This is a genomic window from Paenibacillus sp. GD4, from assembly GCF_030846225.1.
Taxonomy (GTDB): Bacteria; Bacillota; Bacilli; order Paenibacillales; family NBRC-103111; genus Paenibacillus_G; species Paenibacillus_G silviterrae.
Genome location: NZ_JAVCYK010000002.1, coordinates 1,268,773 through 1,326,443 on the forward strand (window position 1 = coordinate 1,268,773; position 57,671 = coordinate 1,326,443).

The 57,671-nt window shown below is 45.6% G+C and carries 52 protein-coding genes and 3 pseudogenes (2 of these 55 only partly in view); 6 read left to right on the forward strand and 49 right to left on the reverse strand.

Features of this window, described 5'->3' with window-relative positions; all coding sequences use genetic code 11:
• Window positions 1-644 carry the 3' portion of an SH3 domain-containing protein gene (locus tag RAC89_RS28500; RefSeq protein ID WP_306617075.1) on the forward strand. It extends 349 nt beyond the left edge of the window, so 644 of the gene's 993 nt are visible here — the last part of the coding sequence; its start codon lies beyond the left edge, outside the window; it ends in the stop codon at window positions 642-644.
• Between the two features lie 79 nt (window positions 645-723).
• Here RAC89_RS28500 and ppsA read toward each other — a convergent pair whose 3' ends face one another.
• From ppsA to RAC89_RS28680, 37 genes and pseudogenes are all read right to left on the reverse strand, one after another.
• Complete coding sequence (gene ppsA, locus RAC89_RS28505) at window positions 724-3,318, reverse strand: phosphoenolpyruvate synthase (RefSeq protein ID WP_306617076.1); 2,595 nt, start codon at window positions 3,316-3,318, stop codon at window positions 724-726.
• 227 nt (window positions 3,319-3,545) lie between these two features.
• Window positions 3,546-4,202 (reverse strand): hypothetical protein, encoded by a 657-nt coding sequence (locus RAC89_RS28510; RefSeq protein ID WP_306617077.1) that lies wholly within the window; start codon window positions 4,200-4,202, stop codon window positions 3,546-3,548.
• 26 nt (window positions 4,203-4,228) lie between these two features.
• On the reverse strand, window positions 4,229-4,858 hold the full coding sequence (locus RAC89_RS28515) for a GyrI-like domain-containing protein (RefSeq protein ID WP_306617078.1): 630 nt from the start codon (window positions 4,856-4,858) through the stop codon (window positions 4,229-4,231).
• Between the two features lie 126 nt (window positions 4,859-4,984).
• A pseudogene (locus tag RAC89_RS28520) lies at window positions 4,985-5,479 on the reverse strand (phosphoribulokinase).
• Window positions 5,480-5,495: 16 nt separating this feature from the next.
• Entirely contained in the window at window positions 5,496-6,179 is a 684-nt protein-coding gene (locus tag RAC89_RS28525) for an HAD family hydrolase (RefSeq protein ID WP_306617079.1), read from the reverse strand.
• Window positions 6,180-6,463: 284 nt separating this feature from the next.
• Window positions 6,464-6,922, reverse strand: a complete 459-nt coding sequence (locus RAC89_RS28530; protein ID WP_306617080.1) for an arsenate reductase/protein-tyrosine-phosphatase family protein — start codon at window positions 6,920-6,922, stop codon at window positions 6,464-6,466.
• A 363-nt stretch (window positions 6,923-7,285) separates the two neighbouring features.
• Window positions 7,286-8,479, reverse strand: coding sequence for a winged helix-turn-helix domain-containing protein (locus RAC89_RS28535; RefSeq protein WP_306617081.1), 1,194 nt, complete (start codon window positions 8,477-8,479; stop codon window positions 7,286-7,288).
• Window positions 8,476-8,631 carry a hypothetical protein gene (locus tag RAC89_RS28540; RefSeq protein ID WP_306617082.1) on the reverse strand — a complete coding sequence of 52 codons (156 nt, stop codon included), beginning with the start codon at window positions 8,629-8,631 and terminating at the stop codon, window positions 8,476-8,478. Before RAC89_RS28540 ends, RAC89_RS28535 begins: the two co-directional genes overlap by 4 nt.
• A 372-nt stretch (window positions 8,632-9,003) precedes the next feature.
• A complete protein-coding gene (locus RAC89_RS28545; protein ID WP_306617083.1) occupies window positions 9,004-9,435 on the reverse strand; it encodes a GNAT family N-acetyltransferase in 432 nt (143 codons plus the stop codon).
• 231 nt (window positions 9,436-9,666) lie between these two features.
• The gene (locus tag RAC89_RS28550) at window positions 9,667-10,164 is read right to left on the reverse strand and encodes an NUDIX hydrolase (RefSeq protein ID WP_306617837.1); all 498 of its coding nucleotides are present in this window, start codon (window positions 10,162-10,164) and stop codon (window positions 9,667-9,669) included.
• Window positions 10,165-10,383: 219 nt separating this feature from the next.
• Complete coding sequence (locus tag RAC89_RS28555) at window positions 10,384-10,815, reverse strand: GyrI-like domain-containing protein (protein WP_306617084.1); 432 nt, start codon at window positions 10,813-10,815, stop codon at window positions 10,384-10,386.
• A gap of 190 nt (window positions 10,816-11,005) precedes the next feature.
• Window positions 11,006-11,467 (reverse strand): DUF5662 family protein, encoded by a 462-nt coding sequence (locus tag RAC89_RS28560; RefSeq protein WP_306617085.1) that lies wholly within the window; start codon window positions 11,465-11,467, stop codon window positions 11,006-11,008.
• A gap of 296 nt (window positions 11,468-11,763) precedes the next feature.
• Complete coding sequence (locus RAC89_RS28565) at window positions 11,764-12,117, reverse strand: hypothetical protein (protein WP_306617086.1); 354 nt, start codon at window positions 12,115-12,117, stop codon at window positions 11,764-11,766.
• A gap of 315 nt (window positions 12,118-12,432) precedes the next feature.
• A complete protein-coding gene (locus RAC89_RS28570) occupies window positions 12,433-13,209 on the reverse strand; it encodes a GNAT family N-acetyltransferase (protein WP_306617087.1) in 777 nt (258 codons plus the stop codon).
• Window positions 13,210-13,648: 439 nt separating this feature from the next.
• Window positions 13,649-15,103, reverse strand: coding sequence for a UDP-N-acetylmuramoyl-L-alanyl-D-glutamate--2,6-diaminopimelate ligase (locus tag RAC89_RS28575; protein WP_306617088.1), 1,455 nt, complete (start codon window positions 15,101-15,103; stop codon window positions 13,649-13,651).
• Between the two features lie 262 nt (window positions 15,104-15,365).
• Window positions 15,366-15,806: a GNAT family N-acetyltransferase gene (locus RAC89_RS28580; RefSeq protein ID WP_306617089.1), complete on the reverse strand. Its 441-nt coding sequence runs from the start codon at window positions 15,804-15,806 to the stop codon at window positions 15,366-15,368.
• Window positions 15,807-16,343: 537 nt separating this feature from the next.
• Complete coding sequence (locus tag RAC89_RS28585) at window positions 16,344-17,312, reverse strand: serine hydrolase domain-containing protein (RefSeq protein WP_306617090.1); 969 nt, start codon at window positions 17,310-17,312, stop codon at window positions 16,344-16,346.
• 23 nt (window positions 17,313-17,335) lie between these two features.
• A complete protein-coding gene (gene alr, locus RAC89_RS28590; RefSeq protein WP_306617091.1) occupies window positions 17,336-18,460 on the reverse strand; it encodes an alanine racemase in 1,125 nt (374 codons plus the stop codon).
• Between the two features lie 13 nt (window positions 18,461-18,473).
• Window positions 18,474-19,598 (reverse strand): alanine dehydrogenase, encoded by a 1,125-nt coding sequence (gene ald, locus RAC89_RS28595; RefSeq protein ID WP_306617092.1) that lies wholly within the window; start codon window positions 19,596-19,598, stop codon window positions 18,474-18,476.
• Between the two features lie 97 nt (window positions 19,599-19,695).
• The gene (locus RAC89_RS28600; protein ID WP_306617093.1) at window positions 19,696-20,934 is read right to left on the reverse strand and encodes a PucR family transcriptional regulator; all 1,239 of its coding nucleotides are present in this window, start codon (window positions 20,932-20,934) and stop codon (window positions 19,696-19,698) included.
• Window positions 20,935-21,255: 321 nt separating this feature from the next.
• Window positions 21,256-22,713 carry a multicopper oxidase family protein gene (locus RAC89_RS28605; RefSeq protein ID WP_306617094.1) on the reverse strand — a complete coding sequence of 486 codons (1,458 nt, stop codon included), beginning with the start codon at window positions 22,711-22,713 and terminating at the stop codon, window positions 21,256-21,258.
• An 80-nt stretch (window positions 22,714-22,793) separates the two neighbouring features.
• Entirely contained in the window at window positions 22,794-24,224 is a 1,431-nt protein-coding gene (locus RAC89_RS28610) for a DHA2 family efflux MFS transporter permease subunit (RefSeq protein ID WP_306617095.1), read from the reverse strand.
• Window positions 24,225-24,286: 62 nt separating this feature from the next.
• Window positions 24,287-25,243, reverse strand: coding sequence for an SDR family NAD(P)-dependent oxidoreductase (locus RAC89_RS28615; protein ID WP_306617838.1), 957 nt, complete (start codon window positions 25,241-25,243; stop codon window positions 24,287-24,289).
• A gap of 117 nt (window positions 25,244-25,360) precedes the next feature.
• Complete coding sequence (locus RAC89_RS28620; RefSeq protein ID WP_306617096.1) at window positions 25,361-25,891, reverse strand: TetR/AcrR family transcriptional regulator; 531 nt, start codon at window positions 25,889-25,891, stop codon at window positions 25,361-25,363.
• 414 nt (window positions 25,892-26,305) lie between these two features.
• The gene (locus RAC89_RS28625) at window positions 26,306-27,136 is read right to left on the reverse strand and encodes an NmrA family NAD(P)-binding protein (protein WP_306617097.1); all 831 of its coding nucleotides are present in this window, start codon (window positions 27,134-27,136) and stop codon (window positions 26,306-26,308) included.
• The gene (locus RAC89_RS28630) at window positions 27,133-27,516 is read right to left on the reverse strand and encodes a MerR family transcriptional regulator (protein WP_306617098.1); all 384 of its coding nucleotides are present in this window, start codon (window positions 27,514-27,516) and stop codon (window positions 27,133-27,135) included. The genes RAC89_RS28625 and RAC89_RS28630 overlap by 4 nt, the downstream gene beginning before the upstream one ends.
• A gap of 226 nt (window positions 27,517-27,742) precedes the next feature.
• Window positions 27,743-27,979: a hypothetical protein gene (locus RAC89_RS28635; protein WP_306617099.1), complete on the reverse strand. Its 237-nt coding sequence runs from the start codon at window positions 27,977-27,979 to the stop codon at window positions 27,743-27,745.
• Between the two features lie 248 nt (window positions 27,980-28,227).
• Window positions 28,228-28,509: a hypothetical protein gene (locus RAC89_RS28640; protein ID WP_306617100.1), complete on the reverse strand. Its 282-nt coding sequence runs from the start codon at window positions 28,507-28,509 to the stop codon at window positions 28,228-28,230.
• A gap of 365 nt (window positions 28,510-28,874) precedes the next feature.
• Window positions 28,875-30,821 carry an endonuclease MutS2 gene (locus tag RAC89_RS28645; RefSeq protein ID WP_306617101.1) on the reverse strand — a complete coding sequence of 649 codons (1,947 nt, stop codon included), beginning with the start codon at window positions 30,819-30,821 and terminating at the stop codon, window positions 28,875-28,877.
• 1,083 nt (window positions 30,822-31,904) lie between these two features.
• Entirely contained in the window at window positions 31,905-32,354 is a 450-nt protein-coding gene (locus tag RAC89_RS28650; protein WP_306617102.1) for a GNAT family N-acetyltransferase, read from the reverse strand.
• 658 nt (window positions 32,355-33,012) lie between these two features.
• On the reverse strand, window positions 33,013-33,630 hold the full coding sequence (locus RAC89_RS28655; protein WP_306617103.1) for a hypothetical protein: 618 nt from the start codon (window positions 33,628-33,630) through the stop codon (window positions 33,013-33,015).
• A gap of 203 nt (window positions 33,631-33,833) precedes the next feature.
• On the reverse strand, window positions 33,834-34,259 hold the full coding sequence (locus RAC89_RS28660) for a hypothetical protein (RefSeq protein WP_306617921.1): 426 nt from the start codon (window positions 34,257-34,259) through the stop codon (window positions 33,834-33,836).
• Entirely contained in the window at window positions 34,180-34,350 is a 171-nt protein-coding gene (locus RAC89_RS31805) for a tyrosine-type recombinase/integrase (RefSeq protein ID WP_373430076.1), read from the reverse strand. The genes RAC89_RS28660 and RAC89_RS31805 overlap by 80 nt, the downstream gene beginning before the upstream one ends.
• A complete protein-coding gene (locus RAC89_RS28665; RefSeq protein WP_373430077.1) occupies window positions 34,343-35,023 on the reverse strand; it encodes a tyrosine-type recombinase/integrase in 681 nt (226 codons plus the stop codon). The genes RAC89_RS31805 and RAC89_RS28665 overlap by 8 nt, the downstream gene beginning before the upstream one ends.
• A 347-nt stretch (window positions 35,024-35,370) precedes the next feature.
• Window positions 35,371-36,273: an IS3 family transposase gene (locus tag RAC89_RS28670; protein WP_306616152.1), complete on the reverse strand. Its 903-nt coding sequence runs from the start codon at window positions 36,271-36,273 to the stop codon at window positions 35,371-35,373.
• Window positions 36,255-36,545 (reverse strand): transposase, encoded by a 291-nt coding sequence (locus RAC89_RS28675; RefSeq protein ID WP_218094447.1) that lies wholly within the window; start codon window positions 36,543-36,545, stop codon window positions 36,255-36,257. Before RAC89_RS28675 ends, RAC89_RS28670 begins: the two co-directional genes overlap by 19 nt.
• Window positions 36,546-36,573: 28 nt before the next feature.
• Entirely contained in the window at window positions 36,574-36,891 is a 318-nt protein-coding gene (locus tag RAC89_RS28680) for an NUDIX domain-containing protein (protein ID WP_306617104.1), read from the reverse strand.
• Window positions 36,892-37,221: 330 nt separating this feature from the next.
• Here RAC89_RS28680 and RAC89_RS28685 point away from each other — a divergent pair, with 330 nt between their 5' ends.
• A complete protein-coding gene (locus RAC89_RS28685; RefSeq protein WP_306617105.1) occupies window positions 37,222-37,851 on the forward strand; it encodes a cysteine hydrolase family protein in 630 nt (209 codons plus the stop codon).
• 192 nt (window positions 37,852-38,043) lie between these two features.
• Here RAC89_RS28685 and RAC89_RS31810 read toward each other — a convergent pair.
• Window positions 38,044-38,247 (reverse strand): annotated as a pseudogene (locus RAC89_RS31810) (GNAT family N-acetyltransferase); the annotation flags it as partial.
• 1,164 nt (window positions 38,248-39,411) lie between these two features.
• Here RAC89_RS31810 and RAC89_RS28695 point away from each other — a divergent pair.
• Complete coding sequence (locus RAC89_RS28695) at window positions 39,412-39,828, forward strand: VOC family protein (protein ID WP_306617106.1); 417 nt, start codon at window positions 39,412-39,414, stop codon at window positions 39,826-39,828.
• A gap of 79 nt (window positions 39,829-39,907) precedes the next feature.
• On the opposite strand, the gene RAC89_RS28700 is transcribed toward RAC89_RS28695, so the two are convergent.
• From RAC89_RS28700 to RAC89_RS28735, 8 genes are all read right to left on the reverse strand, one after another.
• Window positions 39,908-40,057: an SRPBCC family protein gene (locus RAC89_RS28700; RefSeq protein WP_306617923.1), complete on the reverse strand. Its 150-nt coding sequence runs from the start codon at window positions 40,055-40,057 to the stop codon at window positions 39,908-39,910.
• Between the two features lie 113 nt (window positions 40,058-40,170).
• Window positions 40,171-41,727 carry a GNAT family N-acetyltransferase gene (locus RAC89_RS28705; protein WP_306617107.1) on the reverse strand — a complete coding sequence of 519 codons (1,557 nt, stop codon included), beginning with the start codon at window positions 41,725-41,727 and terminating at the stop codon, window positions 40,171-40,173.
• A gap of 183 nt (window positions 41,728-41,910) precedes the next feature.
• The gene (locus RAC89_RS28710; RefSeq protein WP_306617108.1) at window positions 41,911-42,360 is read right to left on the reverse strand and encodes a GNAT family N-acetyltransferase; all 450 of its coding nucleotides are present in this window, start codon (window positions 42,358-42,360) and stop codon (window positions 41,911-41,913) included.
• Window positions 42,361-43,124: 764 nt separating this feature from the next.
• Window positions 43,125-43,625, reverse strand: coding sequence for a hypothetical protein (locus RAC89_RS28715; protein WP_306617109.1), 501 nt, complete (start codon window positions 43,623-43,625; stop codon window positions 43,125-43,127).
• Window positions 43,626-43,778: 153 nt separating this feature from the next.
• The gene (locus RAC89_RS28720) at window positions 43,779-44,363 is read right to left on the reverse strand and encodes a hypothetical protein (protein WP_306617110.1); all 585 of its coding nucleotides are present in this window, start codon (window positions 44,361-44,363) and stop codon (window positions 43,779-43,781) included.
• Between the two features lie 998 nt (window positions 44,364-45,361).
• Window positions 45,362-51,085: an S-layer homology domain-containing protein gene (locus RAC89_RS28725; RefSeq protein ID WP_306617111.1), complete on the reverse strand. Its 5,724-nt coding sequence runs from the start codon at window positions 51,083-51,085 to the stop codon at window positions 45,362-45,364.
• Between the two features lie 343 nt (window positions 51,086-51,428).
• The gene (locus RAC89_RS28730) at window positions 51,429-51,941 is read right to left on the reverse strand and encodes a GNAT family N-acetyltransferase (RefSeq protein ID WP_306617112.1); all 513 of its coding nucleotides are present in this window, start codon (window positions 51,939-51,941) and stop codon (window positions 51,429-51,431) included.
• A 77-nt stretch (window positions 51,942-52,018) separates the two neighbouring features.
• On the reverse strand, window positions 52,019-52,582 hold the full coding sequence (locus tag RAC89_RS28735; protein WP_306617113.1) for an SF0329 family protein: 564 nt from the start codon (window positions 52,580-52,582) through the stop codon (window positions 52,019-52,021).
• Window positions 52,583-52,808: 226 nt separating this feature from the next.
• Between RAC89_RS28735 and RAC89_RS28740 the strand changes: the two genes are divergently transcribed.
• Complete coding sequence (locus RAC89_RS28740; RefSeq protein WP_218094447.1) at window positions 52,809-53,099, forward strand: transposase; 291 nt, start codon at window positions 52,809-52,811, stop codon at window positions 53,097-53,099.
• Window positions 53,081-53,983, forward strand: coding sequence for an IS3 family transposase (locus RAC89_RS28745; protein WP_306616152.1), 903 nt, complete (start codon window positions 53,081-53,083; stop codon window positions 53,981-53,983). The genes RAC89_RS28740 and RAC89_RS28745 overlap by 19 nt, the downstream gene beginning before the upstream one ends.
• 27 nt (window positions 53,984-54,010) lie before the next feature.
• Here the strand turns inward: RAC89_RS28745 and RAC89_RS28750 are convergent, their stop codons facing one another.
• Window positions 54,011-54,577, reverse strand: a complete 567-nt coding sequence (locus RAC89_RS28750; RefSeq protein WP_306617114.1) for a MerR family DNA-binding transcriptional regulator — start codon at window positions 54,575-54,577, stop codon at window positions 54,011-54,013.
• Window positions 54,578-54,818: 241 nt separating this feature from the next.
• Window positions 54,819-55,346 (reverse strand): histidine phosphatase family protein, encoded by a 528-nt coding sequence (locus tag RAC89_RS28755; protein WP_306617115.1) that lies wholly within the window; start codon window positions 55,344-55,346, stop codon window positions 54,819-54,821.
• Window positions 55,347-55,660: 314 nt separating this feature from the next.
• On the opposite strand from RAC89_RS28755, the pseudogene RAC89_RS28760 reads away from it, so the two are divergent.
• A pseudogene (locus tag RAC89_RS28760) lies at window positions 55,661-56,884 on the forward strand (IS110 family RNA-guided transposase).
• 212 nt (window positions 56,885-57,096) lie between these two features.
• On the opposite strand, the gene RAC89_RS28765 reads toward RAC89_RS28760, so the two are convergent.
• Window positions 57,097-57,671: the 3' portion of a histidine phosphatase family protein gene (locus tag RAC89_RS28765; protein ID WP_306617116.1), read on the reverse strand. The gene runs 40 nt beyond the window's last position; only the last 575 of its 615 coding nucleotides appear in the window; its start codon lies beyond the right edge, outside the window; it ends in the stop codon at window positions 57,097-57,099.

The window sequence follows — 57,671 nt, forward strand, 5'->3', positions numbered from 1 at the left end:
GGGTCATCAAGCCTATCGATTCCTATATTCTTCTATTGGGGCCGGCACAGCTGTACAGCCAACCTGTTTCGTCTTCCAAAACGGACGCCGTTCTTACCCCTCAGGTGGTTCATGCGAATGCGATATTTGATTCCTCCTACTCTTATTTGACCAACAGCTACCGGATTGAAACCTCTTGGATCGGCGATCAATGGCTCGTCTCCAATCCTTATATGCTGGTCAATGTAGAGGTTCTGAATCAGGAGATGATGCTGCCGACGGAAACGCTTTATATGGAGGAATACGATACGGCTCACCGCCTTCAGCGGCCATCGGATGCGAGATTCATTCCCCCGCAGAAAGTGTTCGCTTTAGAAAGGACGGAGAATGGTGCCTACCACGTTCGCGGCGAGAATGGTGATACCTTCTGGATCCAGCCGGCCTACGCCCAGCCTTTAGGTTCGAAGAAGATTAATGAGACCCTCGAGCTCACGAAACCGACCGAATTGCATTTGTTCCCCAAGACGTCGTACCCTATTTTCGGTCAACTCAGCCCGCAGAAGGTAGAAGCTTTCGAGCAGTGGAATGATTCTGAAGGACACCGGTGGTATCGTATTCACAGCTGGAACGGGGATCTATGGATCCAGCCGGATGCCGGCTTGTAAGCAGCCGGGGGGTTCATGAGGTGCAGGTCCTGTTCGCAGGCTCTGCACCTCTCGCCATGGCCCCATCCCCGCCACCGTACTACAATATTTCGATATATCCTTCTGTCCCATGCACGCGAATTCGTTGCCCGTCTTTTATCAATTTGGTGGCATTTTCCACCCCGACAATTGCCGGCAATCCATATTCACGGGCGATCACTGCTCCATGGGTCATCAGTCCGCCAACCTCGGTGACTAGACCTTTTATGGATACAAATAATGGTGTCCAGCCGGGGTCAGTAAAGGAGGTGACCAATATATCTCCATCTTCCAGATCGGCATTTTCCATGCTTAAAATGACCCGCGCTCTTCCTTCAACCACTCCGGAAGAAACAGGTAGACCTACAATCGCATTAGCCGGCAAATTTTCTCGTTTGTACTCACCTGCAATGATTTCACCATCAGACGTGATAACGCGTGGTGGAGTGAGTTTTTCATATAATTTGTACTCGTCTTTTCGTTTGCTGATGATCTGGTAATCCAGTTTTTTTGTACGTACGACTTCGTGAAGTTCATCAAAAGTGAGAAAGTAGATATCTTCTTTTTCATGAATAACGCCCGCTTGTACGAGCTGTTCAGCTTCTTTCAGCAAAGCCAGCTTATAAACGAAATAGCGGCTGATATACCCATATTTCGGATATTCACGATAACCGATGAAATTCCGGATCAGGTCGATCATTCGTTTGGTTTCTTTTGCTTTTTGTTCACCGTCCGGCAATTGCTTCAATCGATCCAACAACTCTTGTTCTTTTTCCAAAGCTTCCCGGCGCCCTTGCTCAAATTTTCGTTTGCCGGCATTAGGCTCAAAGCTCTTAATGTTGCCCAGAATCATGGGGACAAGTGTAATTGGTTTTTCACTCCAACGAGTTTTCGTAATATCGATTTCTCCGGCACACCGCATTCCGTATTTGCCGAGATAAGCATATATAGCGTCACGGGCTTCCCTTCCCCCATCAAACTTAACCAGTTCATCCAAGAAGTTGTCATCTTTTACATGCTGTAAATAAGCAACTACTTCCGGATAAGGCCGAATCACATCCGCGACATCCATTAGCGCGAGTCCCATTTCCGAAGTAATATTGTTTGGGACGGATTGAGAAAGCGTGTCTGCTGCGTTTTTTTCGCCTAACCACTCGTTCATTTTTTCATTAATCCATTTTGAAGCATCCATAGCAGCCATAAACACACGCGAGCTTTGGGGGTCAAATAAAATCTTCTTTAATTGCTGGATATCTTCCAGAATAAAATCAAACAAATCCGATCCTGATTTCCCTTGGATGCTTTGCTTTAACTCTTCTATGGATGTTTGACTCCTCTTAATTAATTCAGAGACGATTGCCGGATCGTTTTCGAATGGTGACAGTGTATGCTGATTGCTTCTGCTGGGAATCGGTGCCGTTTGATCATTTGGTATCAATTTTATAAAGTCTCGCTCTATTATGGTCGTGAGTGCGTCTTTTATGAGCGGATCGGATTGCCCGAGGGTTAATAAAGATTCCCGGCCGACAGGCGAAGCCAGCATACGTGTGATATCAACAAACAACCTTCCACCGGCTTTACGCATGGGAGCAGGAGTAATTAACAGGTAAAAAGACAATCCCAGTGGTTTTATGGGATCCGTCATCATTTGTTGATGACCAACAGAGATATAGACGTGATTTTCTTGATCGCCGGCTTCAGGGATGGGGTATAAAGTTGTGATGGGACGACTCTGGACAATATAAAATGTATCTTGGGCCAAGCACCATTCGATATCTTGCGGGCAACCAAAATGAGCTTCGATTCGTTTTCCGATGCTTGCCAGTTGTAAAATTTGTTCATCACTCAGTGTTTGAGTCTTTTGCTGACCAGGATCGATCTGCAGTGTCTCTGTTCCGCCTTCTCTACGTCCATAGATAGCCAATTTTTTGCTTGCTATCCTCTTATCGACGATTTCCCCTCCCTGTACTTTATAACCATCGGCAGACACCAAGCCAGAGACCAGTGCTTCACCAAGTCCAAAACTGGCGTCGATTGATAATAGCTTTCGGTTGGAAGTAATCGGATCAGCGGTAAATAAAATCCCTGAAGCCTGTGGAAAAACCATCCTTTGGATGATAACGGATAAATAAACTTGACGGTGATCAAATCCATTTTGCATACGGTAGATTACCGCTCGATCCGTAAAGAGGGAAGCCCAACACTTGCTGATATGCTGCAAGATCGCTTCTTTGCCGATAATGTTTAAATAGGTGTCTTGTTGACCGGCGAACGAGGCATGGGGTAAATCTTCAGCTGTTGCACTAGAACGCACCGCATAAGCATGTTCCTCGCCGAACTGGGAGAGATAATGACTAACTGCTTTCACAACATCGGAAGGAATTTCTACATCCATAAGAATTTGTCGAAGCTTCCTGCTGATTTCAGCAATTTGATCTCGATCTTCAGCTTTTAGCGTGGTTAGTTGATCCAACAAAGCATGATACGTTTCGTTTTGTTCGATGGCCTTTTGAAATCCCACTGTTGTAACACAAAAACCTTCAGGTACTTGTATTCCATCGATTTTTGATAATTCCCCTAAATGTAACCCCTTTCCGCCAACGAGCAAAAGCTGCGTTTTTTCCATTTCCTGAAAATCGAGAACCAAAGAATTCATTCTACATCTCTCCTAACCATTAAAATGAGAAAAAACATTTGACAAGGGGTCGCCGGAATGGTACAATAAGATTGTAAGATGCAATATTTATGACTATTGCAAAATTGTGATTCGTAATCCGATTATATCATCGTGTCTGTATATGTGCAATATTAAAGAACCTGGTACGACTGTCCAGGTTCTTTTTTGAATTGTAGAGTAAGAGCTCGTGCCCCGAACACCATCCCTTAAGGAGCAAATTTTTGCGGTTTTTCATACTCCGGCATTTCGGAATAAGACATGATGGCTTCGTACATATCATCTGTTAAAAACACAGCTGTCAAATCATTGCCTCCATAAAGTGCATAGATTTGCTCCCTGGAGCCCTGTTGTTTCAAATAGCGATTAATCATCTTAAAGCTGCGTTCCGTCGAAAGCTCCCAATCCAAGCCATCGCGTTGCTCTTTTTCCGTAAAGATAAGGTGTTCCTCTCCGTTTACAATCAGAACGTAATCACCATTGCTTTTCAGCGTATCCTGGACCTCCTTAAATTTAACGCCTTGTCGCTCTAAATAAGGAGCAATCTCTTCAATAAAGTCTACCAGAAACCCTTCTGCCAGCATCTCGGCATCCGCAAAAAACACCCGTCCCGTCTCTTCCCAGCCATAAATATTTTGTTCCCCTGCAGCATTTTCTTTGAAATCATCCAGGTTCTTATCTTTCATTTGATCGTAATATCCAAGGGCATCCAGCTTATCAACCAAGGAGCCTACATTATAGGTTTCTTGCTTATAAATATAGCTATCGATAATGTCTGTTTGTTCATAAGTTGACTCATTGGCGTTCCCTCCGGAAGCTGCAATATGCGCAATGGCTGCTATGATAATAATGAAGGTTTTAAACATAATATCTCTCCTGATTCATGTATATTTTAACTATCGTTCCTGGTTACAGGAAATCTTAACACCGTCTTCATCTTTGAAGATTCAGTCTTACGGGGATCCGATAAATAAATTTCTCGATGAATCTTGCTTGCCCGGATAAATCCATGTTCTGCACAAAAAGCCTCCATTTGCGCAAAGCTTTCCGGCTCATTATCAAAGCTTCCAATATGCATCATTTGGCAGCTCAATCCATCCTCCACATGCTCAAACCGAACTTTCTCAAGTAACGGGTTTTGTTTTTTCCTTTTCGTCTGTTCCAAAAATCGTTCGAACCATTCTTCCGTCAAAAAATCAGGCTGGCGTATCATGATCGTATACTTAAAATTGTTTTTGTCCGTCGCGGGTTTTGACCGATCAAGCAAGTCCCATTCACCCTCAAGTGGAAAAACCGTATACTCATAATATCCGGCGGGTCCATGTTCGCTTTTGTAGGACATCCGCACCGCATAACTCATACTGTACAATGCTTCTGTTGCTTTGGCGAATTCCTCGCCATTAGGATCCCCAGAGCCGCTGACCATAAAGAATGGCATCCTCGGCACTTCTACAATTTCAGGCGCCGCTTTTGGCACATATAGCTGCTTATAATCTTTTTTATAATCTACCTTTTTGCTCAAAGCCAATATCTCCTTTTTTGAATGGATACTGTTAATTGAAGCCATTATAAAAGTTTAATACTGACAACAGTATGTCAGTCTTCTAGTTATGCTTCATTGAGCAATTGCCGCAGCGAGCTGCTCATCTTAGACACAGTTACCTTTTTCAAGTACATAGTCGGCATTGGAATTTTTGATTACGATATCAAAATTCCGATGATAAGGATGCATAAATATCTCATATTGAATTCGTCGTTCTTCGTGAGATTTTCTTAAATAATCGATTTCCGTTCCTCTTTCCGCTACATCACGTATACTTCTTCTCAATAGTTCAGTTTTCCCGTCAAATATGAATGTCTCTCTCTAAAGCGGCTATATTATGGGCAGCGGGATGACAAGCTGTCATTTTATCCTGATGATATTCATTTTTGTATTCATATTGAATTAAAGTGTACTTCCGAAGGGGAGACCCGATAATATAGGGATCCGTATGGTATAATTTACATTGTTATTTCCCAAGAGGGCTAAAAGATTATGGGCAAACGTTGCCTTTCCAGATGCACCATGGCCTGAAATTCCAATAATGAATCTTTTATCGATTCCACTAACCAAATCGGCTACCTTAAGTAATACCTTGTCCATATTGTCCCCCATCTGCTTACGCTCTTAATAACGTCAATAATTCCGATGGCTTTATTAGCTTGGGGAAATCCGTAATTTTTTCACTTTTAAAAGGTGGAATAAACCAAGTAGCATGGTAAGGCACCATTCCAACTTGGGCGGCGCCTTGTAGTTCATTCGATCCACCGTCACCAACAAATAATGACTCCGACGGTGAGACATCCATTCTTTTGCAGGCGAGTTGATAAATTTCTGAATTAGGTTTTGCCATTTTCACTGCATAAGAAAAAATAACATCATCGAAATATTTGGCTAACTTGCAAGACTCCCAAGCTGATACTTCCTCAAAAGCACAGTTGCTAATTAGACAGATTTTTATTCCCAATGCTTTTATTTGCTCCAACATATCTACAATTTCATCGTCTAATCTGCTAAAAGGTATAGATTTGGACTTAACTCGTTCCATATGTATTGCATTAATAATTTCAATTGATACTTCGTGACCAAGGCAAGTAAAAATTTCCCTTAACACCGAAGGAAAATCAGAGTAAGTACCGTCCATTCTTTTCTCTTGCCTCTCATTCCACTCTTTATCAAATACTTTCGATTCGATGCCAAGCTGTTCCACGAAGTGAGTGGATCTGAGTGCCTTCCTTTTACCATTTTCATATTCCGAGATTAGTGTCTCAAACAAATCAAAAAAGACAGCCTTTATTACCAACTTCATCCCTCCTACTCGCTACGTATTACATATTCTGGTTAATTCTTCGATTTCCTCTAATCCCATGAACTCGGTAGGTAACCAAGCGGCTCGACCCTTTTACAACTAGACATCGAACGGCCAGAGACCATCCCTGGGATTGCCAGTTAATGTTGTACTTTCACATAAATTCAAAAAGCGCATTTTTTTTAAAAAGTCTTACCTGCGCCTACATAGCACCTATTGTTGGACGCAAAAGAGTAGGCTGCCGTGCGATCAACTCATTTTAAACTATAGTTCTCCGTTTAAGACTGCGAGGACAGATTTCGCAATACAATTGGCATTGCCTTATGGAAAAATATAACTAACTGTTTCATGTCGTCTAAGAAATTTGGACTATCAGGATGTCCAATATTGACTGGAGAGGTTTGCCCATTAAGGACTTCGTTGAACAGTAGTATATCTCTATTAAAATTATGTTTAACGTACTCTTTGTGAAGTTCACTCATTCCTATAACCACATCATATTGTTCAAAACAAGATTCGTTGAATTGTGTTCTCTTAAAACCTGTTGTATTAATTTTCATTTCATTCATGATGCCAAAATGGACGTTTGAATACTTGCTAATATCACTGGTAGCTCTTATACCAGCTGATGCTACATTTACTGATGTATTATTTGTTTCTTTCAAGTAACTTTTCATGCAAAATTCCGCAATCACGCTTCGAGTATAGTTATCGGTACAAACAAATAAAATGTTCAAAGTATCACCCCTGTATACAGTTTACATATCAGCTAAAGGCAGCCTCACAAGCCCTTATAGAGAAAAAGCGCAAACAATGGATTCGACCAAATTCGCTCCTGGCGGCGAATGCACCTTCCGTGAAACACTAAAAAAACAAGCTCGAATCAGGGTGGAACGAGCTTATTTTTCTTGCTTTAGTTTTCTATATCGTTGATTCATCAGCTGTAGTTGAACTCCCGTTAGCGCAATGATCTAATCGTAGTAACGAAATGAACTCGCCCGCGCTTGAACCCCCCCATTTGAAACACAAGTACACATTCAACGGCGCTATCGGATGCGTCGGCTTACCTGTCGGGGATTGTTACCGGAGAACTGGAAATATCAGTTCATAGACTCTGTCGAGATCGTCTCGCATCCATTGAATAATGCAAAATTTTGAAAACAATTGTTCAAGGCTGTTCGCAATTGCTCTGTTGGCTTTATATCTTTCTCGTACCAGATGTTTTTAACAACGAGCGTCCCGGCTTTTCGCTCCGCGATTACCTCGGCTCGTCCGATGAAGCTTTCTCCGTAGATTAGAGGCAACACATAATAGCCGAATTTCCGTTTGATTGCAGGCGTGTAAATCTCCCAGGTGTAATCGAATCCAAACAATTCGTTGATCAGTTTTCTGTCCCATATGAAATTATCTAATGGGGCAATCAGCTCGCAGCGCCATTTCGGCGCTGGATTTTGTAGAACGGCCTCAATAATCGGCAAGTCCTCCGAGCGGCAATAAAGTATATCCTTCATTTGTTCCACGGCAACAGCAACAATGCGAGCTTCGTGCAATAGTTGGCGGAAAACCTCGTTGCGCTGCTCCGCTTTCAATCCCCAAATGTTCAGCCAGGCATCGGATGCTCGATTCCATAAAAGACCAACAGCGCCGATTCGACGCAGTACCCGCCACTTGTGATGCTCCAGCTCGCCCTCCAGCGGCTCCGCCGCATTCAGCAGATTTGGCTGTATGTATTTGGCCGCGATATCGTAATATTTACGTGTTCCTTTTTTGTGATGTATAATCAACTCGCCTGTCGAGTACATCTGCTCCAGCACCGACCGGGACGAATTGTTTCCGCTGCTCCAGTGGATGGCCGATCGCCAAGCGAAATTTCCATCCAATTTTAGATCATCTGAACTTAGCGCACCGTGATTTTGGATGTGAGCTCGTACTTGTTCGATCAACGCTTCCATTTCGGGATAGCGCTTCGCATGTTGTCGGGCGGCCTGCCTGTACCTATCAAAATACGGCCAGTCCTCGACAGGGATAATGGCCAAATTCTTGTCAGGATAATCGACAAGGATTCTATCTTTATACAGCAGCTCGGCGAGCATGTTCTTAGTAAATCCTTTGACTCGCGACTGCAGCACCAGTTCGGCGTTTTTTCCGCAAACATCGATGGGATCGTATTGAATACAGCCGACCTGCCGCACAAAATCCAATACTCCCTGCTTTCCGGTAAAATGATATTCGCCCAGCAACCCGTGCTTCAATAGCAAATATTGCCGTGCCTGGCGGATCGTCAATTGGATCATGTACACATCTGCTCCTTAAAGAAACAAGCGGAAGCCTTTACATGATGATGGATGACGAGATTTAATGATGGTATCCATTGAGGAGCTTTGGCAAACCCCTTTCCTAATTTTCCAGTAACCACAAATTGCTCTTTTTCAATGATTTCAACCACACCTATTCCCCCTATCCGTTGCGATGTAAAGAAACAAACGCACGTTCGTACAAAATCTTACCATTATCTAGAGCATAAAAACAATAGCTATTGAATGCTGCCCGTTGGAACGGACCGCTAAGCGTCCCCGCTAGCAGCCCCGTCATGTTGTATACTCGACCCTTAAGATTACCCACGATACAGGCGATCACGGACTTTGGTCAGTGCGAATCCAAGCTGGTTTTGCCCCTGCCATAACAGAGGGTTATTGAGTGAAGCCGCCGCTTCATGCGCGGCAGCTTCGTGGTGTTGTCTTATTGAGCTCTTGTTCTCAGTTAGGTTAATGGGTTACTTATAAAAGCAACTCCCACTTCTCCTCAATAAGCTCTTGGTTCAACAGTTTTCTTGTTCTACTTTTGACTTTTCAAAACCAACCAACTGATATAATACCCTTGCTGCTTTTAATGAACTATTAGTCCAAAGAAACACTTTCTTGTATCCTGCATCACTAAAAAATTGGATAGCACGCTGTAGCATGGGCTTCCCATAGCCCATATTTCTGTATTCTGATTCTATTAAAAACCATCTCAGCTGAGCTGTATCTTCTTCATATTTCATAATGACAATTGACCCTTTAGGGTCATTTTCAATCTTTAATAGCCAAATGTTATCCATTCCCTCACAACGATTATTTAAGAATTCAGATATAGCATCTGCAATAAAATTGACGAAGTCAAAATCATATTGGAGTTCATCTGTGTAGATTCTTCGATGTGCTTCAATTATGTACTCTACATCCTCAGATGTATTTGCTATTTGTATCAAGTAATCGCCCCCACATTAAGTTCTTAACACCCTTACAAATGTATATAAATATTAACATTTTATCCCAGGATGCTAGTTATTTTAATGGATGAAGACAAACGATTAAGCTAGAACCTCGTTACTTCAATGGCAACCGGCTGCCGTCGTGGTGATTCATTTATCGTTTCCCGTCCATCCATGCAGCGCGAAAAAAAACGCTGCACAACAGGAGGTTTTCAGCTGTTGTGTATCCTAAAACTTTAATATATCCTTCGTATTAATGTGTTTTATATGATGAACGCATTCAGACTTTCCTTCGTTCGATAACATCTCGTACAAACCGTCTGGAACAAGCTTATAGTTTGGGTTATCCTTAAAATCGGATATCTTCTTCCAAACTGCAACAAATTTGGTATCGCCCTCAACACCTTGAATAGCATCATAGTCATAAACTGTCTTGTTGGACAATCTTGCTTCGTAAATAAAGTCAAACTCATGTCCAAATTCCCCATAACAAGGATATATATTTTCAATAATTCCTAGTAGTTTGGGGTCAATAATGTCTTGGTTGATTTCTTCTTTTACTTCACGAATCACAGTAGACATACTATCCTCGCCATATTCAATGGTTCCACCAACTGGACGGAACGTAATTACTCCATCCTCTTCCGGAAACTGTTCCAGTAAAATTGAATCAGTTCTCCAGATTATACAAAGTGAAGATGCCCTGTACTTTTTAATCTCAGTAATGGGTAATCATTCCTTTCAAAGGTGAATGTGCGTTATGTTGTATGTAATACGTCGATAAGATGAAAGTTTCCTGTTTTTGTTATTCCGTTAAACTCCCGCTGCCCCCTAACGTAATAAAGCTACCGATCATTCTGGCGGCAGCTTTTCTATACTCTTCAAGACTTGATATTTAAATCCACTCAATACCAAGATGATCCTCATCCGGAGTTTCCCGAGAGCTTAACTGATAGGGATGTACCACTCAACAATATCTGTAGGCATGTCCGGAGTAAAAAGTTCGAATCTAGGTTTGGAAAGGTCGATGTTATACTTCGCCTGATTCTCATCGGTACATATGTTAGCCCAGAATAGACCAACATGTTCTTTATTAAATTTAAACTTTACATACTCACCTTCTGGAATGGAAAAAGTGGCCATTCCTTCCGGAACATTCGCTGTCTCTGACACCTCAACCGCTATAAAAGGAGCCGGCACTTTTCCAGAAACTACAAGGTATTGGGTACTTTTTTTGGCTTCAATCTCGTCAACTCTATTATTAAGCCGGTTGAACAATTCCCTCTCCTCATCCATGCTTTTCCCATGAAAACCAATGAGTGAAACAGCATGAATTCTACAAATTTGAACTTCTACAAATTCACTAAATGTATCCATATAACCCTCCAGAGATTAGCGTCTAGTAAATCAGAACGATACAACCCGAGGATGAATCGTATCTAATCATTTAATTCTATATAATGCAAAATATTTCCTTCCCATCCAGCCATTTAGCATAACGCGAACGAGGGCAGCTGCCACGCGGCGATCTGCTCCCTCGCTATTGCGCAATCGTTCTCCGCTAGCTCTATGAACTCCGTTGAGTGGATGTCAGTAGTTCCAGCTCTCTTTTCGTTTCAGGATGAACCACTATTTTATCAACGAGGTTTAGATTAGACTCTTTTACTTTTCTCCCCCATTTTCTTGAAAAGGAACGCCAATCACACACCATCTCGACTACATACTTCTTTGGCATGGGCAATGCCTCCTTTGTATTGGGGTTAATCACCCAATACTCCCAATGGTGCTTATTTTTACGCTGGTGGCGAAGCCATGCGTATTTCCAATTTAGCTCGTCCTCTTGATTTAAGGGTTTTCCAGAATAAAATTTTTTTGCGTAGGGAAAGAACTCAGCTGGTGAGAATTTAGATAAATCATGAATAATACCCTCGATATACAAACCCTCCTTCCAACATTCAATCAGAACATTAAGTTTGTGGTTTAGGATATATAGAAAATACCTCCAGTAAGCCCTTATCAATGGATTCATACTCCTCTCCAGAATATCTTGCGAAGTCGGACGCAGAATTATTAACGGTCTACAAGCCTTATCGCTTTAATCTTTTCTTTGATTACAAACCTTGATTTCTTCACTTTGCTGATTTTCCCCAAGGTTAAAATTAATAAAATAGTAAGCAGGTAGTAGTCCAGATATAGCTGAGCTGAGTTCGATATATTTTCATCATCATGATAAAACTTTGCCAGCAACCTCACATCATCGCTTGAATTGTTAACCTAGCACCCATTATTGGACTCAAATAGTAGGCTGCGGCTTTAACTAGAATTTCATTTAACCTCCACAACAAAAGCCGAAGATGTATCACCTTCCGAATATTTTCCATCACTACTTTTCCAGAATGCTGAAACCCCATAGTAATAAATACCTTTTTCTTCCGGAACATTAAAATAATTCTCAAAGTGATCTGCACACCCCAATTTATCCCAACAATAACTACCTTGGATTACTGTAATTTGTTGTTCCCCTGAAGTGACATTCGGAAGCGGTGGGGATTTTTTGTTAATCTTAATGCCAATGTTAGTAGCAAAGTCTTCGAATCTTGTATGTGTGACAAGGTTTCCCATAAAAGAAGTTAAACACATAAATGCTCCCATCAACGCAAAAATCCCTGCTATTACCATAAAAAATCCTTTTTTTATTACCTCCCAAACTTACCCTCTCTAAATTTGACGTTTGAGATGTTTAAAAGGCTGCTACTCATACTTTGTCCTTCAACAAGTTTACATAGTACTTAAAAACAGCCGCTCAAGCCCTTATAGCGAAAAAGCGCAATCAATGGATCCTGGCGGCTGATTTACCTTCCGTGGAACACTGAAAAAATAAGCTCAAATCCAAGTGGAACGAGCTTACTTTTTCTATGTTTTGCTTTAGTTTTCTATATAGTTGATTTATGGATCATCAGCTGTAGTTGAACGTACCCGGCAAAAAAGCTCCGCTCACTTCTGCGGTTGTTCCAATACGAATGGCCGCGTCCGCGTCACGAACTGGAAGCCTTGCTTGCGCAGGATCGGCGCGGAAGTTGGCAGCGCGTCGACGAAAGCATGCGTCCGACCGCGGTCACGGGCTTCCTGCAGCCTCGAGGCGACCAGCGCGGTAAAATGGCCTTGTCGCCGGTGTGTAGTCTTGGTGCGGCCCCCGGTCAGTTCGGCGTATGACCCAGCGGTTCGGAAGTAGACTCTCCCACAGGCGACGGGCTCGCCGTCCACGTAGGCGATGTGGATGCTCATTTCATTCAGACTCTCCTTCAACTTCAGAGCCAGCGCGCGCCGCTCTTCCTCCACGTTTCGCCTGCCAATCTCGCGGGACACCTCGGCGTAGTCGGCCAGGTCGCGCTCGTCCCGGACGATTCTGATATCGTACCTATCGATGTCACCAAAGGTGGACAGCGATGCCTCGTCCAGCGGCAGAACCAGCACCTCCTCCTCGTCGTCGGCCTCGAACCCGGCGGCGACGAGCCGCTCGGGCAGGTCTACGGGCGTGTCGTGGCCGTAGTACTTCCACTCTAGCCTATAGCCACCGGCTACAGCGGCGTCCCGCTCCCGGCGGATCAGTTCATCGATCTCCTCCGTTGGACAACTGGCGAACACGATCCTACACTCCGATCCCCCCTCGGTACGCTCTACGACTACGTCACCGCTGGGAGACGGCAAGCCCATCGCCCGGCGCTCCGCATCCAGGACCGCCAGGATGTCGGATCTCACAAATTGGCTCATGTCACAGCGCTCCTTTGCCGATCTTTGTTATTAAACTGGATCTCAACTTTTTACAACTGCCTATATATTACCATATATTGAAATTAACCTTCGTTAGTATGGAAACGGCGGTAGATCACTTCAGCCCTCTGTCGTCGCGGAACTATCTTTTCCCGTTAAGCAACCATGGATTTATCGTTGAATAAGCGATCTTTCGAAGCCTGTAATTCCCCGAACCCGATATAAACATACTATTTGCTCATTATCGTATTACCTTCGTTTTATCTAACCGCATTGTTGAACAAATCTGCCATTTAGTTGAGAAAAGGCAACCGATCGTTCTTTCCGGTTGCCTTCCGTCTCTATTTACGCAATCGTCTCCCGATAGCTATAAATTTGATACCCAGACTACTAATACTGTATGCCCTCAGTTTTTTTGGGGGATGTAGAATAGTTTTAACTAAATACCCAACTCATCAATAATTTCTTTAACAACTTCTCGCTCATCAAAGTGAATTGTTTTATCCTTGAAGATCTGAGAAGTCTCATGGCCTTTGCCTGCTAGGATTATTATATCCCTGGGTTTCGCGTTCGTGATTGAGTACTTGATAGCCTCCCTGCGGTCTGCAATTGTTATATACTCGCAACCCGTCTTTTTTATACCTTCTTCAATATCCCTGATAATAGCGAAAGGCTCTTCTGTACGGGGATTGTCAGAAGTGATTATGGTAAAATCTGCGACCCTTCCTGAGATTTCTCCCATCAGCGGCCTTTTTGTTTTATCCCTGTCGCCTCCACAACCGAACAAACATACCACCCTGCCTTCCGCACTATCTTTAATCGTTTTCAGTATGTTCTCAAGACTGTCCGGAGTATGGGCGTAATCTGCTAGAACTGCAATACCATTACCTGAGTAAATAACCTCGGCCCTTCCGGGAACACTGATTTTTTCAAGGCCTTCTGCCATATCATTGGTGGAAACCCCCAAGATACCACAAGCGCCTATGGCTGCAAGAGCATTATATATGCTGAACCTTCCTGGCACACTTACTCTAATCCTTCTCTCACCCCATGGGCTCAAGAGGTCAAATTCAACACTGCTTTTATTGGTCACAATATTTAATGCCTTAATGTCAGCGTTTTTTTCAATCCCATAAGTAAGTACCCTACACTCTGCCTTTTTTTTAACTTCTTCTCCATATGGATGATCTATGTTCACTATTCCGTTTCTACACATCCTAAAGAGCTTGAGTTTTGCATTGAAATATTCCTCCATGGACTTGTGCTCGTTTGGAGATATATGATCCTGGGACAGGTTTGTGAAGACTCCTATGTCAAAATTGCAGCAACTTACTCTGTGAAGGCCCAGGCCTTGGGACGATACTTCCATAACCACGCTATCGACATTCTTATTCGCCATTTCAGAAAATAGATACTGAAGGTCATATGCTTCAGGAGTTGTTCTCTCCGTTGGAATTTTTTCATCTCCAATACGCGTTCCAAGTGTACCGATTAGTCCCACCTTTTGTCTCGCAGCTTCAAGTATGGATTTTATCATATATGTCGTTGTAGTCTTACCTTTAGTCCCAGTCACGCCGATAATATCAAACCGCCTTGAAGGATGGCCGAAGAAAACATCCGAAATATATGCAACCGCATATCGAGTGTCCGCCACCCTAATCACCGTAATTCCTTCAGGGACATTTATTTCTTTCTCGACCAGAAGAGCTTTTGCACCGTTCTGAATTGCGGAAGGTATGAAATCGTGACCGTCCAAAGAAAAACCTTTGATGCATACAAATAGGGATCCCGGTTTTACTTCTCTCGAATCATAGGCAATATCACTAATAGTTATTTCCGTATTGCCGTAAATCTTCTTTACATCTAAGCCCGTTATCAAGTCCTTCAAAAACATATCAAAACCTCCATGTAAATTATTTGGGAATGTATTTCGGATGAGTATTCAAGACTGTGAGAAAAGTATGCAAAGGAACCCGGTTTATACTCTTTTAGAATTATTCATAACGCTTGATATTTATAATTCTTCACCCATATATTACCACAATTTACTGAAGAAACTGCCAATTAGCTTAACGAGGCTGCCGTTTATTCCTCGGCAGCCTCGTGTTGTAAGTGTTGCGCTATCGTTTGTTGTTACTGCAATAGCGTGTGTCGTTTTATCGGTACATTTGAACAAACCACATTTTAAATCCATGCTTTTCGTAAAACCCAACGATCTTTTTCCACTGTTTACTTGCTGAATACACCATAGAATGCGTGATACCATTGTCTTCCGCTGTTTTAAGTAGCTTATCAACCATCAAATGTCCAATATTTTCGCTTCGAAAATCTGGATGAACGTACACCTCATCGACCTCAAGATAACGCTCGCCTTTCTCAATGACAGCCAATCCTTCGCTTTCATGGACTGTACCAGTAATATACCCTACAACTACAGAGTCAACCTCTGCGACCCAGAAATAATCCCCAATATAGTTTCTTAGAATTTCTACAGTATTTGTCCCCAAACCGTAGGTGATGCACTCAGAGACCCATAATTCAGATAGCTCAACTACTCTTAATAGATCGGCTTCAATTGCTTTTCTGACGATGTTCATGGAATATCACCTCGAGAATTCCCATACATAAACGTTAACAACAAATGGTTATTTGGGGGCTTTTTTTACGTTTAAACTCCCGTTGATTCAATCAGGGAGCTGCTCCCACGGTATCGTTCCTACGTTAGCTCAGCGAAGTTATGTACCTATTGATTATTTCTCTGTGACTTCTCGGCATGTTCTCAGGAAGCCAACATCCCAACAAAGCTAGCCAACAACCATTTTGCGAACCTCCTCTTGCCTGCCTGAATAATGTCCCCACTTTGAATCTTCACTCGATCATTAGAGTCAAGAAGCTTAGTTTCGTTGATTTTAACCGCCCCTTGAACGACACTGCACCTAGCTTCGCTAAATGGAGATCCCCCCTACTTCTAGAAGTTCTTTACAGAAATGGCGGAACAAGTAGTTCCTTTATTCGTCGATTTTTCCAGTTTTAGTGGCTCAAACGGAAATAACGGAACAACGCGTTCCGCTATTTCATAATAATGGGGCTATTAAACGGAATAGCAAAACTTGTTGTTCCGTAGACTGACAATCTCATGTTTCGAGAATTCGAAGCAAATCCCCAGCGGCAACGGCATCGCTGTTTCCGAGCATGATCACTGTCCGTTGGCGCTCGGGATACACCCTCCAAACGCAGCGGCATCCAGGAAGCGTTCCGCCGTGACCCCAGCTCTTTTCGTAAAGGGAAAGCCCGTAACCGTAATGCCGGTTTTTAGCCCATACATGCCGGGTGAGCATTCGCTCCGTTAGTTCCTTCGATACTATGGAAGTGCTAATCCCCATAAAGGCGGACGCCAGCTTGTTAATATCCCCCGCAGTGGTATACAGGTTTCCCGATGCGCGGAAATTGCCGGGTTCAAAAAAAGGGACTCTAACCTTCTCCCCTTCCCGGCACGAATAGCCTTCAGCCAGTCCCGGAATCGGTAACCCGGAACCGACGAAGCCTGTATTGCTCATGCCTAAGGGCTCCAGCACTTGATTGTGAATAAATGCTTCATAGGACGTGCCTGCAACCTGGTCGATCAGCAGCCCCAGTGCGTTATAGCCCGTATTGCTATAGCTCCAATCGGTTCCAGGAGCAAATTCGAGCGGCACGTCTTCTAACAGCTTGAATATGTGCTCCCGGGGATAGGACACATGACCGAATCGTTCAAAAAATAAGGGAAGCGATTCGAAGTCCGGAAGTCCGGACGTATGGGTTAACAGGTGGTGGATGGTAATCCGCTCGTCACGAATCAATGTGGGCAGGTAGGCTGAGGCAGGATCGGTTAGTTCTAGCTTTCCTTGCTGCTGTAGCAGCAGAATCCCGAGTGCAGTGAACGGCTTCGTAATCGATGCGACAAGAAATCCTGTATCCGTCCGGCAGGGCTCCCCCCGCTCATAGCTAGCCAAGCCGAATGCTTTCATGTAACGGATTTCTCCCCGTTCCGCAGCCAGTAGGACACCGCTGAATCCTAGCCCGGAAACCGCCTTGTCCCAATCATTTACCATGTCTGGCGTCATTCAACCTCATCCCCCCGTCCAACCTAGCGGATATACTCGCGCGGCACTCTTTTGCCTATACCGCATACAAGCTCGTAGTGAATCGTCTGCGCCCATGCCGCCGTTTCATCTGCTCCGATCCCTTGCTCGCCGCCAAAAACAATCGCTTCGTCCCCTACGCTCACAGATGGAAGCTCCGTAACATCCACCGCCATCTGATCCATGCATACGCGACCGATGACGGGGACTCTAATGCCGCAGACCAGCACCTGACCCCGGTTGGAAATAAGCCTGGGCACCCCGTCGGCATAACCGATCGGAAGGATGGCGGCCAACGTGCTTCGCTCAGCCCGGAAAGTACGTCCGTAGCTGACCCACTCCCCAATCCCAATGCGCTTCAAGGAAGCGATTCTCGTCTTGAGCTGCATGGCCGGTTGAAGCGGAGAAGAGCCGTCGGAGGCACCTTGAGCCGGTTGGAGACCGTACAGACCGATGCCGATCCGTACCATATCGAGATGATAATGGGGATGCCGCAGAGCGGCAGCCGTATTACAGCAATGCTTCAACGGAATCCGCAGGCCTTCGTCCTCCAAATGTCCGCATATCGAAATAAACCGGTTATATTGGTGCTCCGTATAAGCCGGGTCCTCACTATCGGCTTCGGCGAAGTGCGTGAAAATCCCTTCAACTTCGACATAGAGCGATTGCTGTGCTTTTCTGATAAGGGAGGCCGCTTCCTCGCGGCCGGTCACCCCAAGCCTCCCGAGTCCGGTGTCGATCTTGATGTGAATGGGGGTTCGGCACCGCAGCCGCTCAGCGATCTCGATCACCGCTTCCAGCACCTGCTCCGAGAACACGGTTAGTGCGATTCGATGCCTTACGGCGACCTCTACGGCTTGCGGGGGCGTATACCCCAGCACAAGAATGGGGTGCCCGATACCGGCTTGCCTAAGCGCCACCGCTTCATCGGCGAAGGCGACCCCTAAGCAGTCGGCGCCCGACTCCAGAACGGCCAGGGCAACCTCTACGGCACCATGACCGTATCCATCAGCCTTGACTACTGCCATCAGTCGGCAGGAGGAAGCGAGGACCGATTGACGGAAGAAGGCGGCGTTGGCCTTAACCGCTTTCAGATCTACCTCGGCCCATGTTTGTCTACAGCTGTTCATTCTCGCCTCCAGCCTACACAACTGCGGCCAATGCATCAGCTACAGGGACATGCTCGTATCCGAGATCGCGTGCGGCTGCCGGCTGGGTGATCGCTCCCCGTGCGGTGTTTACTCCAAGCGCCAAGGCCGCATCCTCGCTTACCGCGCGTTGCATGCCAAGGGAAGCCAGCTTCAATACATAGGGAAGCGTTGTATAAGCTAAAGCGAGCGTTGCCGTTCTTGGCACCGAGCCCGGGATGTTGGGGACGGCATAATGGGAAACCCCATGCTTCACATAATACGGATCATCATGAGTGGTCACGCGGTCCACCGTCTCGAATATGCCCCCTTGGTCGATCGCCACGTCGACTACAACGGACCCCGGCGCCATTTGGCAAACCGTTTGCTCCTTAACCAGGACAGGCGCTTTGGCCCCGGGCACGAGAACGGCGCCGATCACCAGATCGGATTGCATCACCGCTTCGGCAATAGCCGTCTCGCCGGACAAGCGCGTGTGCAGCAAGCCTCCGTACAGATCGTCCAAATAACGGAGCCGCTGCGGGTCGCGCTCAATCACGGTGACATCGGCCCCCATGCCGATCGCCAGCTTCGCCGCGTTGCTTCCGACCACCCCTCCGCCGATAATGGTCACCCTGCCCCGTCCGACGCCCGGAACCCCGCTGAGTAGCAGTCCTTTGCCGCCTTGCGGCTTCTCCAGCAATCGCGCCCCGAGCTGTACGGCCATTCTTCCGGCGATTTCACTCATGGGTGCAAGCAGCGGATAGGTCCGATTCACCTCCACCGTCTCATAAGCGATGGCAGTCACCTTATGCTTCACAAGCGCAAGAGCCAGCTCGGGATCCGCAGCCAGGTGCAAGTAACAGAACAGCATGAGGTTTTCGCGAAAATACATATACTCTACGGGCAGCGGCTCCTTCACTTTCATAACCAACTCCGCGAACGCCCAAACTTCAGACGCGTCCTCCAGTAGAAGAGCCCCCGCTTCGCGATATTCATCATCCGCGAAGCCCGCTCCGCTGCCGGCTCCCTGCTGCACCGCAACCCGATGCCCTTCGCTTGTGAGCTGCTTGACGCCTTCTGGAGTCAGCGCCACTCGTGTTTCGTTATTTTTGATTTCTTTAGGTATGCCGATTTTCATTAAGATTCCCCCCGCTATGTTTGATACAAGTATAGAGGGGAGTTTACGCCGCCACATTGTGCAAAACTCAGAAAAATCGGCAGCGCTTTGGTTAAAATCAACAAACGCTTCGCGTTATCGTCATCAGCTTAAGCTGGAGGTATACATCCACCTTCTGATCCATGCTGTTCAAATCAATGCCTCCAACCTCGGCAATTCGCTTCAGCCGATAGGTAAGCGTATTCGTATGGATGTGCAGCGCGTCGGCGGTATCCTTGACATGGCTGTCCTGCTCCAGGTAGACCCGCAGCGTCTGCAGCAGGCAGCTTCCATGCTCCTGGTCATATTTGAGCAGCTTATGGATAACGCCTGGCTCCTCCATCGCTGCATTCCCCGCCTGATCCATAAGCGGCAAAAAGCGGTAAAAGCCAAGAGCGCCGTAGCTGACCGCGTCCGATAAGGCTTGCGGAAAATCACGCTTCAAGCTCAGCACCTGAAGAGCTTCCCGATAGCTTCGCTCAACCAGCGTATAATCGTCATAGAAAAGCCCGCCGGCGCCGTCGACCGCCGCACCTCCCATTCGCTCGCTCCACTGCCGGATGAACGAGCGGACGAATGCGCCGGAGGCCTTGTTGTCCGGCTGCCCGGAAGGAGTACCCGCTAGCACAATGAGATGGCGCGCATCCCGTACCTGGAGCTTAACGGACATGCCCGCCGCTGCGGTCAGCATATACTGGATTTGCCGATACTCGTTGAGGACAATGTCCGATCCGAATTGAAGCACGATCACCTGATAAGCTCGAGGGAGGTCGATCCCCAGCTCGGCGGCTTTTCGTTTGATCTCGTCCGCAGTCATCCTGTTCCCGGTGAGCAGTTGCCAAAATAAATTTTGCTTGCCGGCTTCTTCCTTGCTTCGCTGCAGTTGCAATTGCAGCATGAGATCACGGGAAGCCCGAGCCGCTTGACGCAGCGTCATCAGTCCCTGTTCATCCAGACGCTCCTCGTCCTCCAAGGCCCAAATATAGCCAAGCACCTCGTTGTGATGCCGAATGGCCACGACAACCCGGTCGCCCAATCCGACGTCGGAAATCGCCGGCACCCTCACCGGCTGATCGCTATCCATCAGCATCCGCAGTATCCCGTTCTTCCACAAGGAGCTAACGACTTGCTCCGGCACGCGCCGGCTGATTATCGTTGCCGTACGGGCGGGGTCGGCGGGCACCTTGTGAGAGCTGTAGGCGATCAGCTGATGGTTAGCGTTTTCAATCGTTACCGGGCAGCGGAGCGCCTCACCGATCCGGTCGGCTAACGTGTCGAAACTATCAAAGGGTCGATCAAATGCATCTATCTGTTTCATGCTATAGGCTCCCTGATCCGATGGAGAGTAGGATTCGATTTACTCCTCAGTATAACAGCTGCCCTACCTTCCAACAATTGATGCCCACCAAAAAAAAGCCAATTATGCTTTTTCTCGTTCAGTTCCGTAGACTTTCGCTAAATTAACGGTATGACGGCGGGAATTCTCCGACTATCGTCGGAGCGGTTATATCACTTCGATTTCCACTTCGTGCAGCCGGTAGACCGAGCGAAGCCGTCCCCGCCGCCAGGGGCGAACAGCGCCGACCGCCTTTGATTCCCGCTAGTTTATTGTACTGGTTATTAGAGTTGATGCTCCACCTTATAAATCCGGTAAATTCCCTGATTTTGTCCCCACTCGGTATGGCGTTGAGATACCTTCATAATTGAACATCATACTCATCCCCATGGAGGAATGCCTCAGATTGTGGCAATGCATCATCCACAAGCCTGGGTTATCCGCCTTCACATATACCTCATAGGATTCGCCTTCGTGCGTTGCCAGCGTATCTAGAATAACAGGGCTACCGGTCAGCGGGTGGCCATTTCGGCTTAATACCTGAAAAACGTGCCCATGCAGATGAAAAGGATGATCGCCTCCCCCATTGTTGATAATCGTGAGCTTCACACGCTGGCCTTCTCTCACAACGATCGGGGGGATTTCATGAAAGCTCTTGCCGTTAATCGATTTGACGAACAACTTTTGACCAAGATCGAGTGTATAGCTCTTATCGATGATCAGGTTCCCGACAGGGGCAAGTGGGTCTGGTGCTCCATAATTCGTCCAGTCGAACAGCGAGTAATCAGAACGGGGCTTAGGATCGCTCCCTGCTCCCAGTACTGCTCTCAAACCTGAATCGTTTGCGACGGTCACCTTGCCTTCTTGTGGCATCTGTAACAGTAGATCGTAGCGTTGCCCCGCCGCTATTTGGAATTGAACATTTTCCAGCATCCCAGGCTCATGAAGGTCATGGCCATCCATTGCGATAATACGGTAATCTGCCCCATTCACGCTTATCGTTTCCGTCTCGTTCGCCGCATTGATCATTCGTAGTCGAACCGTTTTTCCGGGACTTACCTGAATATTCACGCCTTTGGTTGAACCGTTCATGAGCCATGTTTCGTTCAATTGCTGGATAAGAAGAGCCTCCTCTATTTCGTACTCAAAGCGTTTCTTCAGAGGCTCGATTATGAGCTTTCCTAGCAAGCCCTTTTCGACCTGTACCGAGCTGGCTTGATGGGAATGGTACCAGTAGGTACCCGGATGATCGGCAATAAATTCATACGTAAACTGCTCACCGGGCTTTACCGCTTCCTGCGTTACGCCGGCTACGCCATCCTGCGAACAGGGAAGAATGATCCCATGCCAGTGGATAGTGACCCCTTCCTTTATGTCTGTATTATTCAGCACGATACGTACTCTTTCTCCCTCTGTCACTCGAATTTCCGGCCCGGGCGTAAGTCCATTGAATGCCCACACCTGCTCGGTTTGCCCATTATCTAATTGATTTTCGTGTTGTGCGGCTGTTAGCTGATACTCACGTACAGGCTCATTACCAGCTTTCTCGGTAATCGCTTCGCATCCTATGGTAGCAGCATCATGCATGGTTCCATGTTCATGCCCGTTCATGCCGCTCATATGTTGCATAGCAGCCATATTGGCTTCAAACGGTTTTTGCATTCGCATTTGCCAAAAATACGTGAGAACGATGCTAACCAACAGAATGACCACTGCATAACCGGCGATTCCGGCTTTACCTTTCCATGTCCATAGTCGCATATTCCGACTCCTTATATTTATTGATCAATCCATTACATAACATTATGGGTTGATTAGGTTGTGAAGCATTATTGTCCATATTACTGCTTCTTTAGGGCCGGAATTACGGTGAGAACAACGCTTGCACCCAGGATCGCCAATGCGGCAGCACCCAGGAACACCCAAGCAAAGCCACTCGTTAACGCTTGCGGTTGCGAAACACCTTGCTCAAGCAGGCTTTCTGTCCTGGCCGAGGATAAAGCTGTTAAAACCGCGATGCCAATTGCCCCGCCGATTTGTTGGCTCGTATTCACTAAGCCGCTTGCAAGCCCTGCTTCGTCATCGGCTACTCCGTGTACCGCAGCCTCCGTTCCAGAAACGAATGCGCCGCCCAGTCCGACTCCAATCAGTATGGTAGGACCAAGCAAGTGAATAGCGAATGCAGCATTGCTTGGCGCAAAAGAAAGCCATATGAGGCCTGCTGCCAGCAAAACTAGAGATGCAGCCAGTGGGCGACGTGTTCCGAATGCTTTAACTATTGCAGGGACAACGCCTGCAATTGCAACCAAAGCACCTGCCATTGGAAGCTGAGTAAGCCCTGCTTTCATCGCGTCATAGTGCAATACCTGTTGCATATAAACGGAGAGTGCAAAGAATAATGCCGTAGTCGCACCGCCTATGAGGAACATCGACAGATTGCCGCCAGTCACCCATCGATTGCGGAAGATGGACAGCGGCATGAGGGGATTTGCAACCCGTTTTTCCAAGAAGATGAACGAAGAGAATAGAATAACAGCCACGCTCACTAATATCAGCGTCTGCGGCGATGACCAACCGACGCGTTCCGTTCCGGAGAGTGCAGCGACCAGTGCTGTTATGCCCGCGGTCACCGCTGCTGCCCCCGTCATATCCAAGCCAGTGCGTTCGCTAGGAGCATCTTTAGGGATTAAGAAGGGCACTGTTGCGATGATCAGAACACCGATGGGAACATTCACAAAGAATACCGATGACCAACCTAAGGAGGAGGTTAGAACACCGCCTAATAAAACACCCGCCGCGCTTCCGATACCTGCGACTGCCCCCCAGATGCCCAGTGCTTTCGCCCGGTTCTGCGGATCTGCGAACAGTTTGGTTAGGAGAGCAAGTGCGGCCGGTGCCAGAAGGGCGGCAGAGGTGCCTTGAACCGCCCTGGCCACTAACAACCACTCTCCAGATATAGACACTCCCGCGGCCGCCGAAGCGATGGAGAAGCCGGCAACACCGGCAATAAACAATCTCCGATGCCCAAACCGGTCAGACAGCCTGCCACCTAGTAGAAGCAGTCCGCCAAACGGCAACACATAAGCCGTAATAACCCAGCCCAACATACTGGTTCCCAAGTGGAGTTCGGAGCCTATCGCTGGAAGCGCGATATTCACGATGGAAGCGTCTAGCACAACCAAGAATTGCGCCAATGCCAGTGCAATCAGTGCCCACCATCGATAGGGCATTGCCCCAGGTATTGCCTTTAACGATTGAGCCATTACTGTCATAACAATGTAACTCCTTATCTATTAATAATTTAGTGATCAATCAATTACTGGATATTATAATATCACTTCTTTTTCTGCAATTCTCGAATGGTCGCCGTAATACCAACCTCAGGTCTGGTTGCTGGAATAGCCCCGATATGGCTCCGATACTTCTCCCCACTTAAGCGCAGCGGTTCTTCCGTTAAGTATAGCATTTCCACAACCTCTTTCATGACGGGAACGAATAATCCAAGCAGCGATAATCCAACCTTCCCAAGGGCAATAACGGGCTTATTAGTGCCGCTTGCCTGTTGAGCAATACGGACAATCTCACGGCCTGAGATAATGTCCGAACCAGGGATATTCCAGTTCTGCCCATAAGCCTGCTCACGTCCCGCAAGCTCCACAATCATCATTGCCGCGTCAGGCAGATACACATATTCACGCGGGGTTTTCATATTCCCTACGAAAAAGGCCATTTTCCCAGCTGCAATTGCTTCGAGCGTTCCACCTAAATATGAAGCTTGGTTGGCGGTTGGTCCATAATAATCCGGAAGGCGTACAATCATTGGGCGTGCCTTACTCCATCTGCTGCTAAAGATCATCTGCTCAAAGGCAAGCCGCACTTTTCCCTTCTTCGTATGAGGCTGCTTAGGATGATCTTCAGTCACGCTTTCCATTTGTCTCCGTCCATAGGGGTAAATTCCATCAATGACGACTACCTTCAAACTCAATCGGTCGGCCGCTTCCATTATAGATTCACCGAGAGGAATCAGCTTGCTCGCCATCTCGTTGTAAGGGACGTTCGCGCAATGGAATAGTACATCCACATCCTTTGCCGCGGCCGCAATATCATCCGTCCGGAATGCATCCCCGATTGCAAGCAATAAGTGAGCAGGGCTGCCTAACTGGTTAGCAAGTTCCTCTAGCTTTTGGCGAGACCGTCCGAAGGCAATCGTCGGCACTCCCCGTTTTACAAGTTCAGATACAATAACCGCGCCTGTGCCACCTGTAGCCCCAATAACAATCGCTTTTTTCATCATTCTCCAACTCCCGTTTAAGTATTGTAATTGATCAATCACTTACCATTAAATACAATATAACAGCTCGTTAGTGATTGGTCAATAACTAATTTTCAAATTATGGCTTTCGCCATATTAAGCTTCCCGTTCGATGAGCTCCGGCATATCAAGTGCCCACGAAATATTGCACAACATCCCCCTGGCAAGAAACATAAAAGTCCGATCCTCTGGATTCTGCAGACCCTTCTCACGAAAAGCACTCAACACGATTTGACGCACTTCCCGAAAACCGTCGCGCATCACTTCCCGAATCGACTCCTCACGCATCGTCTGCGCTTGCATTTGCAAATATGTTTCATTCATATGGGAGACTAGGATTTCCTTATATGCCTCAATCAGATCGCCCTCTAGTTGCTCAGGGGTTGCTGCGCTTTCCACGACCATTCTAAAGGATTGTTGGATCCTTTCCCAAGAAATCTCTAATGCGCTAAGTAGCAGCGCTTCCTTCGTTGCAAAAAAACGAAACACGTATGGTTGAGAAATTTTAGCCCGTTCTGCAACCTGCGCCGTCGTCGCGCGATAATAACCCGTTTCCGCAAATACCTCAATCGCTGCCGAGATGATTTCGGCTTTGCGATTCACGCTGCTTTTTTCATCCTTTGCCATAAACCCCAACACTCCCTATAGTTAGTGACTAATCAATTACTTTATTCTGTCAAGTATAGCCTATTTGCGTCGTGCATGCAAATTATGAGGTCGTTATACTATCCTCCCGGGCTATGGTATCCTGGCGAAAGCTAAACAAATAAATATTCGGCGCAAAAACACGTAAACCACTCCTTTGACGGCATATTTAATCACCGATATTCCCCAATATGGGAAAAGGATTCTTTAGGTTAATCTCCATTTTAGTTCAACGCGGCCAATGAGCAACTGCCGAGGCAATATGCTCCCTGGTTATTACGCTATCGTTCCCAGATAGCTTAACAGTTCGAGCTTCTCCCCCTTGTACGAATGAATCGTTGACCGTATCGATGCCAGCGATGTGCTCTGGCACGTCTGTCTAATAAAATAATAGATTCAAGCGTTATCCGAATTGATAAAAAATCCTGCATTCTCCTTAACCCACTCTGCGAAAGTATACGGTTTGTGTCCTGTTACTTCCTCAACTGTCGACAAAATGGTAAAAGCAGATTTAGGCGGATTAAGGTGCCAACTAATCACGTAATCTATTGCATCCTCCTGAACACCCATTTTCCTCATCTGTTCACGTTCTTCTTCTTCAGTGTTTTCGATAAATTGAATTTCACGTCCAATAACCTCACTAATTATCCGAACTTTATCTTGAACCGACAAACTCTCAGGCCCTGTTAATGTGTATATTTTACCTGCATGACCTTCCTCAGTTAGTGCAGCCGCTGCGACTCTTCCAATATCGGCTTCATGAACAGAAGCAATTCGTGATCCTCCAAACAGATCTCGAACAACCCCCTCAGAGCGTATAGAGTTCGCCCATTTCCGTGCATTAGCCATAAATTCAAAGGCTTGAAGTTGAGTCCATTCCAGACCACTAGCCTCAACTGCCTTCTCAATAGGACCTTTCTCTCCGTTCCATAATACGGTAACTCTGCACACCCCAGCCTTCTCAGCAAGTTCAACGATTTCTTGTCCCGTTTGTAACGGGGTATATTCGGCGCCTGTTGTAATCAAATGCATGCCGCTTATTCCAACCAACGCAGAAACTAGCGTACTTGGATCACTTAAATCTCCCGCGACAACCTCTACATCATTAGGAAGATTGGCTTGCAGCGGATTACGTGTCAATGCACGTACCTTCAGCCCCCTTTGAATAAGTTGGTCCACGACGTGCCGCCCTACGGTTCCTGTTGCCCCTGCAACTAATATAGTCATTCAATTTCTTCCTCTCGTTTTTGTACCATCTGATTGATTTTCTCAGCCAAATTGAACTTCGCTTCAGTTAAAGCAGCTATTTGTTGGTTGATCTCATGCATTTTCGACTGATACATAAGCAGTAATTCCTCACAATAGACGCCCTTATCTTTATGCTCCTGATGCTCAGGATATTTGCAGAAGATGATGTCTCGAATTTGCTCCGTTGTCAGCCCTAAACCTAGATAAAGTTGAATTTCGTTTATGGAATCGATCACCTTTTCGTCATATTCCCTGTAATTATTTCCTTGACGAGATGCCTTGATCAATCCTTTCTCCTCATAATAACGAATCGAACGGGCACTAACGCCAGTTATTTTTCTTACCTTTCCGATCTTCAAAACGATCACCTCATTGATTGGGAACGTTAGCTTTATTATAAAGCTTTACATTAATGTAAAGGTCAAGAAAAAAGATTAAATAAAAAAGAGCCCCTTAGGGGATGGCAATTAGTCTAGTCATAACTCGTAGGATGTTGTTCGGTAGCGTAATATTTGCTGTGTTAAACTGCCCTTTAGTGTGCCGATCTGCCGCCAGATTATTGCGCATCGTATCCCAATTGCTTAATCACTCGGACGACTTGCCACCGTCATCTACCTTCTGTTGTTGCCGGAGCTTGACCAACTGCTCGTACCGCGCCCGGATCTTCGGTATTGCATTTTGGAGTAACTTTTCGTGTCTCTCTGCTGACAAACGATCGAGTTCCTCTTTCTGCTCCGGGCTGACCTTGTACACTTTCGCTGTTATGATCTCGCCTGTTTCAAACACCGTCGCTTTCTCCAGAGCCTTTTTCTCCTTGTCCATATTCGACACGTTCTCCTACGTCCTATTAACTTTGCATCCATTATTGCATCTATCTGACCTCCGCACAATTCCAACTACCATTAGAGAGCGGCTGCTAAATTACGATAGCCTCCTGTTTTGCGTTAAACTCCCGTTACTTCAACGACACCTGGGAACAGCTGCCCCGGCGGTCTGCTCTCAGGTTATTCCTCTAACATTTTTTAGTTAGTTGAATAATTTCTTGAACAAAAAATGTATAGCTTTAAAACCTACATAAGTTCTGTGATTTCCGTACTCTTCTTAATAACCATCGGTACGTCTTCTTCATTACGGCTGACTACAAAGAGGTGGTCAGCTTCGCTTATTTTTGGAGCCGATGCTTCGCTCTTTTGTTGTCGAGCAAGCACATCCTCGAACGTTGAAGCACTCCGAAAAATGTCTTTGCTACGCTGGCTTTCTGTTATCCGTAAATAAAGCACGTCATCTGGAATATCTAAATAGACCAGACTGGTTATAAACCCTTTTCTTCGAAAATAGTCCAGTACGTCCATACGACTGTTTCCTGCAAGATTAGAATTACATAGAACGAGGTGACAATCGGTCTGATTCACCGCATAATCGACTATTGTTTGAGTAACTGCATATTTCAGCGTATTCGGACCTTCTTTTGGACGTAAGGACTTATAGTAAGCGTTAATGAACGATGCGTGATTGTCTTGTCACGCAATGCTGCCCTTTAGCTCAACGCGGCCAAGGAGCAGTCGCCGCCGCCATCTGCTCCCTAGTTATTTCGTTAAGTTCCCGTTAAAGCCGCGCGGGATTACGGCAAAGAACCTGGCCCCGGCCATTCTATCACACTGGATTGCTGCCTCGATTAAACCAAAGATCAATTGTCTTTACTACGAGGACTTGCTTCTCATTCCTCTGAAGGCTTGATAATGATGTTCCCCGGCACGTGCCGTTTGTTCATAAGCTTTCGTTTTTTGCGTACCTCCTTCGATTCGAACACATGATCCATATCGTAGATTTCGGGATATAGCTGCTTTTTCTCGATATAAAGCGACAGACGTTTCCGGTTGAGCTTCACCTTCACTTTTTGGATCAGCACCGTGACATTGCCCCTGTCGTCAGGTAAGCTGCAAACGATTCCGGTTCGCTTGAGAGAATGAATCCAAACGCAATCTCCGATTTCAAAGGCCGGTTGAAGTCCCGGCGGGTGTACCCGTTTCGACGTTCCGGCATGCTCAGTTTTAGGAGGAGATATGTCTCTCTCCACATCCTCCGTTTGCGGTACAACTGCTTTTTCAATAGATACCAGCGTTTTACCTTCTCCATTGGCATGGCTGTAAGTTATCGCTTTCGAACGCTCAATGATCTTCTCCGGAATGCCGAGCTTGAGCGCAATTTGGAAAGCATAGCTGCTCCCGGCTGCGCCAATGGTTAGCCGGTACAGCGGCTGCAGCGTCTCCAAATCGAAGGCCATGCTGGCGTTCTGAAATCCGGTTGCCGCCTCGGCAAATTGCTTAATTTCGTTAAAATGCGTCGTTGCCACTACGGTCGATCCGCGCTTATGCAGCTCCTCCAATACCGCTATCGAAAGCCCAATCCCTTCTCCCGGGTCTGTGCCGGTGGCCAGTTCATCGAGCAAAATCAAGGATGCCGGACCTGCCGCGTCCAAAATACGGATAACATTTGTGATATGCGAAGAAAAGGTGCTAAGCGAATGCTCCAAGCTTTGCCCGTCGCCGATGTCCGCCAGAATGTCCGTATATACCGCGAACTGGCTGCCCTCTTCTACCGGGATCAACAACCCGGATTGAACCATCATCGTCAGTAATCCTACGGTTTTTAAAGCGACGGTTTTGCCTCCCGTATTAGGACCGGTGATGATCAAGGTACGGTACCCTTCCCCGATCTGGAAATCGAGCGGCACCGATCGATCGCCAAGCAGCGGGTGTTTACCGGCTTCGATACGGATGATTCCGTCTTGATTCAAGTGGACAGAACGGCCGCCCAGAGCTAGCGCATATTTCGCCTTGGCAAACAGAAAATCGTAATGCCCAATCGTCTCCAGATTGATCGAAAGCTCTCCGCTATACGTTTCCGTCAATTCAGTCAGGTGCCCAAGCACCTTCATCTCTTCTCTGGCTTCTTCGGCCCGGTGTCCGCTCAGCTCGAAGGTCAATGAGGTGATATCCGCCGGCTCGATGAATACCGTCTGCCCGCTGGCCGATTCATCCAACACCACGCCCGCAATGAGTTTACGATGTTCTTTCTTCACAGGCAGCACATAACGGTCTCCACGCATACTGACGATGTACTCCTGCAAATAGGAACGGTATTTCTGCATTGTACCTTCGAGCTTCTTCTTGATGCGTTCCTCGGTGATTACGATTTTTTTCCGAATCTTGCCGAGCTCCGGACTTGCTTGATCTGTCAACTGCCCATGCCGGATACAGCGTACGATCTCACTCTTCAGCTCCTTTAACTCATGCAGCGAAAGCGCGTAGGAGCTTACCACAGGCGCTAAGGTTTCCTTCTTGGTCATGAATCGCTTGAGCTGCTCTGTGCTTTCCAGCAACCTTCCGATCAGTCCTAGCTCCTCCATCGTCAAGAGCAGCCCTTTTCCCAGGCTGTTAGTCAACTGCTCCAACCCTTCGAGCGCGGGGATCGGAACGCTTGCCCCATACCGGATGATCTCTCTTGCCTCTTCCGCTTCGGACAACAGATGCCTGATTACGTTTATATCTGTCAACGGCTGCATCTGCCTGATACGCTTTTTGCCCAGATATGAGACCGCGAATTGCATTAACCGCTCCTTAACTGCTTCATACTCCAAACGATTCGTCACATCAAAATTCATGTTTTTCGATACCTCCCTAATGTTTTTACGCAGTAGAAAACAAAAAAAGGCAGAAAATGAACATGACGTTCATCTTCTGCCCTCATAAAACAGACTACTCCATTTGGCGATAAAACGATTACCCAAAAAAGGGTAAAAAAAAACGTGCTGCAAGAGCACGGTTTTCATTCGCCAAAGGATAGACCTATGAAACGGCGTAAGGATTCCCGATGTTCTTAACCATCATTGCCATACCGTTACCGTCACGAATGTCAGATCCCTATAAATGGACAGACCTGTAGCGTGTCGTTTAAGCGTAACGATTAGCTATGAAACTGATTAGTTAAGAACCATTCCGGACATAAAAGCATCCCCTTACTCGTAATACTCACATCATATTCATAATTAGATCAATTGTCAAACAGGCGCGGCCTAAAACTATCTTCTCGTTACATTACCTGCTTTTAACCTTTAATGCTAGTGGGTGAATCTTGCGTCCCGATTATCTTGTGGTGTTAATTTTGCCATAAGCAATTTGACGCATTTTTTATGCGCAGGCGCAATACTAGACTGTACGTATTTTCCATTTTTAAACGACATTATTATAAAATAAACAACTTTATTCTCAGACAACAAAAAAAATGTCATCAGAAATAAAGTATTAGACTGGATTTCTTTATTTCACGCGGCTTTTTGAGTCGCCAAACCCTCAAACTCAATAAAATAAGTAAAGTCTAAGAAGATGGGCCGACCGTCGTTGGGGTTGACCAAGAAAGTGTCCCTAACCTTAACGGAGGAAGCCTGGGCATTTATTCAGCAAGTTCAATACGACCAGGACATGAACCAGTCCGAGGCCCTAAGGTATATTATTGAGCAGTCGATGATTGCCTCTAATCCGGATAACTGGCCTACGCCAGCTCCCCTATGACCGCGTTGCCATGAGAAAAGCACGGCGCCGTTTTAAAGGCTCCACAGCAATATGATGCGTCCGATTTCGACGGTTATATTAAGTTTGCCGCTGTAACCCCAACAGGCCGTGCCCGGGATCTGTCCCAGACACGGCCTGTTGTTTACATATTCTACGAAGTCGGACGCAATTAAATCTCACCAAGTGACCGGTCTAACTCTTATATATTTTTTAAATGCCTTACTTATCGTTCCGTTATAACCGCCGTTTTCGAAAAAGCGATGTGCATCTGTTCTCTGGACACTACTCATTAAACAAATTCTCGTACAATGTCTAGAAACACATACCTCATCCACATAATTTAATAATGCTTTTCCAATTCCTCGACCGCGTGCTTCCTCAGTTACAAAGACGTATTCAACAACACCATATGGTCTGAACTCATAGGCAGGGTCAAGACAAAGTGTTAGAAATATAGTCCCTAATATTTCTCCATCTTGTTCATAAACAAACAAAAAGTTGTTCTCATCTTTTTTAATCTGTTCAATTCTTTCAGGCAAAACATTTATATTTTTGCTTGCAGGTGCTAGTAATTTATAGAAATTTGCAAGTACACCAGAGTCATTTGCGGTCGCTTCCCGAATCACTACGATCCCTCCCATATTTACATACATCAATAATCCCACAATATGGAACTGTAACCAATAACATATGAATGATAATTATCCGATAGAAGTTTACATATCCTCCTTATTGGACACTGTTAGAGTTCACCGCATTCTTGATCGTGAAATAATCAAAATGAATAACAGTATAGCTGGAATCGTCCACAAAGTAATTTTAGTAATCAGATCAAGCTCCAATACATCTAATAAGATACCTGAAATTAGTGTCAAACCTATTGACTCCACATAATATTTTGTAGCCCGACCCTTTACTATTCTGTAAATCAGAATAGATACAATGAATACATAAACTAAGATACCAAGGCTTGTAATCATTAGTTAATACTCATCTCCTTATACATCGGCTTACCATCGTTCAAAGGAGTATTTTACCATATAATTCCTTTGAAGTTTACATATCGTCTAAAAGCAGTCGCGCAAGCTCATATAGCGAAAAAACGCAAGCCACGGATCTGTCCAAATTTACTCCTGGCGGCCGATTGGCCCTCCGTGGAACTTGAAAAAATAAGCTCGAAATCCAGGCAGGACGAGCTTATTTTTTCTTTGATATGCTCTTGTTTACTATTCCATCGATTTCTGGATCCAGCAATCGGTAGTTGAACTAACGTTCGCCGATAACTTAATCAATTGTCAACCAAGGCTCAGTCCTCCAGATAGACTTCCTGGCAACAAAAATTGTGTTTGCATTATTGTTAATGAACATTTCAGTAGGATAATCCTTATATATATGAGACAAAAATTCAGGCAGAATGGCTGCATCAAATCCCCATATGCCTTCTTTATCACTAGATAGTAATCCTTCCCAAGGTCTTCCGTCTGTAACTTCGTTTGTGAAATACACTGCGCTTTCTTTAAATTCCCTTGAGAACTTTTCCATCATTGCCCATACGAGGGGTTTGTGTTCATCTTTAAGTTGTCCCATTGGATTTTCAATTTCTACTGTCAAGAACAGTAAGCTAACTTCTAGCCAAGTGTCTTGAAGTTCTTTGCTTTCCTTAGGAGTCCAGCTCGTCACATATGGACGAATATGAAGGTGGTACCCATTATTATTAAATAATTGTTCTTCCGCGTCACCACCAACCCACAGAATGTGTAAGAGTTCCCATTCCTGATCAGTTGTGAAGTATTTAGAATCAAGTCCCAGAGAGTTTAGCACTTCAGCAAAATGCTTTATAACGTCTTTGAAATTTTCCGGGTTACTCTTGATATAAGTTTGTATTTGAGAATATTCGGACATTAAACCACCTCTTGTCTGGTTACTAGTACCCCATCATTATAATGCTGTTTCCGGGTAATCACTAAGCAATCCTGCCCTTTAGCATAATGGACCCAAGGAGGCAGCCCCCCGATATTTGTCACGTATTAGCGTTTATGGCCAACGGAGGTCATGCTGTGGCTTATGTCCTATCCTCATACCCCCAACGTTCCAATAACCACTTGTTATCTATAATTATCTTTTTCGGTTAATCGGCCCAATTTCATTTTAGCCAGCAGAAGGAGTTCTTTGTGCTCGGAGTATGAAAAATCTCTGTAGATCTCCTGATTCTTCTTATGGAATTGATGGATTAACTCAGTTAGTTCGAAATACGGTATTGACCCTGATTTCCATTCCAAAAAAGATTGGTATAATGGTTCCAGAGCTTCTTCAGTTACCAATTTGTGATACTCGTCGATAATTTCATGCTCTTGCTGTCGTTTTTGTTGTTTAGGCGTCAATTTGCTCCCCAAGCTCTCTGTCTCCTTTTTAATAATTGAACTTTCATCGCTACTCCAAAACAAAATGACGCTAAAAGAACCGACGATAAAGTTCTCTCCGGCGTTCACCACGCAGTTGAGCATATATTTGGGTGGTGGATGCTTTTTCATGTCCTAGCATGCCTTGAATAAAATCTAACGGGGCTCCGTTATCTAGGAGTTGGCACGCGTAGGTATGACGAAAGCGATGGGGGTTATACATTTGCCTCGATCTCTCCGCGATCTGCTAGCCGTTTTAATGCCCACCTGAGTGTTGGAATAGCCATGCGCTTAATTGGTTTTGTATCCGTTACAAATAGGGCTTTGCACGAGTCCTCACGATTAGCTAAGTACTTCTTCAACCATACCTTACACTCAGTGGTGAAGTAAACTTCTCTCTGCTTTGACCCCTTCCCATTTACAATGGCAGAGCAGTTCTCCCAATTCAGATCCTCAATGTTTAACTTCTCGACTTCTCCAATACGACAGCCTGTGCTGTAGAGAAACTCAAGTAGCGCTCTTTCTCTATGTGTTTGACATGAGATCTTCAGATGAATGATATCTTCTTCCACCAAAAACTTAGGAATACGTTTAGCCATTTTGGGCTCACGTAGTTTGAGCGAAGGGTTGGTAGGTAAATAGGTTTCCTCATATGCAAACCGGAATATGGAACGTACAAAACGAATGCGGTGCCCTAAGCTACTTGGTTTCAACCGTTCGGACTGCTTAGCTAGGTATTCTTTTAGCAGATTCAGAGTGATCTCAGAAATATCAATATCCCCGAGATCAGTAACCAGCATCTTGAGCTGCAAAGCATATGCTTTTAATGTATTTGGACTAAACCCTTGAATTCGCTTGTCCGCTTCATAAAGAAGCCAAAGTTCGCTTAACATCATAACCAAAACCTCCTATTAGAGCAATTAGTTCTAGTTTGCTTCTAGTAGGAGGTTTTAGACTACGGATTCAATTATCATATCCAATAAGTTTAATCATCAAAATTCATTAAGTGCCTGAAATCTGCAGGCATTTCGGTCAATAACTGATGTAACGCCTTAGGATACAGCTTTACTTGGTTGATTTCACTCAAACTAATCCACCTAAACGTCAGGTTTACTGTTTCTTCAATACCTTCAAACTCTATGAAATCATATTGCAATTGATCAAGTGACTCGACCTCATAATACATTCTGGAGTTGTCAATAAAAGTGCAGTTTGAAAACACACTCATACAGGCATCCCGTTACTAGGCTGCTTGCGACAGCATTCTTTCGCGATAAATGGATGGCGGCCAGCCCCCCGGATTAGAGGTGTAGATCCGCCGTCTATTGTAGTAGACCATGATGTATCTGAAGATGATCGATTTAATGTAGGCCATCGGATAGTACTCGGTCTTGATCTTGTACAGCTTTTCTTTCTTGAGCGTAGCAAAGAAGCTTTCCATTCGTGCGTTATCATAACAACGCCCCGTGCCGCTCATACTTTGAACGGCGTCACGTTTAGCCAGGCTCTCTCGGAAAGCGCGGCTTGTGAATTGACTGCCGCGATCGCTATGATAAATCATTCCGCGAGCACTTCTTGCCCTGCAGGCGTTCTCGAAAGCTTGGATACATAATTCCTTACGCATGTTGTCGTCCATGGCGATGCCTACAATCTCTCCGTTGAAACAATCCAGTACGGCGGATAGATACAACTTGCCGTCTGAACAAGGAACCTCCGTGATATCTGATAGCCACTTTTGGTTGGGGGCTGAGGCACTGAAATCTCTCTTGATCAGGTTCTCGCTCTTTTGAGCTGCAGCATCCTCGCGTGTAATGCCATTTGGATGACGCTTCACTTTCTTCAGCAGGCCGTGCATCTTCATAATCCGACGGACGGTACTGTAGCTGGTCTTAATATCTATTTGTGACAGCGCCAGCAAAATACGCTGGACACCGTAATTATTGTTGTCTTCATGTTCCCCGATGATTTCTTTAATGTTGACCAGAAGGCGTTCTTGCCGCTCCTGTTTGGGTCTTGGCTTCAAGCTACGATAATAGCCCGATTCGCTGACAGCCAGTACTTCGCACATCTCCTTGACGGTCCAACGGCCACGTCGTTCACGGATGTAAGCATAGAGCTGGCACGCCTTTACCGCTTCCGGTCTAATGCGAAAAAACCGAGTGCGTCCTTGAGAATGTCATTTGCGCGGCGCAACTCGCCTATTTCTCTTTCCAATTCGATTTCACGGGCAGTCTTCTCGGTAGATGGGTAAGCACGTCCGCTTCCGACATGCGCTCCGTCGCCGTGCAGAGTTCTTCGCTTTCTCCAATCCTGCAAGGTGTGGTAGGCTACGCCTAACTGCTCAGCAGCTTTCTTTGGTCCAATCTCGTCGCTCAATCTTACTGCTTCATCTTTGAATACTTTGTCGTACCGTTTCATTGTCTCTCGTCCCCTCGTCATCTTCATTTTATTTCATACGAGGGTGTTTTTCGACTGCATAATTATAGTAGCACTCCATTCCAAATTCGTGAAGTGACTCATTCCCATAGGCATTGAAATTTTCAATAATGGCAAACAGCCGTGAGACTTTGACTCGAAACCCTAACTCCTCCAAAAATTCACGAACGACTACGTTCCCTGTTGGTTCGTTCACTTCGGCTCTTCCCCCAGGTAAGACCCAAGCATCCCCTTTCTTATTTCTCTGGAAGAGAATCTTATCTCCACTACGTAATACGCCTGCGACTCTAAATAAATATTCACCTTGATGGTTCTTAATCGTTATCAATGAATTCTCCCTCATCCATGTATTGTTTAGCAAATCTGCCCGTTAGCTGAGCGAGGCCACGATCGTTTCCGCGGCAGCCTCGTGTGTTGTTATTGAACTCTTGTACCCGTTAGCATACCTTCTGGAAAAGTTTGACACGAATTTCCACAACAAAGGGAACCAAACAAACTACAAATACATATAAATGCCTATAAAGTTTTTAATGACTATGTACTTGTTCGGTGCGGCTGTCTTGTCAATGCTGAACTTTTTTAGAAAAAAACATCTCTATCTTCCCTGAACAGGTTGCAAACATTTCCGCAAGCTTATGCTGCGAGGGAGGTAAGTAATTTGCCGTTTAAACCACATCCCCATAATACTGCTATTGTAATCACAGACCCACAAAATGACTTTATGAGTCCTGGGGGAAGAGGCTATCATCTGACTAAAGGAACTATTGAACGAAACAATACGATACAAAACCTTGAACTATTAATGAGAACTGCTATGAATAAGGGATACCAGCTTTTCATATCGCCCCATTATTTATACCCTCATGATTATAGCTGGAAATTTACAGGAAATGAACAAAAGATGCTATTAGGTCTTAGAATGTATCAAGTGGCAAATGCGTACACATCACCTTCATTTGGAGCTGATTTTGTTCATTCTTTCAAACCTTATATTTTTGATAGAAGAACCGTCATTGCAACTCCTCACAAGGTTGCCAGCCCACAAACAAATGACTTGGAATATCAGTTACGACAACATAAAAAAGAGAAGATAATTATTGCAGGGGTGCTTTCCAACGTTTGTGTAGAGTCCCATATGAGGCATCTAATCGAAACTGGTTTTGAAACAGCTGTTGTATACGATGCCACCGCAACAATTAGTGAAGAGGATTTTCAAGCTGCCGTTACCAATTATAAAGCATTTGCCAGTGCTACTTGGACAACACAGGAGGCTATTGCAAACTTATAAATCAGTATCCCCAATAGTAATTTCCTATTCAACTTGTCCGAACTGTCCCAAAGTGGTTGCTTGGTCATAATAAGTGCTTGGACTTACGGATGAATTTTAGATAGCACAACCCCCTCCAATCTGTTCGGAGGGGTTATTCTTGCTTGGCATAAACATAAAGGAACCATTTACATTCTTCAACTAAACTGCCCGTTAACGTAGTGGGCGAACAGTCGAAGAGGATTCCCCAATTATTACTGCTCCGAACGCTCTATAAAATCCCACCGCGTTGGGATCACTCTTTATTCTAATGTGATTAAAATTATTATCCACCGCTACTTGTATAGCGTGTTTCATTAAGCTTTTCCCGTAACCTGACCCGATTGAATTTGGATCAACAAATAACCAAAACAATTCAACCTCATTGTTGGAGTTTCCCCTTTACTCGTAAAAACCTTTAACGGTGTTCTGATTTTCGATTACAAATACCCAATTACCAAGAATGTTTTCTTCAGTAATAGTTAAATCCTTCTTAGCAAGCAGCATGTATTCCGGGTCATATCCCCAAAATGCCTTTGATCTATAAGCAATATCGCTTAAAATTGTTCCTCTACGGGTCGAGCTGCTCTAATGACCCCTTCCACTTCTGGCTTCCCCCCAACGTGAATTAATCAACGCATTTAAATAAGTCATTCCATCTTCCTGAACCAAAACTCTGCTTGCAGGAATGCTGCCCTCTACTTCAATGAAATTGGGGAGCTTATCAGTAGCGATCTGCTCCCTGGTAATAGCACTATCGTCTCCCGATAGAGCTTAACAAAACCAAGCTTTTATTCGTTGTATAATCTTGACAATAAGTTATATGCTGGATTTACTTCCACGTTTCACACGGAACAAAACACTTTGCTTTCATTGCATCGAGTGTACGGGATTTTTGCTGCGGGCGATTTATATCTCCAATAATGTAATCTGCTTTAAAAACAACCGCTAATACATGCTTCGTTGCATTATAATACACGCCTGTTACGCTCGATAACTTCCTCAGTCGTTAACGGCTTGGAATTCGCTTCGCCTTTTTCGTTAAACATCCGAGTTTTGCAGCCAGCACATCCGCCGCTTCTTGCTTAAAGCCTGTTTTGAAAGTAAAATATAGGGACTGAGTTGAGATCGAATACGCGATCTGCTGTCCCGCCGAATCTTAAATATTGCCGCGGATGGGCGGGATGGATACGCCCTTCGTGATCATACTTGTCTGGGGTTCCTAGAGACTCGGACGACTCTCGACGAACTGTAGATAAATCACCATTAATTTCCAAACCTCATTCAAATTCGCTCGATATCCACCCTTTAATTGTCATATATTCAGACAAATTTCCTTTTTAGAGGGGTTCAATCTTTATCCTTGCACAATAAGAATAAGCAACCTTACGGGAATGGCGGGTATCCGAACTCAATACCGAGTTATTTTCAAAATTTACGCTTCCGAATCCATGAGACCGATGAATTCCCGGATCGGCTGTCGTCTATATAAACGAAGGCATAAATGAACACTAATTAATTTGACGAAGAGGTGTTTTGAAAATGGCATTAACGTCCACATTCACGAGCTTCAACCTGCCTGTAAAAAACGTAGAACAATCGAAAGTGTTCTTCACCGGACTCGGATTCGAGCTCAACCCGCAATTCCCCGAGAACGAGAATTCGGTAGCCATCGTGATCGGCGACAACCTGCAGGTCATGCTGATCAATCAAGCATTCTTTAATACGCTGACAGAGAAGGAATCCGTCGATACGAGCAAGTATGCGCAGATGACGATCGCATTGGCCTTCGAGAGTCGGGAAAAGGTCGATGAAATCGTGAATACCGCGATCTCCTTGGGCGGGAAATTGCACGCTGAACCTGAAGAACATGGGTTCATGTATCATTGGGGCTTCGTGGACTTGGACGGCCATTTGTGGGCCATTAACTACATGAACATGGAAGCGGCACAAGGTTGAGGCTAACGGAGAGCACGCTCGTATTATGGTTCAAAAAGAAAGACGCCGGGCATCTTCCTCGGCGTCTTCTTCGCGATGATTAGTTTTGTTCGGTATAGGCTTTGAAATTGTCCATGATCGCTTGCCAGCCTGCTTGCTGGAAGTCGGCGGGATTGGAGCTTTCCGCGTCGAACGTTTCAAAGACCTTCGTCTCATTCCCTTGATCGACGAAAGCAATATCCACTCTCAAGAAAGCTGCTGGTCATTCTCGCAGCGCACTTGTTCATGTGTAGGTTCCCCGTTACCTTAATAAAGACCTTCGTTTCCACTTGGTCGGTAACCTGGGTGTTGTTGTTAATATCTTTAAACCATTTTCAAATAGTCCGTTTTGAGCATGCCAAAGTAAATTAAATCTTCATACTTTCCGGCCTTGATTATATGCTGCGGAAAAGTACCTTCGTGTTTCATGCCAATCTTGCTCATAACTTTATAGGAAGCTGGGTTTCTTGTCATCGCAGCAGCATAAATTCGATTTAACTCCAATTCCTCGAATCCAAACTGGATAACCCGTCGGGCAGCTTCTGTTGCAAAGCCTTGACCCCAAAATGTCTTACCTACCCAGTAAGCAAGTTCAGCATGGTTGAATTGTTTAGCCAACCTTAAACTTATGCAACCGATGAGCTTACCATTTTCTTTCGAAAGCAAAGCAAAAGAAAAAATATCGCCTTTTTCTGCAGCTTGGCGCGTCCGCTCGATCCACCCTTCAGCTACCCCGTCCGGATAAGGGTGAGGAATGGAAAGAGTTGTACTTGCTACGTCCTGATCCCCAGCTAATACCTGAACGAATTTTGCGTCTGATAATTCAAAAAGTCGGAGCAATAAACGTTTAGTTTCAAATGAAGGATTCAAACCTTGCCCTCCCGTTTCCCTAATGGTTTCACGATATGATAGGGGTTTTTCCAAGTTATTTCGTACTAACGTTCCCAGTAATAAACTCAATACTGAATCAATAACTGCACGTGGTTTATGTACTTGAATAGAATCCTCAACAAGGATCTGTTGGGCTTTCCATGTTAGATTTAAAAACTCCTTTTGCATCTCTTTCCAATCATCACTTTGTTTTCCCGCAGTTACTACTATTAGCGGTAATTCTGATTTCAAAGGAAATGAATTTATTAACTGGTTGGCGCTTTCAAAAATGCAAATAAATTCTAAATAGGCTGCTTTGTACGCATTATTTCGAAGCCCTAGTGCCTTTACTTTTTTTTGAATAATTGGTGGTAGCCTCTTTGCTCCAATATGCAGTTTTAACAAACGAGGTAAACCTATCGGTGATAGTAAATAGCCAAGTCTCAGTCTATTTTGTTGCCGTTGTAGTTCCTCATTTCTTCTTTGATTGAGTGAAGCTCCTACATATCTTTTCTCGTGTGTCGAATCCACTAAGACAATCCCCACAACTTCCTCCGGGTATTCCGAAGCAAACAGCCTCATTATCATCCCGCCATATGAGTGTCCAACAAGAATATAAGGGGGATCTAATTTTACCCGAGTAAGTATGTCCCTGAGATCTTGAACATATGCTTTACATGTTGGCTTTTGGATCGTTTCAGTGCTCCAACCAAATCCTGCTCGGTCATAAGAAAGAACCCTTGTGTATTTAGATAACTCTGGTTGAACTAACGCCCAATCCAAAGCACTTCCGCCCATTCCCGATTCTAATATTATTGTCGGAAGTTTATTTTTTTCAGTTCCAGTTACAATGGTATGAAGACTGCGCGTACCTATTGGAATTAATTCACCCGGTGGCTTATGTTTATGTAATGAGCACTTCGAAACGATTAGTTGAATCAATGTGAGTGGAAACCCAAACAAAGAGATGGTTCCACGAAGAAACCTCTGCGTAACAGGAATTTTGGTCATAAGTCACCTCTCTTTTTCGTTCTATACCAAATGATATAGGAATTAATTATACAAAAAAGAGAAAATCAACCAGCCCCATTTTCCTATTATTGGTTAATCGTTTAATTCGTTAACGCAGCTCCTACAAAAGCCGGCTGCCGCATCCTAATAGTTTATTCAACTATCCTCCGTTACTTCAACAAACTATTGCCTTTTTAGTATTAAACTGATTGGTTCGAATTTAAATTTCTTATAAAATTTCACAGCATCTCCATTCAAATAACTTACTAAGATTCGAATGTTATTTACTCCATTTTCATCAAACCAGCCCATAGACTTATTCATTAGCATATCGCCAATTCCCTGGCTTCTATATTGTTCAAGTAAAAATAAAGAATCCAGTTCCCCTTCATTTTCTTTAGAGATAGTTGAAATCGAATAACCAATATATGTTCCGCTTTGGTCGTCAACGGCTATAAGTATTTGTATTTTTCCATTCTTAGCTTTTTCTTCTAATTGTCCAACTCTTTCTTCAAACTGTTTGTTTGATACCGTGCCATTAGGCAAAGAATTATGGTAATTTCTCAAGCCTTCCCATAATGGTTTTATCAATGATATTTCCGAAATATCTTTCTCTTCTATTGATATTTTCATAATAAATGACCCCCAATTCTATAAACAACAAATGATACATTGATACGCTTCCAACAGAAGGAAAGTTCCGTTATCTAGGTGAACAAGGCTGCCGATTGATTACGCGGAAGCCCCGTGTTGATGTCATTCAACTCGTTCTTCGTTAGAGCTTAACAACCCATTCTTTATCACTTTATACATCGCACAAAAAGAAATAATAGCTAACAATCCGTGAGTGATAATCATGAACATGGGAATAAGCATAGGAAAACTTTCACGGGTAGCATACCACCAATAAATGGGTGGAATCTGCAAAGAAAAGTAAATTAATGAGATTATATTAAAAACATTCTGCATAATAAACTGATGCATTTCGCTATGGTTTTTCGTCCCGTTGTGATAGGCGAGCCAATGAATACAAAGGGATATAAAAGAAAATAGCAACCAAGTGATGATTGAATTATTCATGTGTCTTTGCTCGGGTCCTAAAGAAAGAAAAGGACTGATGTTGTTTAGTAAATAAATAAGAAATAACAAAAAGCTTATAGATGAACTTAACTTAAGGAGTCTTACTGTTGGCTTCTTCCTAGTTAGAAGCATTCTATTCAATCCTTCAGTTAGATTAAGCACAGACTATTACCTCAGTTTTACATAAATTTGACTTAGTTTACCAGTAATCGTTCCACTAATCTCCCGTTACTTCAACGATACTAGGGAGCAGCTGCCGGCGGTCTGCTCCATGGTTATTCCGCTAACGTTCGCCGTTAGTTTTGCCAATGATCCTGTCACTTTAGCGGCTTACTAGGTAGGTTTATTCTTAATTCTTTGCTCACCTGATTTTCATTCCAATTCAAAACCACCGATGCCTGTTTAGTAAATGATTCAAGGTCTTCTTCGTTAGCAAAGGTGTAAGTGAAGTAATATTCAAATATTTCATCTTTATCTAAAGAACCATTTGTAACACCACCATGTCCAGTAGAATGCTTTTGTAAAAAAGGAGTAGGTTCGTTAAATTTAATCTTAATCGATTCAGCAGTTTGATTGCCCTTATTTACTGTTTCAACAGAAACTCGTATCATAATTGGCGTTTCTAATGGATCGGACGGTTTATCGATTTCATTTATCAGTTGTTTATCCCTCACAATATCATAATTAACCGAAGTCCATAAATTTACACCTTCGTTAATCTTTGCTTTAAAATCAGTAATAAAATTATTTTTGTTTCCACTATTACACCCGGTTAACAACAATATAACAACAAAAAATATTAACCCCTTCCTCACCATTGACACCTCCTTAATATTTAACGGTTCAACTGGAAAGAAGTTACTCAATTTCCCAATCCCGCTCCCGTTACTTCAACGACAAGAGGGAGCAGCGCATCGCGGTTATTTGTCCATGTTATTGGCTAATGTTCTCATTAGTTCAACCTATTGCAATCAACGATACAATATCGCTTCCAAATCCAAAGACTTCATTTTTGTTCCAATGGATAGCTCTTCCGCTATCTCCTTCCATCGATGTGGATCAGGTACGGATTTTCCCCCACCCAAGGCCTCAATCCATTGCTGGTGAATTTGGTGCATGGCTTGAATTTGTTTTTCCATTCCTTTGATCTGCAAGGAATCAGAATTGGGTAACAGTACCTTTTTATCTAAGAACTGTGTCATTGTGTACGCGATCACTGCGGGTTCCATTGATAGCTTTTCTGGAGGTTCTCCCAATCGTTGGATTACCAAACTATGTAGATTCCCGAACGAATTGGAAAATGTAAGGGTTCCTTCACGTAGTTTCCGGCCTTCCTCAAGAGATAATATTTCACCCGCGATTAACCGCTTAATCAGTTTTTCGTTATCGTAGGCGGCTGTGAATAAAATCGTTACTTGATTTCTTAACATTGTCTCGTAATTACCTTCGTATCGTGCAACCTCATGCCGGTTAACAATCAATCCCCACGACACAGTTAATAGTACTATAAGTTCTGCTAAAGCGATGAATAACCAAAATTGCCGTTGCCTCAACATTCGCTAATTCCCCCTTTTCTACTACCCATTATTTTTGCGTTTTTATTGCTTGGCTAACGTTTACTGCCATTTTAGCTCAAGAAGGCTGCCGGTTTATCGCGGCAGCCTTGTCACGTTGTATCATTTTCACTATCGTCTTCCGTAACACTTGAACATACTTATTTGTTACTTACCTTCAACATGAAACACACCAATTACGGTTTCACCATCAACGTCATACAGCGGAATATTACAACCACCCGGCGATCTTCTGTTCTGTTTCACAATGGCTTCCTCGGGTGATTTTGGTTGTTCACCGTCTATGTCTTATTTCAGTACATATGCTTTTGTGCCATCCACACCTATAGCACTGATTAATTCAGGTCTCGTTTCTAGAGAAGTAGCATCTGTGATAGAACCGTATGTATGTCCGTTTTTATTTTTAGGATAGTTCATATTCTTCGCGCCATTATGAAAAAGAACCAATTATTGCTTTCCCATCAACATCATACTGAGGGACATCATGACCAGATGCACCGAGATAATCTTTTCTCAGTACATATCCTACATCCATATACGAACCTATATGGGAAATCCCGTTAATTTCGAGGTGATTTACTCCGAAAATTATTAATTAAGCCCATTTGTACTTTCTTATTTATATCCTCAAATCGCTTAACTTTTGCTGCCAGTTCATCTAAAGTCTGATATAGGATTTTATTAGTTCGCCTACCGTCACCTAAATCACCTGACTTTCGATTTGTGAGAGAATATCATCCACTATACCATATATTTCTATATATGTTTGTTATTGTACCACCTGCAGTTAGTGTAGCATTGAATATAGTATCCAACAATAACTATCCATCGAAAAAATGACCGCCGACTTGCACATAAGCAGCCCTCAGCTAGATCAAAAAAGGAGCCTTCCCCGGTCTCTGACGACCGCTTGGAAAGCCCCTTCCTTCTTAGATTACTATGCCTGTTTGAGGGATAACAACGTTATCGACCGAATGCTTCTAATCGATCAATCCGGACTTATGAAGCAATCTCTGCAAAATCACCGCGGCTTCCGCTCTGCTTATCGGAGCACCGGGGTCCAGGAGGTTCCCGTCCCTTCCGTCGATAAGACCAGCTTGCAAGCAATCGGCCATCGCATTCACCGCCCAGGCAGATACCTCCTCACGGTCTGCGAAACGGTTCAACAGCGCCACACCGTTCGAATGCTCGAGCGAAGCCGCCAGCCCCGTGATGGACATAGCCTTTGTCAGCATCGACATCGCCTGCTCGCGACGGATCACTTCCTCCGCTCGGAATGTGCCGTCCTCGTAGCCGCTGATCAGCTTGTAAGCATAGGCGGTATGAACTGCTCCGCTGTACCAATCCGTTTCCGATACATCCGGGAACCGGTCTGCGGCTCCCCTTTCGGGCTTTAAGCCCAAAGCCCTTATCAGGATCGCGGCGAACTCTCCTCGTGTGATGGAGCGGTCCGGTTGAAACTGCGCCTGCCCTGTCCCTTGAATCACCATTCGCGCCGCCATATCTTGTACCTTGCTCTTCGCCCAATGCCCTTCCATATCGTCGAAGGTGATCTGGTGGGAAATGACGGCATACGTACTGTTCGTCAAGCTGCTCATTTGGGCGTAATACTTGCCGTCGTTCATCACAAGCCGGGTTGGCACGTGGCGTACCGAACCGTCGGCTTCCACCACAACACCGGTTGCGATGCGGCCTGCTCCAATACCTTCCGGAATCGCGATCGTTCTTTCTACGTAAGTCCCGAACCTGGAGATTTCAACCGTCTTCTCCCCTCTAACCCCCTTAACTGTAAAATGAAGCGGTTCGGCTACCAAGGTGAAGCCGCCGCCGGCTGCCGCATCCTTCACCAGCTTCACCATGCCTGCGGAAGGCTTAGCAATCTCGATCTGTACCTTTACGTCATCAAGCTTCGTGCCTGAGCCGAATTGCTCCAAAAGCGCCTGAAGAGGGAGCTGCTGCACAGGTAAAGCATAAGCAGCCTGCTCCGATACAAGCTCAAGAACTGCCTGCTTTTGCTCCAGGAGGCGCAGCTGGTCACCGTTAAACTCGCCAATGACGACATCGGACTTCGTGCTGACCGGGATGTTAATCGCAACACCCATGCCACCCGCCTCAAGCTGCTCCTCCAGCTTCCTGTGGTTGAGGGTAACGGTTGTGACGGACTGTCCGTTCACTGTCGCCGTCGACTCCAACACCCGAGGTTCCCCGTTACCGCTCGGTATAGGGGCCGGGGGGGCAGAAGTCATAGGCATTTCATTGCGGCCGCCTTCGCTCGTATCATCATCCTCAGATACCATTGGCGGAGCTATCGGAATAACGGCATTGGAAGGCGCGGAAGGTGCACTGCTTCCTTCATGGTTAAGCGCCGTAACTGTGAACGTATAGGATGTGCCGTTCATAAGACCCGTTACAGTGATCGGACTGTTTGTTCCGGTTGCTGTAATCATGCCGGGTGACGAGACCACCTTGTAGCTTTGTATCGGACTGCCGCCGTCACTAACCGGAACGCTAAAGCTGATAATCGCTTGACCGTTCGATGCAGCTGCCGTGACGGCAGTCGGAGCCCCCGGCACCGTCTTCGGCGTAGCGCTTACTTCATTGGAAGCCTCACTCAAGCCTCCCGGTCCTACAGCTTTCACAACGAAGTAATAGGTTGTTCCGTTCGCCAATCCCGCTGCTTCGTAGCTGTAGACAGAACCTCCGACAGTCGCCGCCGCAGTCCCATACGCACCCGATCCGGTGCTCAAGAATACTTGGTATGCCAATGAGCCTGCTACTGGCTCCCAGCCGAGCTGTACGTGGCCATTGCCCGGCACCGCCGATTTCAGCAGCGGAGCTCCCGGCGAAGGCACCAGCGGAGTTGCGCTTACTTCATTGGAAGGCACGCTCTCACCTCCGTCCCCCAAAGCCCGGACAACGAAATAGTAGCGATTCCCATTCGTCAGAGCTTCCGCCCTGTAGCTGTACACAGCCTCTCCTACTGTCGCAATCGCCGTTCCATAGGAGCCGGATGTCAGACTGCTGTAGATCCTATAACCCGCCGCTCCGTTGACCGGCTCCCAGCTTAGAGTTACAGCTCCATCTCCAGCGATGGCCGGATGAAGCTCAGGGGGTTGCGGAGCCGTTGCCTGCAAGTAAGGACTAAGGACCTCTACAAGCCGATTTGCTATCTTGACGTGTCCGGCTTTGGACGGATGCAAGCTGTCGTGGAAGTCGGCTGAAGGATAAGTTGCAACCCAGCCTGTCGTATCGACATAATGCACCCGGTCATCCCCGGCGGCAATTCTGCTGTTCACTGCAGCCAGCGTGGGCGCTGCCTTGAAGCCGCCGAGCGTACGCAGCACGAACACATGAGCATGCGGGTATTTTACTCTAATTTGCTGCAAAAAGGTCGTGTACGTGCTCTCGAAATCATTGTCCGTCACATTGAATTTGGCATCGTTCGTTCCGAGATTGATAACAATCGCATCCGGCCGGTACGTATGAAAGTCCCAGCTAGGGGAAGCCGGATAGTCGCCGGTCTGAAGCTTGAAGTATTGTTCACTCATTCCGAGCGAATTCGGTGCATAACAGGACACACCCGTTTGCAGGCAAATCCCGGTATAAGCAATCTGCGTGTGATCCGCTCCAAGCTGCTCACCGGCAAGCCAGGCGTACGAAGAAAGCGACACCTCCGGCGTTGTATAGCCGACTGTAATAGAGTCGCCAATGAACTCTATCAGCTTGCTTCTGGGCGTGGTTCTTGTTGTCGTTGCTCCGCTATCCAGCAGAAGTCCTTCGAAGACTAAGACATCCTGGATATCCTTGGAAGCCAGTGTCAGCGTATGCGTACCTTCCGTCAGCGGCACCGGTGTCAGACGGACCGTGCCGTTCACATTCGTATACGGGACGTAAGGACCGTTATCCAGCTTGGCATAAAGATTAGCTGCAGCTCCCAGCTTGACTGACACATTCGTCCCTGTAAAGCTGACCCGCAGCATGGCCCCAGGCCAGTAGCTGCTGGAGGCTCCCGCAGTGCTTCGGTCCCATCTTCCGATATATTGAATGTGGGCATCCGTATGCGCAATAGCCGTCCACTGCTTAGGTGCGGCGCTAACCTCCCGGGACGCTTCGCTTTCGCCGGAAGCATAAACCGCCTTAACGACAAAATAATAGGTCGTGCCATTCGTCAGGCCCTCCGCTAGGTAGCTGGCGGCAGGCGCGTTCACCGTTGCCAGCGGCTCTGCATAAGAAGCTCCTTCCATGCGTCTGAAAATCTTGTATTCGGTCGCACCCGGCACGGTATCCCAGCTCAGGCTAATTTCACCGTCACCGGCAATCGGTGCCTTCAGCTGCGGAGTCCCGATTCCTGTAACGGTCACCTCCGACTTTGCGCTCAGCTCGCCGTTCTGTGTTGTTGCAGTAATCGTAGCCGTTCCGGCACCGATTGCGGTAACCAAACCGCTGCTGTTCACTGTTGCCACGCCGGCGTTGCTTGTCGTCCAGGTTACCCGTTTATGGGTTGTATTGGCAGGCAGCAGCGTTGCCGTCAGCTGCCCGCTTGTTCCGGCCAGAAGCTTAAGCTGACTGTGATCCAGTGTGATCTCGTCTGCCAGCACCTCAGGACCGTAAACCTCGAACTCCCATATGGAATAACCGTATTGCGTAGCCCTTACCGTACCGTACATCCTTACATAACGGGCATCCACTTCGCTAAATGTGATCTTCTCCAGTGCGCCCTTTCCGCCCGTTGTGCCATAGACCTTACTCCAGCTCTGGGCGTCATCGGATACCTGAATCTCATAGCTCTTCCCGTACGCAGCTTCCCAGTAAAGATGCACCTCGTTGATTCGCTTGCTTTCTCCAAGATCCACGTAGATCCAGCCCGGGTCAACTCCGCGCTTCGTTCCGGATCGAGTTGTGAAGCTGCCGTCAAAGGCAAAAGGTGCGGAGTCCTGGGCGTTATCATTGGACGAGATGACGGCCGGCTGCCTAAGCGCCAGATTCGTACGAGGTCTGGGTTCAGGATTCTGCACCGGTTTGATCGTAACGGGCCCGTGATAAGCCCGGTCCATAAAATTCATTTCATACAGATTCGTCGCAGGAACGCTCTTGCCCGGCATGTATACGTTCTCAAAAGTAACGCCGGTAATTAGCGCACCTTCCATGCCTTTCATTTTGATAATGCTTTCACCGGCATCGCGCACCGTTATGTTCTTGACGGTTACGCCGGTAATCGGCCCTACGCCATTGCCGCCGTTATTGACCGTAAACATCGTCATCCACGCGCTGTTGTCTTCGTTTTTACCGCTAATGTCTTCCACGTCCATATTCTCGAACGTTACGTTGCGTACCTCGCCTGTCCCGTATTTGTGGTGAACGGCGAAACCAACGGCAGCCTTATACACCACACCGTCCCTGAAGGTAATGTTATCCTGGTCCTGCATGACGCCCTGACCGATCTTGAAGCCATAACACAAGGTCCAGGCTATGGCATCCTCGAACAGCACATTGCGTACCGGTTCCGGGCTGCCCGGCCAAGGTACTTTGCCCGAGGCGATATCGGTATCTTCTTTCCAGGCCTTGGTCGAGTAGGGATCATCCAGGGCAATGCCGATCGAATTGCGCACGACGACATCCTGCGATTCGACGATATCGATCCCATCATTTTCGCCCATGCCAAGGCTGTTGAACATTTTAAGATTCGTGAATTTCAGGTTGTTGGAGCGCACCGGCATGACTGCCCAGGCAGCAGACTCACGGATCGTCACGCCGTCCATTACAAAGTTGGAAGTGGCAATCGGCACGATCAGATTGTTGATCATCCCTCTGTTATTAGTCGTTTTGTCATCGTGCAGCGCTTTCCCGTTGCCGTCAATCGTGCCGCGTCCGTATATTTTGATATTGGCGGAACCGAATTCGGTTGAAATCCACCAGGTTGCCGGTCGGCCCATTGAATCCTTAAACCAATGCTCAGTATAATCGGCTGTCTTCCCGGTTCCAATGAAAGCAGCTCCAGGCTGCATATAGAGGGCCGTATTGCTTTTCAGCACCAGATTGCTTATGTAATATTCACCCGCAGGTACGTATACGATCCCTTGAACGCCACCCCCTTGAGCAGTTCCGTAGCTGCTGGCATCGTCAATCGCCTGTTGGATCGCCGCTGTCCTGGCGGCTACTCCCGTCTTGTCTCCATTGCCGGCAACCTGGTAGGGTGTTTGTGAAATATTATAAATTCCCGTTCCCGACGCAGCGGGCACATCCGTTTCCTGGGGATCTGCTGCGATCACCAGCCGAGTCGTCCGACTGTTCATGGAAACAATCAAATACTCATCCTTTTGGGTCGTAAAGGTCAGTGTGGTGCCTTCCACCTTGTCCGCTTTGATACCGAGCTTTTTCGGGCTGATCGTATACTCATGAACCTTATTTGTGTTCAGAATGGTTACCTCGTACGTCACAGGCCCTTCTGACATAGAAAAATGAGTATAGTCATAATCACTGTAGGCTTTGACCACAGGGATTTCGACCCCGTTGGCCTTGACCCTGTAATTCACCGACGCCTCGTACTTGGCGGGCTGACTGTAAGGAAAGATCGTTGCGGGCGCAGCTGTCGCCATCGGAGACGACAGAGTCATCGGCTCTGTCGCCGCCTTCGCGACTGAAAGAGGTGCCGTCAATATGACGACAAGTAGCAGCATCGTCAGCCATCGTTTCATTGTTGACATGTGTTCTTGCCTCCCTTTTCACATAAATTCATTGCTTCCCCCCGATTGAAACCCCTTTCAATAAATAGCCGGCGGGCAAGGTGGGGTAGAAAGAATTGCAGGAATAAGCATAGCAGACAACATGTCACTTTATAATGAGGTTACCTCTACATCGAGGGCAGGAATTCCCACATCCCGACATCTTCTATTATTTTTATCGAACGGTGCCTTGTACAATGAGAAATACCTTCCCCAGCCGAAGGATCGGCAAGGAAAGGTATCTATTCACCAATATACGATTTGGGTTGCCGCTGCAACTGCTCCCTGGTTAAATTCAACTATCGTTCGCTAGTTACATTAAGAATTACGGTTTACTTTTAGTGAGATATATTATTAAATCATCATCGACACGAACTGTATCACCAGGTGTGACGGGTTGTTCTTGATACATTACCCCTCTACCATCCGGTATATAGCCTCTTTTTGCATATAAACGTTGTGCACTGCCATAGCTTTTATAGAGGCCAACCCCAATCCCCACTGTTTTATATTTCTCGAATGCGATTTTCTCGATAGCATCCATTAAACAATTGCCGATCCCATGTTTCCGAAGCGGGGGTATAACATTAAAATCGTTTATTTCCGGAGTACCGTTCTCGACGAAATATGGATAGTGAGATGTAGTAAGGAGATGTAAACTTCCCGCAAACTGTTCTTGAAAAAAAGCAAGTAAGGTTATTCTTTCGCCTATTACGTTTTGATCCCAGCATCTAATGATATAATCCAAAGGTTTTCGAATCTTATGTTCAGTGAAAACCCGATATATTAGTTCTATATCTGCGGCTATCATTGGACGAATATTGATTGGGTTATTCATTAATGGACCCCTTCGCTCTAGTGCACTTAATCCATCATACACTGTTAAGTATTAAGGTGAAAGTGAGTTATTTACTTTCATAACGTACTAAGCCGCAGTTCAAAAAAATACTGTACAATTGGATGCTTTAACTTCATCTTCTCGGCCATGTTTAAAATTCTTTTTTTTCCAACTCTTCTGTCAACCAAAGCTAGAATATTCAATAAGATGTCATTGCTCTCTATGCTTTCCTCTATAGAAATGGATAAAAATCTATTAGCTACAACGATAAAATTTGATTTACTTAATGATGTCTGTGCTGACAAAAGCTCCTTTGCATATTCTGATATTTTTCTGCTTCTTGCGATTACTATTAAACGTTCCTCAGGAACAGTCCCTTTGGTATCTTTTCTGACCGCTTCAATTTCTTCATTGTTGATAGGAATCTGGATATCTGAATCATTCTTAATTTCCATCTCCGTCTGATACCATTTGATTAAGGTATCACTCATATTGAGTACTTTCTTTTTATCTACAGCAATATAACATAGTCCTGCTTTATCTGGTAAATAGCGGTAGCTGGTTGAAAGGTATTCGACTCTTCCATATAACGCAGGACAGAGAAAACTCTCCAGTTGTTGCTTCAATTTGCTCCAGGCCATTTCATCCTCCTATGTTTTTATATAATAAAATACCTATAGAAGCACTCATTCTATTTTCCATAATACACTAACCACCACATCGATCAAAAAGCAACCTTAAACCTTATCCCCTACACCAAAGACTCCACTCGGGTAGGTCAAATTGTAGTGGAGTGCTACTATAATTATGCAGTCGAAAAACACCCTCGTATGAAATAAAATGAAGATGACGAGGGGACGAGAGACAATGAAACGGTACGACAAAGTATTCAAAGATGAAGCAGTAAGATTGAGCGACGAGATTGGACCAAAGAAAGCTGCTGAGCAGTTAGGCGTAGCCTACCACACCTTGCAGGATTGGAGAAAGCGAAGAACTCTGCACGGCGACGGAGCGCATGTCGGAAGCGGACGTGCTTACCCATCTACCGAGAAGACTGCCCGTGAAATCGAATTGGAAAGAGAAATAGGCGAGTTGCGCCGCGCAAATGACATTCTCAAGGACGCACTCGGTTTTTTCGCATTAGACCGGAAGCGGTAAAGGCGTGCCAGCTCTATGCTTACATCCGTGAACGACGTGGCCGTTGGACCGTCAAGGAGATGTGCGAAGTACTGGCTGTCAGCGAATCGGGCTATTATCGTAGCTTGAAGCCAAGACCCAAACAGGAGCGGCAAGAACGCCTTCTGGTCAACATTAAAGAAATCATCGGGGAACATGAAGACAACAATAATTACGGTGTCCAGCGTATTTTGCTGGCGCTGTCACAAATAGATATTAAGACCAGCTACAGTACCGTCCGTCGGATTATGAAGATGCACGGCCTGCTGAAGAAAGTGAAGCGTCATCCAAATGGCATTACACGCGAGGATGCTGCAGCTCAAAAGAGCGAGAACCTGATCAAGAGAGATTTCAGTGCCTCAGCCCCCAACCAAAAGTGGCTATCAGATATCACGGAGGTTCCTTGTTCAGACGGCAAGTTGTATCTATCCGCCGTACTGGATTGTTTCAACGGAGAGATTGTAGGCATCGCCATGGACGACAACATGCGTAAGGAATTATGTATCCAAGCTTTCGAGAACGCCTGCAGGGCAAGAAGTGCTCGCGGAATGATTTATCATAGCGATCGCGGCAGTCAATTCACAAGCCGCGCTTTCCGAGAGAGCCTGGCTAAACGTGACGCCGTTCAAAGTATGAGCGGCACGGGGCGTTGTTATGATAACGCACGAATGGAAAGCTTCTTTGCTACGCTCAAGAAAGAAAAGCTGTACAAGATCAAGACCGAGTACTATCCGATGGCCTACATTAAATCGATCATCTTCAGATACATCATGGTCTACTACAATAGACGGCGGATCTACACCTCTAATCCGGGGGGCTGGCCGCCATCCATTTATCGCGAAAGAATGCTGTCGCAAGCAGCCTAGTAACGGGATGCCTGTATGAGTGTGTTTTCAAACTGCACTTTTATTGACAACTCCAAATCCTGCATTCTCCTTAACCCACTCTGCGAAAGTATACGGTTTGTGTCCTGTTACTTCCTCAACTGTCGACAAAATGGTAAAAGCAGATTTAGGCGGATTAAGGTGCCAACTAATCACGTAATCTATTGCATCCTCCTGAACACCCATTTTCCTCATCTGTTCACGTTCTTCTTCTTCAGTGTTTTCGATAAATTGAATTTCACGTCCAATAACCTCACTAATTATCCGAACTTTATCTTGAACCGACAAACTCTCAGGCCCTGTTAATGTGTATATTTTACCTGCATGACCTTCCTCAGTTAGTGCAGCCGCTGCGACTCTTCCAATATCGGCTTCATGAACAGAAGCAATTCGTGATCCTCCAAACAGATCTCGAACAACCCCCTCAGAGCGTATAGAGTTCGCCCATTTCCGTGCATTAGTCATAAATTCAAAGGCTTGAAGTTGAGTCCATGCCTTGATCAATCCTTTCTCCTCATAATAACGAATCGAACGGGCACTAACGCCAGTTATTTTTCTTACCTTTCCGATCTTCAAAACGATCACCTCATTGATTGGGAACGTTAGCCTTATTATAAAGCTTTACATTAATGTAAAGGTCAAGAAAAAAGATTAAATAAAAAAGAGCCCCTTAGGGGATGGCAATTAGTCAGTCATAACTCGTAGGATGTTGTTCGGTAGCGTAATATTTGCTGTGTTAAACTGCCCTTTAGCGTGCCGATCTGCCGCCAGATTATTGCGCTATCGTTCCCATTTAGCGTAATGCTGCTACTTACTTCTATTTGTAATACTCAATAATTGAAGCATGTGGAATTTCGCCTATTTCTCCTACCAAGGTACGAAAAGCCATGCCGTGTCCAGTAATAATCACCTTTTGATATTCAAGGTACTTATCAATTACCTTCTCTATCCGGTTCTTCAGAAGTTCCTTGGACTCCCAAAGTTTAGTTACACCTGGAGGATAGATTCCACTGTTAGCATCGTAATCATCCCCAAGTTCTTTAAGCCTTTGCAACGAATCATATTCAAATGTTAAGTCCGGTTGCCATTCCCTTAAGTCGAATTCAACCGATATTTCTAAACCAAGTTCCCTAGATAAAATAGCAGCCGTTTGAAGTGCTCTTGGGTATGGAGAAGAAACAATAATTTCTGCTTCTCTTAAACGTTTGTCTTTTGCTGTCAAAGTAACTTGGCTAACTCCTTTTCTCGTAAGAGGTACCAAATCCCGACCATGCCCCTTTAATTTATACTCTTCATTTATGTCCCATTGAGGTTCACCATGGCGAATGAGATAAAACTGCGTCATTAGAATTCCTCGCATATCCATTTTTTGTATTAATCTATTCGCCCTTGTATTGCACAATCCTGCCCGTTAGCCATCCATGCCCTGACGGGCACCACAGATGATGAAAATTTTGATGCGACGTTTTATACTATTCTTACGGCTGGTGAGGAAGGTCGTTAAGCTATGGTGTCGCGAACCCAACCGTTAGTCTGACTACGACGACCACGGTGCACCACGGTTTGTCGCTCCTTTTTAGGAAGCACGCGGGGTAGAGTAATCCTTTTCTGGTTGTTGCACCAGTCCTCAATTTTTATTGCCGTAGAAAGGTGAGCGTTATGGATGTCCTAATCGAGCGCGCTTGCGGTTTGGATGTTCACAAGAAGTCTATTACCGCTTGCGTCATGACCCCCGAAGGAAAGGAGATTAAGACGTTTCGTACACACACGGTTTTCCTGCTCGACTTGATCGACTGGATCAAGCAGCATCGTTGTACGCATGTGGCAATGGAGAGCACCGGCGTATACTGGAAACCGATCGTTAACCTGCTTGAAGCCGAGGAGATTCAGTTTCTTGTCGTTAACGCACAGCATATTAAAGCCGTTCCCGGCAGGAAAACTGATGTCAAGGATGCTGAGTGGATTTGTAACCTTCTTCGCCATGGACTGCTTAAGCCCAGTTACATTCCGGATCGCAACCAACGCGAACTCCGCGAATTGGTCCGTTACCGCCGCAGCCTGATTCAGGAACGCTCCCGTGAACACAACCGCGTCCAAAAGGTCCTAGAAGGCGCTAATATTAAGCTTGCTGCGGTTGTCTCTGACATTATGGGTGTAAGCAGCCGCGATATGATGAGCGCCATGATTGAGGGAGAAGAAGATCCAGAAAAGCTGGCTACCTTCGCTCGTCGGACGCTCAAGAAAAAGAAGGAAGAGCTGGAACTGGCCTTACGGGGTAACATGAGCCCTCACCAACGGATCATGCTGAAAACCATGCTAACCCATGTCGATTTTCTGAATGAACAAATTCTTGAGTTGGATCTGGAGGTAGCCAAACGGCTCGACCCTTTTTCACAAGACATTGAGCGCTTAGACACCATTCCCGGAATTGGCCGACGTACGGCGGAACAAATCTTAGCCGAGGTAGGAACGGACGTTGGTTCACGATTCCCTACTGCCGCTCATCTCTGTTCATGGGCAGGGCTCGTGCCTGGGCAGAATGAAAGTGCCGGTAAACGAAAATCCTCGTAAACACGCAAAGGCAACAAATATCTCCGAGCGGCACTGATCGAAGTTGCCCACTCCGTATGCAGATCCGACAACTACTTGGAGCTCAGTACCGGCGCATTGCCGCCCGAAAAAGGCCGACATCGTGCAGCTGTAGCTGTCGCCCACTCCATCATGGCTATTGTTTATTACCTTCTCACACGTAAAGAAGATTACAAAGATTTAGGCGGGCATAACTTTGAACAGCGACAACAAGAAATGATCGTAAGACAAGCCGTACGTAGGCTCGAGAATCTTGGGTTTCAAGTCGCTCTATCTACCCCGGAAGCCTCTTAACGTCCCAATGTCCCATAAATCTCGTTGAAGCACAGTTTTTAAAAAACATAAAAGCTGGGCTCAGTTTCGTGCTGCCATTTTTGGTTTGTGCTAAGAGTAATTTTCGGGGTAGCTCAACGATTAATTAAATCTCAATCCAGCTCATTGTAAGATTACAATCTCCAGTGCCACGTTTAGACCATCGTTTGAATTGGATTTAGTTAATTTGCCATTCAATACGCTTCCAAGTGCCGGGCATCATTATACTTTATAAGTGACCAAGTTTTGTCTTCGTGTTGCGACCAGTGCGTAATGGACGTATGGTTTGTTTGAAATCCCACCTTCGGCATCTCAAAGGTGTTTAATCCGAAAAAATACTGGAACGAGCAATCGATCACTCCCCCATGACAGACTATCGCAATGGTCTTTCCCTCGTATTGAAGACAAATCCGTTTAAGGGCTGTACCTACACGCAAAACAAATTGAGGCCAATTCTCAGCTCCGGGGGCTATCAAGGCAAACGGATTCCGCTTAGGGTTATGTAAAGTCAGGAGTTCGTCCAAACTCTCCTTAAACATGCCGAGTGCTTGACCAGGCCGCATCTCTTGAAATTCATCATCCGGAACAATAGTGACATCTAATCCCTCGGCTAGTATCTCTGCTGTCTGCTTCGCTCGAAGAAATGAGCTAGCTATCCAAATATCAGCTTGGATTTCCCCTGATCTAACTAACCGATCCCTCAGCTTTATAGCCTGAGCCACTCCCGTCTCTGTTAATCCATAATCGTTAACGATTCCATCATTTACAA

What these genes read in the sequence shown, in the direction of transcription:
- RAC89_RS28705 (WP_306617107.1), bottom strand. Translation starts at nt 41,727, where the DNA reads ATGACCAAAATTCCTGTTACGCAGAGGTTTCTTCGTGGAACCATCTCT.
- RAC89_RS28755 (WP_306617115.1), bottom strand. Translation starts at nt 55,346, where the DNA reads ATGACGCAGTTTTATCTCATTCGCCATGGTGAACCTCAATGGGACATA.
- RAC89_RS31805 (WP_373430076.1), bottom strand. Translation starts at nt 34,350, where the DNA reads ATGTATAACCCCCATCGCTTTCGTCATACCTACGCGTGCCAACTCCTA.
- RAC89_RS28570 (WP_306617087.1), bottom strand. Translation starts at nt 13,209, where the DNA reads ATGAGCCAATTTGTGAGATCCGACATCCTGGCGGTCCTGGATGCGGAG.
- RAC89_RS28510 (WP_306617077.1), bottom strand. Translation starts at nt 4,202, where the DNA reads ATGTTTAAAACCTTCATTATTATCATAGCAGCCATTGCGCATATTGCA.
- RAC89_RS28580 (WP_306617089.1), bottom strand. Translation starts at nt 15,806, where the DNA reads ATGAACATCGTCAGAAAAGCAATTGAAGCCGATCTATTAAGAGTAGTT.
- RAC89_RS28560 (WP_306617085.1), bottom strand. Translation starts at nt 11,467, where the DNA reads ATGAATCCATTGATAAGGGCTTACTGGAGGTATTTTCTATATATCCTA.
- ald (WP_306617092.1), bottom strand. Translation starts at nt 19,598, where the DNA reads ATGAAAATCGGCATACCTAAAGAAATCAAAAATAACGAAACACGAGTG.
- ppsA (WP_306617076.1), bottom strand. Translation starts at nt 3,318, where the DNA reads ATGAATTCTTTGGTTCTCGATTTTCAGGAAATGGAAAAAACGCAGCTT.
- RAC89_RS28725 (WP_306617111.1), bottom strand. Translation starts at nt 51,085, where the DNA reads ATGTCAACAATGAAACGATGGCTGACGATGCTGCTACTTGTCGTCATA.
- RAC89_RS28535 (WP_306617081.1), bottom strand. Translation starts at nt 8,479, where the DNA reads ATGATCCAATTGACGATCCGCCAGGCACGGCAATATTTGCTATTGAAG.
- RAC89_RS28645 (WP_306617101.1), bottom strand. Translation starts at nt 30,821, where the DNA reads ATGAATTTTGATGTGACGAATCGTTTGGAGTATGAAGCAGTTAAGGAG.
- RAC89_RS28620 (WP_306617096.1), bottom strand. Translation starts at nt 25,891, where the DNA reads ATGGCAAAGGATGAAAAAAGCAGCGTGAATCGCAAAGCCGAAATCATC.
- RAC89_RS28715 (WP_306617109.1), bottom strand. Translation starts at nt 43,625, where the DNA reads ATGGTGAGGAAGGGGTTAATATTTTTTGTTGTTATATTGTTGTTAACC.
- RAC89_RS28675 (WP_218094447.1), bottom strand. Translation starts at nt 36,545, where the DNA reads ATGAAACGGTACGACAAAGTATTCAAAGATGAAGCAGTAAGATTGAGC.
- RAC89_RS28735 (WP_306617113.1), bottom strand. Translation starts at nt 52,582, where the DNA reads ATGGCCTGGAGCAAATTGAAGCAACAACTGGAGAGTTTTCTCTGTCCT.
- RAC89_RS28740 (WP_218094447.1), top strand. Translation starts at nt 52,809, where the DNA reads ATGAAACGGTACGACAAAGTATTCAAAGATGAAGCAGTAAGATTGAGC.
- RAC89_RS28565 (WP_306617086.1), bottom strand. Translation starts at nt 12,117, where the DNA reads ATGGTAATAGCAGGGATTTTTGCGTTGATGGGAGCATTTATGTGTTTA.
- RAC89_RS28655 (WP_306617103.1), bottom strand. Translation starts at nt 33,630, where the DNA reads ATGTCCGAATATTCTCAAATACAAACTTATATCAAGAGTAACCCGGAA.
- RAC89_RS28605 (WP_306617094.1), bottom strand. Translation starts at nt 22,713, where the DNA reads ATGCGACTATGGACATGGAAAGGTAAAGCCGGAATCGCCGGTTATGCA.
- RAC89_RS28730 (WP_306617112.1), bottom strand. Translation starts at nt 51,941, where the DNA reads ATGAATAACCCAATCAATATTCGTCCAATGATAGCCGCAGATATAGAA.
- RAC89_RS28625 (WP_306617097.1), bottom strand. Translation starts at nt 27,136, where the DNA reads ATGACTATATTAGTTGCAGGGGCAACAGGAACCGTAGGGCGGCACGTC.
- RAC89_RS28640 (WP_306617100.1), bottom strand. Translation starts at nt 28,509, where the DNA reads ATGGACGTACTGGACTATTTTCGAAGAAAAGGGTTTATAACCAGTCTG.
- RAC89_RS28600 (WP_306617093.1), bottom strand. Translation starts at nt 20,934, where the DNA reads ATGAAACAGATAGATGCATTTGATCGACCCTTTGATAGTTTCGACACG.
- RAC89_RS28695 (WP_306617106.1), top strand. Translation starts at nt 39,412, where the DNA reads ATGGCATTAACGTCCACATTCACGAGCTTCAACCTGCCTGTAAAAAAC.
- RAC89_RS28555 (WP_306617084.1), bottom strand. Translation starts at nt 10,815, where the DNA reads ATGGATACATTTAGTGAATTTGTAGAAGTTCAAATTTGTAGAATTCAT.
- alr (WP_306617091.1), bottom strand. Translation starts at nt 18,460, where the DNA reads ATGAACAGCTGTAGACAAACATGGGCCGAGGTAGATCTGAAAGCGGTT.
- RAC89_RS28710 (WP_306617108.1), bottom strand. Translation starts at nt 42,360, where the DNA reads ATGAAAATATCAATAGAAGAGAAAGATATTTCGGAAATATCATTGATA.
- RAC89_RS28575 (WP_306617088.1), bottom strand. Translation starts at nt 15,103, where the DNA reads ATGTTTTTGAAGGACTTGATAACGGGCTTAGATGTAAAGAAGATTTAC.
- RAC89_RS28635 (WP_306617099.1), bottom strand. Translation starts at nt 27,979, where the DNA reads ATGGACAAGGAGAAAAAGGCTCTGGAGAAAGCGACGGTGTTTGAAACA.
- RAC89_RS28665 (WP_373430077.1), bottom strand. Translation starts at nt 35,023, where the DNA reads ATGATGTTAAGCGAACTTTGGCTTCTTTATGAAGCGGACAAGCGAATT.
- RAC89_RS28585 (WP_306617090.1), bottom strand. Translation starts at nt 17,312, where the DNA reads ATGACGCCAGACATGGTAAATGATTGGGACAAGGCGGTTTCCGGGCTA.
- RAC89_RS28615 (WP_306617838.1), bottom strand. Translation starts at nt 25,243, where the DNA reads ATGAAAAAAGCGATTGTTATTGGGGCTACAGGTGGCACAGGCGCGGTT.
- RAC89_RS28720 (WP_306617110.1), bottom strand. Translation starts at nt 44,363, where the DNA reads ATGTTGAGGCAACGGCAATTTTGGTTATTCATCGCTTTAGCAGAACTT.
- RAC89_RS28660 (WP_306617921.1), bottom strand. Translation starts at nt 34,259, where the DNA reads ATGAAAAAGCATCCACCACCCAAATATATGCTCAACTGCGTGGTGAAC.
- RAC89_RS28610 (WP_306617095.1), bottom strand. Translation starts at nt 24,224, where the DNA reads ATGACAGTAATGGCTCAATCGTTAAAGGCAATACCTGGGGCAATGCCC.